This is a genomic window from Clostridium sp. CX1 (assembly GCF_025398335.1).
Classification (GTDB): domain Bacteria; phylum Bacillota; class Clostridia; order Clostridiales; family Clostridiaceae; genus Clostridium_AM; species Clostridium_AM tanneri.
Genome location: NZ_JAODOO010000001.1, coordinates 173,015 through 230,685, shown reverse-complemented (window position 1 = coordinate 230,685; position 57,671 = coordinate 173,015). Strand labels below are relative to the sequence as shown.

The following is a 57,671-nucleotide window of genomic DNA, read 5'->3' as shown; positions in this document are numbered from 1 at the left end:
CTTCTTTTGCTGCATCTATAAGCAATTGTAGGCTCTCAAGTACCTGTTCTCTTTTTTCTTCTGGTATTGATGAAAAAATACTTTTGTAATACTGCTCCATACTACTCTCAATGCTTTTAAACACCTTTAGGCCTTCTTCCGTTAACTTAATTGTTACATACCTTCTATCTTCAGGATGAAGCTCTCTAACCACTAAATCTGATTGCACTAGGTTATTTATAGTTCTGCTCATAGTGCTCTTATCCAGAGAAAGTAATTCCGCAAGCTCATTTAACGATATTTCAGCTGCCCTGCCTATCTCTACAATGGCATGACACTGGGCTACTGTTGTTCCACAGCATGTGGCCTCACTTTTTTCCAGTATTCCAAGATTTCTAACAAGAATTCTAATAAGTTCTCTTAAATAATGACTTTCCTTAGTATTCACTTTATCACCTCATATTAATTGTAATACAAAACAGTTGTATGTTGCAACAGTTTTTGTGTAAATATTTCCACATATCCTTATGTTATTCATCAAATATAGACTAAAATTAAATACCACCGACACAGCAGTGAGGAAAAATATATTTTCCTCCTGCCACATCAGTGGTACTTAAATTACTTAACTAGATCATAAACCTCTAGTTCTTCATAGCTTATTCCCTTAACTTTAACTTCAACCATAGCCTTGAAAGTGTCCAGTGCCGTTATAACACCTATATTTCTCTCAATAGCTGCTCTTCTTATACAAAATCCATCTCTCTTTGAATCATTACCCTTAGTTGGAGTATTCACCACCAAATCTACTTCCTTATTCTTGATGACGTCAATTATATTGGGATGATCCTCCTTAAGCTTTCTAACTTCCTTTACCTCTATACCTTCAGCTCTTAAAAGTGCTGCTGTATTTTTAGTAGCCACAAACTTAAAGCCTAATTTATTAAGCTCCTTTGCCATAGGTAAAAACTCTTTTTTATCATGGTCATTTATAGTAGCTAATATATTGCCTATCTTCTTATCAGTAAACATACCTGCTCCTACAAATCCTTTATAAAGAGCTTCCTCCAAGGTCTTTCCAACTCCAAGTACCTCTCCAGTGGACTTCATCTCTGGCCCTAGAGAAACTTCTACCTTTGGAAGCTTTTGTGTTGAGAATACAGGAACCTTTACAGATATTAGTTCTGGTTCCTTATAAATATTTATGCCATAACCTAAGTCCTTTAACTTTTCTCCTAGCATAACTCTTGTAGCAATTTCCACTATAGGTACTTTACTTACCTTGCTTATATAAGGCACGGTTCTTGAAGCCCTAGGATTTACTTCTATAACATAAAGCTGTCCCTTATATTCTATAAACTGAATGTTAATCATTCCCTTTATTCCTATTCCCAGTGCAAGTCTTTTAGTGTACTCTAATATTTTTTCTTTTATTTCCTTGCTTACATTTTGAGTTGGATACATGGTTATGCTGTCTCCTGAGTGTACTCCTGCTCTCTCTAAATGTTCCATAATACCAGGAATTAAAACATCTTCTCCGTCAGATATGGCATCCACTTCTATCTCTCTTCCCATCAAATATTTATCTATCAGTATAGGATTTTTCCTATCCTTTGCAAAGGCATTGGACAGGTAGTAGCTTAACTCCTTTTCATCATAGGTTATTTCCATACCCTGTCCCCCTAATACATAGGAAGGTCGTACAAGCACTGGAAAATCTAATCTTCTCGCTTCTTCCAATCCTTCTTCTATAGTCCAGATAGCCTTACCCTTAGGTCTTGCTATATCTAAAGTTTCTAAAAGAGCATCAAATTTTTCTCTATCCTCAGCCATGTCAATTTGGTCTGCTGTTGTTCCCAAGGTTTTTATATTCTTCTCCTTTAAAAAATTAGCCAGCTTTATAGCGGTTTGTCCTCCAAACTGAAGAATTACACCATAAGGATTTTCCTTTTCTATTATGTTTAATACATCTTCCTCTGTAAGAGGTTCAAAGTATAGCTTATCTGATATATTAAAATCTGTACTTACCGTTTCAGGATTGTTATTTATTATTATTGTCTCTATGCCTGATTTTCTTAGGGCCTTTACACAATGCACTGAAGCATAGTCAAATTCTATACCCTGTCCTATTCTTATTGGCCCAGAACCTATAACTATCACTTTCTTATTTTTAGAAACCTCTACTTCATCATAGCTTTCATAAGTAGAATAATAGTATGGTGAAAGTGCTTCAAATTCTCCTCCACAGGTATCTACCATTTTATACACTGGCTTTATGCCTAATATAGTTCTAAGTCTATAAACATCCTCTGGGCTTACCTTCAGCATATCTGCAATCCCCTTATCAGAAAAGCCCTTTCTTTTTAATTTATAGAACCATTCTTTATCTAAATCCTCTATCTTGCTTAGCTTAAGCCTCTGTTCCTCCTGTACTATCCATTTAAACTTTTCTATAAAGAATTTATCCATTCCTGTTATTTCTGCAATTTTATCCACTCTATAATCTCTTCTCAGCATTTCTGCAAGGGCAAAGATTCTTTCATCATCTGGAGTGATAACTTTTTCTTTTAATTTTCTTATACTTAGTTCTCTAAACTTTTTATGCTCTAAGGAGTATTTTCCTATTTCTAAAGAACGTATTCCCTTTAAGAAGGCTGCTTCAAAATTGCTTCCTATAGCCATTATCTCTCCTGTTGCCATCATCTTTGTGCCTAAAGCCCTGTCTGCTCCTTGGAACTTATCAAAAGGCCATTTAGGAATTTTCACCACTACATAATCTAAGGATGGTTCGAAGCAGGCGTAAGTCTTTTCTGTAACTGCATTTTTTATCTCATCTAAACCATAACCTAAAGCTATTTTTGCTGCAACCTTTGCTATAGGATATCCTGTTGCCTTTGATGCTAGGGCAGAGGAACGGCTGACTCTAGGGTTTATCTCTATAACTGCATACTCGAAGGACTCTGGGTTAAGAGCAAACTGCACATTGCAGCCTCCTTCTATACCTACTGCATTTATTATATCTATGGATGCACTTCTAAGCATTTGGTATTCCTTGTCAGATAGAGTTTGACTAGGTGCTACTACTATACTATCTCCTGTGTGTATTCCCACTGGATCTATATTTTCCATGTTACATACAGTGATGCAGCTTCCAAAGCTGTCTCTCATAACTTCATACTCTATTTCCTTCCAACCCTTAACGCTTTTTTCAAGAAGTACCTGACCTATAGAACTTAACTGAAGTCCCATTGGCAGTATCTGCTCTAACTCTTCTTCATTATTAGCTATTCCGCCGCCAGTTCCTCCTAAGGTATAGGCTGGTCTAACTATAACTGGATAGCCTATTCTATTGGCAAAGGCTCTTCCGCCGTCCATATCTGTTACTATCTCACTTTGTATAACAGGCTGGTTTATTCTATTCATCATGTTTCTGAAGAGTTCTCTATCTTCCCCTTCTTTTATAGATTCAATAGAAGTTCCTATTACCTTTACTCCATATTTTTGTAATATCCCTTTATCATAAAGCTCTACTGCCAAGTTTAATCCAGTCTGTCCTCCCATTCCTGTAAGAAGGCTGTCCGGTCTTTCCTTTGCTATAACCTTTTCTACAAATTCTACTGTTAAAGGTTCTAGATAAACCTTATCTGCAGCCTCCTTATCCGTCATTATAGTGGCTGGGTTACTGTTTATTAAAATAACCTCTATTCCTTCTTCTTTTAAAGCCTGGCAGGCCTGTGTTCCCGAATAATCGAACTCCGCTGCTTGACCTATTATTATTGGACCAGAACCTATAACTAAAACTTTTTTTATCTCTCTATTTAATGGCATACAAACTACCTCCTGAAATGCTTAATATAATACTTCTTAATATAATACTTATCTATATTGCATATTCCATGAATCTATCAAATATATAATCACTATCCTTAGGACCTGGACAAGCTTCTGGGTGGAACTGCACAGAAAATATAGGCAAGCTTTTATGTTTCATTCCTTCCACCGTTTCATCGTTTAAGCTTCTGTGGGTAACTTCCATATCCTCAGGAACTCTGTCCACAAAATATCCGTGATTTTGAGAAGTTATATGAACTCTATTTTTTTCTAAATCCTTAACAGGATGGTTGCAGCCTCTATGACCAAATTTCAGTTTTGAAGTGCTTCCTCCAAGAGCTAAAGCTAAAAGCTGATGGCCTAGACATATCCCTACAACTGGTTTTTTCCCAATAAGTGTTTTTATGTTTTCTACCACTTCTGTTAAATCTTCTGGATCTCCAGGACCATTTGATAAAAAAATCAAATCTGGATTTATGCTTAAAATCTCCTCTGGCTTTGTATCTGCAGGAAAAACTGTGACTTTACAATTTCTCTCTAGGAAGGAGCGTATTATATTTTGTTTTATTCCAAAATCTATAATGGCAATATGCTTTCCATCTCTTTCTATTACATACTTTTCTTTAACAGTGACATTGTTTACTGCATCTTTATTTGAAAAAGTCTGTAATTTATTTTTGATATCCTCATAAGATTGATCTTCCAAGGTAATTATGCCCTTCATAGTGCCGCTGTTTCTCAAAGTTTTAGTTAAAGCTCTTGTATCAATTCCCTGTAAGCCTATGATTTTATTCTGCTTTAAGTAGTCTTTAAGTTCTAACTCCGATCTAAAATTGCTAGATGCACTACATAATTCTCTCACTATAAAACCTTTTACCTTTGGTGAGCTTGATTCCATATCCTCTAGATTTATGCCGTAGTTACCTATAAGAGGATAGGTCATCGTTACGATTTGACCATAATAAGATGGGTCCGTAAGAATTTCTTGATAACCTGTCATTCCTGTGTTAAATACCACTTCACCAACGGTATCCTTTAGATATCCGAAGGCAGTTCCTTCAAATATTGTTCCATTTTCTAGTATAAGTTTTGCTTTCATTTTCATAGACCTCCCTTAAAATTTATAGTAAAAATACACTTTATGCTTACGAAGGCCCTTTCACTGCAAGTAGGTAGTTGTATCTTCAGTTTACAATTATAAGTAACTTAATTATGTAAACTATTATTAGTAATTTTTACCTGCTCACAAAATAAAAGGGTAATAAGAAGATTACTTAATTAAAAAATAATCTCCCTATTACCCAATACATTCATGTTATTTAATTGTACTTGTATTAACCTTTTTTCTGCATAACAAAAAAACTTATTCATATCCATACCTCTTCCTGGCCTCACAGGACCAAATTAAAGTGCATTTTTCACTTAACTTTTCACATTTAATTCTAATGCTTTTTTCATAACTTGTCAACCTTCCAAAGTAACTTTATCTCAGACTGGGTACATACCCCTGTCAAAGTAAGCTAAATTAATCACCTATTAATGATAATCAAATTGGATAGTCTCGCTGAAAAAAGAAGTCACGATCCTTTATCACTATGAAAATTGTTAATACAAGCAGCAATACTGTTTGTATAATTTTACTGTCGGGATGTGTTAAGAAGATTTCGTTAAAGAACCCTGCTGTAATGTGAAATATAATTGCTACTAAGATATTTCGTCCTGTCTTGTAGTATAACCAGTTCATTAACAGAACATAGGGTATGAGACTAACCACAAAATTCAAGGAATATATCCAGCCTGATTCCGCTAAATTGCTTTGATAATAATCCTTAATAAATGAAAGTGGAAAATGCCACATACCCCAGTAGATTGCAAACATAAGAGAGGTACTTATCAAACTAAAACGTTTCCGTAAACAATCTGTACCATAAGTATGCCATGCTAACTCCTCTAATACTGGAGCTATTAGAAGCATAAACCATGCTGGGAAAACCCCTGCTGAAAATGAAAACACGCCTGATAGTTTAAATTGATCTGAACTATAACCGAAAAGTAAAGAAACCACTTGAGCAAGAAGAATACTTGCAAGCATAAGAAAGAATGTTGCAAAAATATAAATAGGCTTTATTTTTTTAAAACTAAAGAACCTCTCCAGTATATCAGCCCTTAGTTCTTTATCCGGTAGAATCATAGAAAAGGCTATTATCATTGGACTAATTAACCCAACTATTCCAAGTATGCTAGCTACCAAGATATTCAAGTTATTGCTAGGAGTAATGTGACTTATGTACCCAGCGGTAAACCAGGATATCCATGGAATTAGAGTTGCTAAGATGTAAAAAAGAATTGGATGACGATATTTTTCAATAGTCATAAATTTGCCCCCATTTTATACTTGATAAATTGTTTATATACTGGCTTCCCTCCTTCTGATTTGCATAAAAGTACAATTATATCTAAAAGTAATAGGTTGCTTTAATTAAATCTTATCATAATTGTATAATTATTACAATAAATAGTATAATACTTTTACGTTTTATATAAATTATGAGCTGAAAAACAAAAGGGTACGTCCAAGCCGTACCCTTCTAAAAATATTCATTTTTATCTTTTCATCTCAATTATATTTTAGATTCCTCTGTTACCTTCATTCAATACGTTCAGTATTTATACTCTAAATGGTAAGTTTTTATAGCTTAAACTTTTCCATAGAAGAAACTATCTTCTTTGTCATGTCTGATAGTTCCAAGGCAGCACTTGCTACTTCCTCAGAAGAGGCATTCATTTCCTCTGTACTTGCGGAAACCTCCTCTGCAGAAGCCGATACCTCCTGAGAAATAGCAGAGGCACTCTCAAGTTTTTCTATGATAGCGTTCTTTTGCTCTTTTATAGAGTTCATAGATAGATTTGCATTGTTAATTTGTGGGGTCATGTCATTAATTAATTCCTTTATGTTGTTAAAAGACACCATAGCAATCTCTGAGATTTTAAGTTGTTCAAATAACTCTTTTTTTAAATTGTCAGAAGTAGCAATCATAGTATTTGTATCTGTAGAAATCTGTTTTACTAATGAAGCAATATTCACTGAGGAAACTTTACTTTGTTCTGCAAGTTTTCCAATTTCATCAGCTACAACTGAAAAACCCCTTCCTGACACTCCTGCCCTGCTAGCCTCAATAGATGCATTTAGTGAAAGAAGGTTAGTTTGATCTGCTATTTCATTTATAAGATTCAAGATTTGATTAATTTGATTAACGTTCAAACCTAAGCTGCTTATTTTCAAAGAAAAATCATTGAATACTTCATGTACATTTTTTATAGAGACTATTAAGTCATTCATTTTAACGTTACTGTCCTCTGCCATACTTTCAATATTGCCTGTACCTGCAGATATTCCTGTAATTACATTTATAGTGTCTTCTAAAACTTTATTAAATTCATCAAGTATTACTGTTATATCTATTATTTCTTCCGATTGGGTGCTTGTACCTTGAGCAACCTCCTCAATAGCTGTAGATATATTTTGAGACACCGAAGACATTTCTTCGGAAATAGCACTGAAGCTTTCAGCCTTTCCATGTATGTCTAAAGATTGGCTCTTTATAACATTAATCATCTCTCTAATATTATCAACTGTTTTACGTAAAGACTTCTTCATAGTTGCAAACTCATTCTTTTCATCTGAATGTATAGAGGCTGTTAAGTCTCCAGATGCTACTAATTCTAAGTTATTAATAGTTTCATTAATAGAGTTTCCAATAAGCTTTATAATAGAGTATCCTATTAAAGATAAAAGCAATAAGATTACAACTCCAGTATAAAACAATTCTTTAACCTTATTAAGATATATTTTTTCACTAGCTGAATTTAGTTCTTCTGCTTGCTTTTCATTATAATCTCTTAATTCAAGTATAATATTTTCAGTCTTATTACCTAAACTTTCAAGCCGTTTACTATCTTCTCCTAAAATTTCTTCTTTATTTTCAATCTCCATCTTAATCTTTTCCCATGTATTAATATATTCATTTATACTAGTTCGAATTTCTTTTGTTTTATTAGTTTCGTACTCATCTAGCTTAGTCTCTTCAAATTGTTTTATTCTAGCTTCTAGTTTTTCATTATAAACCTTAATATTCTCCACATATACGCTGTCGTATTTAAGCATGGCCTTTTCAGCATTTAGTCTTATATTTATAAAATCGCTTCTTACAGATCCAAGTCTTGTAATACCTATTAAGTTATCCTTGTATAAATCTTCCATATTATTATTTACAGTACTTATTCCTGTTAAACCTAAAAAATCCGTAATTGCAATAGAGAGTATAGATAATACTATCATTGCAGCAACTATTGTCTTAACTTTAAATCTTTTAAAAAACTTACTCATATATTTCCCCCTAACTTTTTATTTGGTATTTTAACCTACCTATCATTTGATAGATTGTATTTTAAAAAATTAGATATCTTTGATTCCTGCATCAAGATGGAATCATAAATATCTCCTTTCAACAATCATTTAGTAAATAATTACACTTATTAAGGTCAATCTCTTGTACTTATAGCCTATCTTGAAACATTTATTAAAGCTACCGTAGTACCATATTATCATATTATTATTTAATGTTTCAACAGAGATTTTCATTGTAGTCAATTATACATTATCCAAGTTTCTAAGGCCAAAAAAACACTAAATATTATCCTTTTTACACTTAGCTTAGTAATTACTAAATACGTAAATTTTAAATAGGCAATACAGGAGAATATCTGCAAGTGTTTTGCAAAACTATATTGTTATTGGTAATATAATACTGAATCATAAATCTACTATCAGGCTCAAGTAGATGGATACTCCTATGAAAGTAACTCAAATCTAGAAATAAAACCAAAAATATAATAGAAGGAGTGGAAATAAGAATGAGTGTTGAAATAGATACGCTATCAAAAATTAAGCTTACTGCGCTAAAACTCTTTAATGAGAGAGGTTATTTTGAAACTACTACAAGAGATATTGCCAGTGAAGTCGGTATAAAGTCCTCTTCATTATACTTTTATTTTAAATCGAAAGAAGAGATATTTTCCACCTTGCACAGAGAGGCAAGAGCACTCTTTGAAAAAAAAACATATTCTTGCCTGGAAAACCCTTTAGATGATGATGTAAGTAATCAGTTGTATAATTTATTTTGTGTCTCAATGGACTTTTTTATAGAAAACAATGAGTACAGCAAGTTTTTATTTCGATACTTCATATATGAAGCACATGGTGTTCAACAAAAAGCTGGAACTAAACTTGAGGATTGGGTAGATATTTTTAGTTCTTATATAATAGGATTATTCAATAAAGGCTTGCAAAATAAACTTTTTAGAAAATTAACTCCAGACTCTTTAGTGAAAACCTTTTATAGGAATCTAAATGGATATATTTATGAACTGATAGCTTCCAACAAAATACCAAGTAAAGATGAGGTTAACGAAGCATGGGAAATATATTGGAATGGTATAAAAGCCTAATCAGATACATATGTCCATTGATCAACTAAAAATTATAATTTTAAATCAATACTAACTCTATTACTACAATATCGAACTTATAATTTTCTTATATTTTAAAATATAGCGATGATTACTGTCCTCTATTTCAAAATCGAATCTATGTTTTTACCTTTACAGTTAAGCCTCAATAAACTTATAATATAAACTAGAAATAATTGTTTAGTAATATTTGGTACATAAGGTGATGCTTTAACTGTTTCTGCTAGTACCTTTGTTTTTCTAAACTCTTAAAGAAAGGTATTTAAATATGTTAAAGAGACTAAGTATTAAAGAAAATTTACAAAATAACGCTAACCCAAGACGTAATAAATTAGGAAAGATAAAACCTTACTTTTATATAATCAATCACAATAAAGATGAAGAATCTCTCTGCCAAATGGAGATGAAATATCTTTTCAACAAAATTCCAAAGATAAAACACTTTTTTTCTTATCACTATGTAGATCCTTCTAGAAGTCCTTTTATAAAGCAGTGTATATCTATAATTTATACAGGAAACACACTGGAAGACATTCTGTCCCAGATGAAAGCTGATAACTTATCTTACGAAAGGTTCAAAGTTAGTTATATAAACTATGGCGATGAAACTCTCCACTTAGAGGAAAGACGTAAAATTGAGTTTCAAATTGGAATGAATATAGAAGGAGAAGCAGATCTCCGATCTCCAGAAATACTTCTAGCTGTGATAAAGGTTCATGGAAAATGGATTTTTGGAGAGTATAAGGCTAATGAGTTTAATTGGCAGTATCATAATAGAAAACCCTATTCATACTCTAATGGTTTAGGAGTACGTGTTTCCAGAGCTATCGTAAATATAGCTGTAGCTAATAATTTAAAATCCACAGTAGTAGACCCCTGCTGCGGCGTAGGAACAGTGGTGCTAGAAGCTCTTGATATGGGAATTAACATTAAGGGCTGGGAAATTAACCCCCTTATTGCAGAGAATGCAAAGAAAAATCTTCAGTACTTTGACTATGAAAATGTGATAACTAATGGTGATATGCATAATATTCAGGAGAAATTTGATGTATCAATTGTAGATCTTCCCTATGGGCTGTTTTCTCCAACTACCCTTAAAGAGCAGGTGGATATTATGAAAACTGCCCGTAGAATATCAGATAAGATTGTTATCCTCTCCCATGAGGACTTGGATGAATATCTTATTTCCTCTGGTTTTAAAATTATTGATAAATGTGATATATCTAAAGGGAAATTTAAAAGATACGTGAACATCTGTGTTTAATGTAAGGCACTATGATTAATTGTTATTTAATAAAAAGGAGAAAAAACATATATGAACAGTACACTAATTGTATATTATTCCCTCTTTCAAAACACAAAAAATTTAGCACTAGAAATAGCAAAACATACTGGTGGCACTATAATAGAATTAATTCCTGATAAGAATTATTCCTTTGATTATAATACCGCCGCTAAAGAAGTAAGAAACCAAATTGCTCGAGGGTTTTGCCCTAAACTAATATCTGGAAACCAATCAATAGATGATTATCAAACAATATTTATAGGCACGCCTAACTGGTTTAAAACATTAGCTCCGCCAGTTATGAGTTTTCTTAAACAACATGATTTTACAGGCAAAACAGTAATTCCCTTTTGCACTCATGGAGGCGGTGGATTTTGCCAAATTGAAGATGATATAGCTAAAGAATGCTCAAAATCTACAATTTTACCTGGTATTGCCATAAACGGCACCGCTCTACCGGAAGAGGTTATAAATTGGCTTGAAACAATTGGATATGAGTTGGAATAAAAGTATATTGAGGCACAAAAATTCGAGTACACTGAACACCGTTGAGACAGGAAAAGCCGAACACCTTAAAATAGAGAAAAGAGAAGGTTTGGCTAGGGAGTCTGCATAATTCGTTCAACTTTTGATGTCTATATATTGACATAGATCCAGCTTAACTTGGAGGTGCTTTATGGAGAATAAATTAAAGGATAGATTTAGAATTTGGTTTTCAACAATTAAACAAAAATCCAAAAAAATAAAAGAGGAGATTGGAGCGTTATATTTTGCATATAAACGACCTGATGTACCCTTTTATGCGAAATTAGTTTCAATATTAGTAGTAGGATATGCTTTAAGTCCTATTGATCTAATACCTGATTTTATACCTATCTTAGGATACCTTGATGATTTGATTTTATTGCCACTGGGTATTGCTTTTGCCATAAAACTAATTCCAAGCAATATTATGAATGAATGTAGACAACAGTTAGAAAATATTTTTAGCGAGGGTAAACCCCAAAATTGGATTGCTGGGGGTATTATAATATGTATATGGATTATAATAGTCAGTTATATTTTAGTAAAGATAATCTAAAAATTTCAGTTCGGAATATCCTTATATTACATAGCAAAAGTTTGAAACACTGAATATCAGTGTGTTTGATAGAGCTATCCTGCTTGGAAGTCCTCATTTCGAGAAGAAGGTCTAATGCTGGCTCAACTTTGAAAACAAACTCAAACTTAATGCTTTCTACGAAAGCTGATTTTCATTAACATTTTCAAAATCACCAGCATAAGACATTAAACTAATTTATTAATATTTCCTGATTGAATGTATTGAATATTAGCCTCAATTTTTTCGTATGACCAATTCCACCACTTAACTTTTAATAATTTTAAAATTATATCGTCACTAAACCTTTTCTTTATAACTTTTGCAGGTATGCCTCCAACAATAGTATAAGGTGGAACATCATTAGTAACTATTGCTCTGGTTCCAATAATTGCACCATCACCAATTTTCACACCTGACATAATTATAGCGTCATAACCTATCCACACATCATTTCCAATTACAATATCTCCCTTATTGTTCCAGGCATCTGTTATATGGCTGACGTCTAAACCCCATTCCTCATAAAATATTGGAAAGGTGTAAGTAGATAGTGATTTCATTGAGTGATTTCCACTGGTCATAAGAAACTTTGCTCTACATGCAATTGAACAAAACTTTCCAATTATTAATTTATCCTTGTTTACAGGATATTGGTATAGGACATTATTTTTTTCAAAATCTCTTGGGTCATTATAAAAATCATTATATATTGTATAATCTCCAACTTTTATATTATCTCTTGTAATTACGTTTTTAAGATATATAGTTTGGTAATCGTTGCTTCTTGGATATACTTTGTTTGAATTTGGAATAGTCATATTTAACTCTCTCCTTTATATTATACTACTTTTCTGACTATCCCATTATTACAATACATTTCCTCATAGAATCACTCCTTAAATAATCTTTATCTTTTAACTCCTTCTATATTAGTCTATTTTCAAGAACATATTTCTGCTTATCTGTTTCTTTATAACAAGTGCCCATTTATTCAATTATATATCAAGGGAATAAAAAACTACAATATTTAACATAGACTAAACATAGATCCCTTCTCCTAGACTGATGCTAGTATAATATTGTAGACAGGAAAAGCGGAGCACCTTAAAATAGAAACAAGAAAAGGTTTAGCTAGGGAAGATGGAAATATTACTATACATAGTAACTATTTCAGCAGAGTGTTTTATTGATGAATCTGATAGTTTAAATGAAATTGAGGGGGGGCTACTTTGAAAAAGTATTTTACTGTTGCAACAATAGTAGTGCTAGTCTCTGTATTGTTTTGGCCTAGACTTGCGAAAAAACATATTCCGTTGTCACCACCTGAGATTAGGGTTACATATAATCAGAGCAAAATTGAAACTATAAAAAATGAATATACTTGGTGTGATAAACCTAATGGAGGAGCTACACATATGGGTGATAATCCACTTGTTTTAACGAAAAACCTTAAAACTGTTTCTGTAAAAAAAGGTGAAGAAATAAAATTTGATTTTAATACTTCGTGGAAACAGCCAAGCAGAACTGCTGTAGACTTAGTAATAGTAGGTAAAGATGGTCCACTATATCCTAATTTAGTTAAACAAGTGGTAAATAAAAATTCTTTTAATGCCCCAGTAGAAAATGGAGAATATACCTATTCAATCTTTGGATGGTGGGAGGAAGGCCGTTCCGTTACTTATGTATTCAAAATAAATGTTATATAGATAAGTAAATTTAGAGTTTTCATATCTATCTGTGTAATAACTACTATAAGTTTAATTTTTACAGTGACTTTATATATCAAGCTTCTCATTTCAAGTTTTAGCTCTGCAAGATATTAAAAACATTCTATGAAATTAATAAAAAATAATATAAAATAATTAAATAAGCTATCGAATTTCTTAAAGTATCTCATGGAGGATTACGAATGATAAAAAGAATATCTATAATGATGACGTTCATTATGTTAACACTTTTCTTTGCTGGATGTTCAAAAAAAGATCAAGAAATTAACAGAACATCCTTAAAAATGGATACTGTTATCCAAATAAAAGCCTATGGTCCCAAAGCTAGTGAAGCTATAGACGCAGCTTTTACAAGAATGGATGAAATTGAACAAATGGCTAGTGCAAACATAGTGACTAGTGACATAAGTAAAATTAATCAGGCCGCAGGTAAGGAGTATGTAACGGTACATCCTGAAGTTATTAAAATGCTTAAAACCGCAGTGAAATATTCTAAATTAAGTAATGGAGCCTTTGACATAACTGTAGGACCGCTTATAAAACTTTGGGGAATAGGTACTGATAATGAGAGAATACCTACAGATGCAGAAATTAAGTCAAAATTACCATTGGTAGGATACAGTAATATCAGCATAATGGATGGGAATAATAGTGTTAAACTACTAAAGGAAGGTATGTCAATAGATTTAGGTGGCATAGCCAAGGGATTTGCTGCCGATGAGGTTATAAAAGTTTTTGAAAAATACAGTGTTAACAGTGCCCTCATAAGTCTTGGTGGAAGTTCTATATATACTCTTGGCAAGAAACCAGATGGTACACCTTGGACAATTGGAATTCAGCACCCAAGAAAGGATAATAAGCAAAACTACCTAGGTATAATTAATTTGTCAGAACAGGCACTCTCTACATCTGGCGATTATGAGAGATTTTTTATAAAAGATGGTAAGAGGTATCATCATATATTAAATCCAGCCACTGGCTACCCAACAGACAATGGAGTGATGAGTGATACTATAGTTATAGATAGTAATATTCCTGACGGTAATATGCTTGCAGATATTCTTACTAAAACTGTTTTTGTATCTGGCATAGACAAAGGTTTAAAAGTTATAGACAGTTTACCAGGTGTTTCATGCATGGCTGTAACTACAGACTATAAAATCTATAAATCATCAGGTTGGAAGATACAACTGGATAAGCTAAACCCTGAATTTACAATGGCAAATCGACAATAATACAGTATTTCTTCATCGCATTTTAAGTTGACGTGATTGCGATGTTGAGATTAAAATAAATCAATTTTTAAGGGAAGCCATCCGACTTCCCTTATTTTAGTTTATAAGATAAGAATAGTATAGTCTATTTATGTCTTAACCATGTTTGAGAATTTACTGCTAATTCTTGTACCTCATTAATAAATCTGCTGGTATAGTAACCATCACAAACTGCATGGTGAACCTGTATGGACATAGGAATAAATATTTTATTATTCTGTTCAAAATATTTACCAATAGTAAAAATAGGAACTAAGTATCTTCCATCATTATATATATTCAAATTAAACCCAGTAAAACTCACCCAAGGTATGCAGGATATAGGAAATGTATTAGCTGGTTCATTCAATTTCGGAGTAAACCTCATAATGTCCCCATAGTTTTTAATATCATCAAAATACTTACTGTAAAAACACGGAAAATTTTCATCGTATTCTGTCCAGATACTTGAAAATGTTTCGTTATCCTTATGAAAGATAGTATAGCTCGGACTCATACTATCCCAGTATCCTAAATTACCGTTTTCATCAAAACAAGTGCGGAATTCCTTATGATTATTAACCACAGTTGCAATGATATAAATAAGTGTTGGATACAGTTTAAGTTTTTTAAGTTTAATATCATGCAATAAATTTGTTATTTCTATATTTGCTGTCATGCTATAAGTGCACCTAACAGAATTCAAATAGTGTTCAAAATATGGTTTTCTGGTCCAATGTTCAATATCTATTAAATTAAATTTCATAGTTTTAGCCTCCTAAAAAGTTTCGTTGACTTATTTTAGAAGGCTATCTTAATTGCGGTAATCACTTTACAACCTCCAAACCTGTACTTATGGTTTGTATTATAGCATATGTGCTATAATGTATCAATAATCCGCATCTATCTAAAATATGGCCTATAAATAAGCGAGTTGTGAAACAATATCAATATCCCTATATATAGTCCTCACAGATACTTTGGTATTAGCTCTTATAATTTTAAAAAATAAGTTGAAATACATTTTAAAGCATTATATGATGAATTCAGACATCGATGTACTCTATTGAAAAGGAAGTTAAATTATGGACATTAGTATTGAAATAATACCATCATATAAAATTGCTTATATACGAAGAACAGGTTCTTACGGTTCAGAGAATGTGCAAATAATGGAACAATTAAAAAGTTGGGCTAAAGAAAAAAACTTGCTTAGCGAAAGTTCAATTATATTAGGAATAGCCCAAGATAACCCCCAATTCACAGAAGCTAAAGATTGTCGTTATGATACATGCTTAGTTGTTTCGGATGCATTTAAGGTTGATAATAAGTATATTAATTTCGGAAAAACTGTTGGTGGAAAATACTGCGTATTTAAAATAAGTCACACAGTAGATGCTATACAAAAAGCATGGATGGAGATATTTTGGGAACTATCAAAAAGAAACTATGAATTTGATGATAGAAGACCTATTATTGAACGCTATGCAGCGCAGATGATAAATAGGCATTATTGTGAAATTTGTGTACCAATATTATGATAAATTATGCTTACTATAATTATGAATTTACGCAAAACCTTTAGTAGACTACTATATGTCAAAGGAAAGCTATTAAACCCTTAATAAATCAAAATCTCATAGAGAGAAAATTTGATGTCTTTATGTATGATTTTGAATAGGTCTAATATAAGTATTAGATTACCTTCTCAGTGAAATTTTTTAGAAAACCTATTAGATTCGATAGGTTTTCTAAAAAATAAACTCTAAACTGACAAAGAAGAAGTTAGATATATAACTATTGCAAATTAATTTTTATAGCCTGATCTTTAAGCAAATCAATTTTCTGTACTCCAGTAAATGTACCAATCTTCGCTATCTTTGAAAAATCTACATTTTTATTACCAAAGGTTAGCGTCTGGGTAAATTCTCCAGTTTGTCTATCAACTGCCGTAGTGCTTCCATTAGCGCCGAGGTCAAGATCGTTTCCAGCGGCATCGTAGAATAGAAATGCGGGATCCCATAATTGAAGTCCTTCATTATGGTACTTAATTCTTATTACGTTTTTATCAAACTCTATCTTATCAACAATTCTACTGCCGGCATTATTAGTTTTAAAGGTTATAGGCAGCTTCTGAATATCAACCTTTTCAATAATTGCCTTACCTGACTCAGTAAATTTTATTGGTACTAAGCTTATGTATTTCATACCGGTACTCCCTTTAATAAATTCAAAAGAATTCGTTGCTTTACCAAAGCGGCTGCCCTGTATATCAGTATTTAATACATCTAAATTATTCCCCTTATCATCAAAGATAGCAAATATATCAAAGAGCCTGTCATTCAAGGTTTTTTCACTTATAACTATTTGGTCTCCAAAGGGAGAAATAGATACCTTATCTATTATAATACTATGTTTATAGTCTCCTAAATCAATAGTTTTCTTTATATTAGGCTTTACTGTTTTTGTTTCAACAGCAACATCAGATTTGTCTACACTAGCTGTAATTACCCATTTTCCTTTTGTTTTGAAGATTTCATCTGTAGATATTTCAACATCAAACTTCTCAGGTAAGTTAATTTGAGATACATTAAATCTTCTCATTACCTTTAAGACCTTATCACTCTGAAAGTAAGCATCTATATCATTGTGGTTGGATTCCTTTGCCTCTTTTCCGTTGATTTTAAGTTTTAGAAAAGGTGTAGATAAAAAGGCCTCAAAAATCTTAGCATCATCGTCATTAGGGAACATATTTATTGAGTTTTGACTCTCTATAGTATAAAAGATATTCATAAAGTTATCATCTGTCGCTATATTTTCTACTTTAAATTTTATGCCTTTGTCCTGAACAGAAACCCCTATTGACTTATTAAATTTATCAAAGCTGGTTTTATCAGTAATATATCGTGTATCTTTTGTATTATCAAAGTGTGATATAATTCCGCTTAATGTATTTTTAATTGTTGAAGTGGTACTTGCCAGAACAGTAGTACAGGATATGGCAGCTACCAATGCGGCAACTAAGGCTATCTTTTTTATAGACCTCTTATGTTTTTTATTATTAGGTAAGTTAGCAAGCGTGTTATTAATACTCCTATTTAAATTCTCTGGTATATAACAGACTTCTTCTCGAGCCTTTTTTTTGAGCAGCTTATCAAAATTATCTAATTTATTCAAAACTATCACCTCCTGAGTTTTCCTCCATCATTACCTTAAGCTTTACTTTGGCTCTGCTTAGTCTGGACTTTACCGTACCTTCAGAGAGGTTTAAAATCTTACTAATATTCTTTATACTTATATCATCATAGTAAAACAAAATGATCACACTCTTAAACTCATCCTTTAATTGGTTAACATAAAACATAAGGTTATCGTCAGTTTTATCTTCGTAGCTTCCTTCATAGGCTGTAAAATCATCTGTAAGCTCTATTTTCTTGTGTTTTTTTATTATGCTGTAACATTCATTGACAAGTATTTTCATAATCCAAGGTTTAAAGCTATTCATTGCTTTTAGTTTATGTATATTCGTATAGGCTTTAATAATAGTTTCACTTATAGCGTCTTGAACATCAGCTTCGGTTTTTAAAATACTTTTTGAGAGCCTATAGAGAGAAACCTTATTCTCCAGAATAAGTTCCGCAAAAGAATCCTTACTTAGAGTTTTAAAGTTAACAACTTCTATTTTGGAATTTACTGTAGTACTATTTTCTAATTCCAATCTACCACCTCCATACATATGATAGATGATCTATAACTCCAAAAGGTTCCCGAATATTGGGAGAATAAATAAATTATACAATAAAAATGGTTTGGTAATTCTAGAAATGCTTGGAATGAAATGAGTTTATGCAAAGTTAATTCGCCATCTTCTTGAAATATTGAGTATTCTAGGTTGACAACCCCACCTAGAATTTTTTTAGGCTATGTTTTAACATCATATTAAAACATAGCCTAAAATATTTAATGCTCAACGTATAACATCATCTTATACACAGGCTGCCAAGTCTAATTACTAGGCTACCTTTGAGTCCCATAATAATGCTAAGATAAATTAGCTCACCTTATTTATTAAATATGTCAGGATTTGCATAAACATTATCTGGATCTTTTCCAAATCTTAGACCTTGATCTAATTGTTGAATTTTATCCATATCCTCTTCACTTAGTTCAAAATCAAATATATCTGTATTTTCTTTTATTCTTGCAGGAGTTGTTGACTTAGGAATTGTAACAATCCCCTTTTGCAAATCCCACCTTAATACAATTTGAGATACTGTTTTTCCATATTTCTTTGCAAGCTCTTGTAATAAATCAACTTTAAGGATATTACCTCTCATCAATGGTGACCATGCTTCTAACTGTATGTTATTATCTTTGCAGAAGTCTAGTAAGTCATTTTGAATAAGGTAAGGATGGAACTCCACTTGATTTACCATTGGTGGAATTTCAGCATCTTCCATTAAATCTCTTAAGTGACTTTCTTTGAAATTACATACTCCAATAGCCCTTACCCTTCCTTCCTTATAAAGCTTTTCTAAGGCTCTCCAGGTTTCTTTATTCAAAAGCTGAGGCCAGTGAATTAAATATAAATCAAGATAGTCTGTTTGAAGCTTTTTAAGGGAAGTTTCAAAAGCATTTAAAGTTTTTTCATAGCCTTGGTCTGAGTTCCAAACCTTACTTACTAAAAATATCTCTTTTCTTTCTATTCCTCTTTCCTTTAATGCAGTTCCAATTCCCTCTTCATTATTATAAAGAGAAGCTGTATCAATATGTCTATAGCCTATCCTAAGAGCTTCCTTTACTGATTCAGTAACTGTACTCCCATCTTCTATCTTATAAGTACCAAAACCAAGCCATGGCATCTTCACTCCATTATTTAATGTGGTGCAGCTATTTATGTTTTCCATTATAATCGTCCTTTCTTTATAAAATATATTTGTAAAAATCCTTAAAAACATAAATTACTTATTTCCATAGCAATTTATGTTTTTTACTATCATTTCCTATAATTATACTGAAAGGATTTATTAAAATCAAAAGTTTTTATTATGATGTTAACAATACTGTGCTGCAAAAATTTTCAGTACAAAGTTAGCTTACTTAAACAAACACTATAAACTTTCTATTTCCATCCACTTTTCAAGAGTTGAATCTAATTCTGCTTGAACTCCTACTCTTTCTTTTTCTAGCTCCAACAATTTGTCATAGTTACTTCCGCTATCAACCATTTCATTATTTATAGCTTTTAACTTTTCTTCGAGTTCTGCTACTGTCTTTTCCAACATTTCAGCTTCCTTTATCTTGTTATTAGACAGCTGTTTTTTAGTATTTGCTTTGTCCTTTAATTTTTTCTCTTTTTCTTTATTAAGAGGTTCTATTTTATTTTTACTGGACTCATCCTTCTTCTCTCTATAATATTCATAATTTCCATAGTAATCTACGACTCTTCTATTTTCTATTTCACATATTCTATCTGCAAGTTTATTTATAAAGAATCTATCATGGGATACAAATAAAATAGTTCCACTAAACTCCATTAAAGCATCTTCAAGATTTTCCCTAGAATCTATATCCAAGTGATTAGTTGGTTCATCAAGTATTAATAAATTTATATTATTTTGAATCAACTTACAAAGCTTAAGCCTGCTTTTTTCTCCTCCAGAGAGATTCTTAACCCTTTTAAAAACACTTTCTCCATAGAATAAAAATTTGGCTAGTATTCCCCTTGCTAAACCTTCTAAAATATTCATATCCTCTCTAAAAGCTTCAAGGACCGTTAATTCTTCATTGCTAAAGGTTATATTTTGAGGAAGGTATCCTATTTTAGTGTTGGCTCCAAGCTTTGCTTCCCCAAAATCAGCCTCAACTTCGCCTAAAAGTATTTTTATAATAGTTGATTTACCGCTTCCATTATCACCTACTAAAGCTGTACGCTCTCCATATCTAACATATAAATTTAAATTCTCTAACAGCTTTTTCTGCTCAAAGCTTTTACATAGGTCTTTAATAATTACTACTTCTTTACCAGACCTGTCTGCATCAGCAAAATCTAATTGAATTTTAGGTTGCTCTATTAGAGGTTTATCAATTTTTTGTATTTTATCTAACCTCTTTTGCATACTTTCTGCTCTTTTAAAAAACTTTTCATTATCTCCCTGGGCAGCCCATTGCCTTAATTGTTTTATTGCTTTTTCCATAGCCTTTATTTTTTTCTGTTGATCCTTATAAGCTTCAAACTGCTCAAAAACTCTTCTTTGCTTTTCCTTAATATAATAGGAGTAATTACCATTGTATAAAGAACTTTCTCCATCTTCAATTTCAAGTATCTTTGTCACTACTCTATCTAAGAAATATCTATCATGAGAAATAACCAGCACTGTTCCTTTATATCCTTTAAGATATCCTTCAAGCCATTCTATTGATGCCATATCTAAATGATTTGAAGGCTCATCAAGAAGAAGTATATCTGGATTCTGCAATAGAATTTTCCCTAATACTACGATGGTCTTTTCACCACCACTTAAACTTATGAACTCTCTATTTAGAAATTCATCATTGAATTTTAACCCAGTACAAACCTTGCTCATATTTTCTTCTATTTCATAACCACCTTTTGCTTCATAAAGTTCATTAAGCTCACCATATTTTCTTATTGCATATTCCAATTTACTACCTTCTAAAGTAGCCATCTCTAATTCTAATGTCTTTAATTCTTTACCTATTTCATATTGGATTTCAAAAGCAGTTTTTAAAACATCTAATACTTTAAATTCTTCAGAATAGCTAGGTATTTGATCTAGGTACCCTATAGTAGCATTTTTTCTTATAAAAATATCACCCTTATCCTGTTTTTCAATACCAGCAATAATTTTAAATATTGTAGTTTTACCTGCACCATTTCTTCCTATTAATCCAACTCTTTCTCCACTTTCAACTTCAAAATTAATGTTCCTAAAGATTCTATTGCCACCAAAATATTTTTCTATTTCTTTTAATGCTAACTGTATCACTGTTAACTCCTCCCTATGTTTATGTTTTTTTGCAAAATAATAAAACCTAAGCAAGTAATACTCACCTAGGCTTTTATATTTTGAAACAAAATTGTGGAAAGAAATTAATGGCTAGAAATAACCTAAATACTGGCGGCACAAATCAATACCATCTCTAGATATAGAACTAGCTTTATCCGATGACTACCCGCTCTAATACTCCCTCTTCCCTAAGAGGGAGTATTAGAGCGGCTGCGTCCTGGATTCGTTCAACTAAGAATCAGATGGAGTTGAAACTCCATCTGATTCAAGTTTCCACTTCATAATATAAAAATTAAAACCTAGGTAAGCTACTCCTTACCTAGGTTACAAATAACAAAATTATAATGTATTTAAGGTAAAGATAACTCACTTCTTTTTAGTATACTATTTAATTTTGGACAGACTTCTCCCGTAAAATCACAAACTACATGTGTGATTCCAGATAATGACATTGGTAGTCTATCTAAAATTGTATTTACTAAAAAGACCTTAGCCATCTTTTTCACCTCCATAACTTTTTTATATAACATATTAAAATTACCATATATTCTACTAATTATCAATATTTATTTTTAGATATTCTTTTAAGTCATTATACCCTATAGCTTAACTACTTAATTATTCAAGTGAAAAAGTATACTTAGTTCTTGAAATAAAAATCTCCTCTGGCCTTAAAATGCAATCAGGGAAACTCTCATGATGAATTGCATCTGGTGGTATCTGAGTTTCTAAACAAAGCCCTAAGTAGTTCCTAGAACTTACTCCATAAAGGTCCATTCCTTCTTCTAATTGATTACTGGTATAAAGTACAACTGCTGGTGCATCTGTATTCATTACTAATTTACGACCGCTTTCCTCATCCCACAGCAGTATTTCAGAGTTATTACTGTTTAATATAAAGGTATGATCATAGCCCTGTCCAACTATTTTGTTTTGAATATAATTAGAACTAACGCCCTCTTTTATTTTTCTTCCCTTTCTAAAATCAAAAACTGTATCACTTACCTCTAAAACCTTTCCAGTAGGCAGTAATTCTTCATCTATTTCTAAGAACTTACTACTATCTACTTTCAAACTGTGTTCTAACACATCTCTCTTTAAATTACCGCTCAAATTAAAATAACTATGGTTTGTTGGATTAAATAAGGTTGTCTTATCTGTTTCTGCCTTATATTGAATTATAAATTCATTATTATTGTTAAGGATATATTCTACTTTCACATCAAGGTTTCCTGGATAGCCTTCTTCTCCATCTAAACTGGTATAGGAAAATTCTATCTTAATTTCATCTTCCCCTTCTGTAATTTCTGCCTCCCATATTACATCATTAAAACCTTTTACCCCTCCATGTAGATGGTTCTTTCCATCGTTATTTGCTAATGTATAAGTTCTTCCTTCTAGTTCAAATTCTCCTCCTTTTATCCTCCCTGCTACCCTTCCTACAACGGCTCCAAAATAAGGAGACTTTTCCCTATAGCTTTCTATATCCTCAAAGCCCAACACAATATTTTCATACTTTCCATGCCTGTCTGGAGTTACTATCTTTGTAATTACACAACCATAATCTAAGCAACTAATTTCTATCCCCTTATCATTTTTTAATGTGTATTCGTATACATTTTCCCAATTTATTTCTCCAAAAAGCTTTTTAGTTACCTTCATACCTCTCATCCCCCTTTTTCATATACATTAACCCCAAGTCCAATGTGGAAAAACATACCTAAAACCTTAATTCAACCTTAAACCTTACTGCAGCAACTGTCAATATATGAATAGAACCATTTTTTACCCTAAAAAACAAAGTGCCTGTGTGAAAACAAGCACTTTATCATTTTAAACCTTAAACTTTGTAATTAAATCCTCTAGTTCTATAGCAATGTTATATAACTTTTCTGCAAAGTTTGATATTTGCTCTATGCTGGCAGATTGCTGCTGAGTAGATGCGGAAATTTCCTCTGTTGTAGAAGCAGCCTCTTCTACCACTGCAGATATATCTTCTATGGCCTTAACAACCTCTTTTTTATCCTTGCTCATTTGTCCAATATCCTTAATTAAAGAATCAATTTTTTCAATGATATTTGTAACTGACTTATCTATACTAACAAAGGCCTCCTCTGTTACCTTGCTCATTTCACTTGTGTTTTCTATAGTTTCTCCTGCAACAATCATTTCTCCTTTCGTACTCTCAATTATTCCTTTAAATTCCTCTATAATATTTTCAATCTCTACAGTAGATTCTGCTGTATCAGAAGCAAGCTTTTTAATCTCATTTGAAACTACTGCAAAGCCTTTTCCTGCCTCTCCAGCCCTTGCTGACTCTATGGCAGCGTTAAGTGAAAGTAAATTGATTTGAGAGGTTATATTTTTTATTGTCTCAGTAATTACGCTGATTTTTCTTGATTTTTCATCAAGAATAACTACTTTTTCCCCAACTCTGCTTGCAACGGCTTTATTTTTCTCTACTACACTTTGAAGTTTAGCAGCAACCTCTATTCCGTTGTCCTTAGCCTTTTTACTTTCGTCTATAAGCTCCCTTATTTGTGAAGAGGTATTATTGGCGTCTTCAATTTCCTTAGAAAGCATTTCTAGTTTAACTGCACTTATTTGTGTGTTTTTAGCCAATTCAGTAGATCCTTGTGCCATATCATCAATTGCCTTTGCTATACTTTCAATTGACCCTGTTGTTTCTCCCAAGGTAGAGGATAGCTCTTTAATGTTTTTTTCTATAACAAGATACGTCTGCTGTATCTTCTCTATTATTTCTCTCATGGTCTTCCTTGTGTTTTCCAGGGCCTTAGCCATAACTCCTGTTTCATCTTTTTTCTTATAAATCTTTTCAATATCATCATCCTTAACTAAATCCAGCTGTTCTGTTTTAACTAAAAGCTCTGTTACTTTCTCTATTGGTTTTACAAAGGAAGTACCAATAACTATGCTTAGCAAAATAACGGTAATGACAGTTATAGCTACTAAAGAGACAACTACCTTAGTATTTTTATTTAACCCCTCTAATACTTCTGATGTCTTTCCTGTCACAACTAACTGCCAATTTGCCGCATCTATTGCATGATAGTAACCTAATCTCTCTGTCTTATCAAAGGCTATATACTCCAAGTTACCGCTATGATTTTTAAATACAGTTTCCTGAAAGACTTTAGCATTATCAGGATTTACCTCGGCGTACTTTTTCCCTATATTCTCCTTTGTTGGATGAAATAAAAATACAGTAGTATTCTTATTTATTAAATATCCATAACCTGTTTCTCCTATTTTTATGTCCTGCACAGTTTTAATCATTCTTTCTGCATCAACTGTCAGCATAAATAAACCTTTAAATTCTCCTCCATCCTTTATTATAGGCTTTATAAATACTATTACATTCTTTCCAGTACTTTTGCTTGTGACTATATCACTGAGTATAATGGAGTCCCCCTTTTGAGCCCTTAAGAAATACTCTCTATCAATAACACTGCTCTTTTTCCCTTTGTCATCTACTGCATTACCTTTGCCATCGGAAAAAACCACACTATCAATACCAGCATACTGTCCTTTAATACTTTCTAACATTGGTACAATACTGTTTTCATCAGTTGTTTGTATTTCAGGGTGACTTTTGTATACTGCATCTAACAAATCTATCTTTTCTTCCATCCACAGGTTTATTCCATCTGCTTTACTCTCTGCAAGATCCTGCAGGTGGGCGGTTATTTCTTTGTTTTGATTACTGCTGTAACTTAAAAGCTGATAAGAATTAGTAATTAAAAGCGGAATTAAGGATAATACTAGCGTGAAAATCAGTAGTTTTATTTTAATACTTTTTACCACTTAACTTCTCCCCCTCGTAAAAATATGTGAATATGGTTTTTATCTAGTACATAATATGTACTATTTTTAAACTTGTCCTTAACTTAAAATAAATAAAGAGATAGAATATAAATCTTATTTACACTCTATCTCTCTACTTATTTCTAAACTAATTAATTCAAGCTTTCTATAAATCTCTTAAAGGCCTTTCTTCCTCTTTCATCTCTCTTAAATACTGCTGCATCTTCTAATACTCTCTTAAATTTAGCTGCAGTCTCTTTTCTTATTATTTCCTCTAAGTTATCACTATTTAATTTTTCTCTATATCTTTCTTTTAACTCTTCTGCCCAATTTTTATGGTATTCTGCTATATTGTCTTTATGCCCTAACAAATACTCCCCTACATCTTTTAACTCGGTTTTAAGTCTTGCTGGAAGGACTGCTAGTCCCATAACTTCAATTAGTCCTATATTTTCCTTTTTGATATGATGAACATCTTCCCTAGGATGAAAAATACCTAGAGGATGGTCTTTACTGGTGCGGTTATTTCTAAGTACAAGATCTAGTTCAAAGAAGTTGTTCTTTTTTCTCGCTATAGGGGTAATGGTATTATGTGGAACCTCCTTTGTATAGGCATATATATCTACTGAATCATCACTATATCTTCTCCAGGAGTTTAAAATATGTTCTGCTGTATCTACTAGTGATGCTATATTTGCGCTTTTTAAGCGAATTACAGACATTGGCCATTTAATTACAGCACATTGAACCTCTGGAAACCTATCTATTTTAAATTTGTATTCTTCTTCTGCCTTTGCCATAACAAATTCATATCTACCACCTTGATAATGATCATGGGATAGTATGGAGCCTCCTACAATCGGAAGGTCCGCATTGGAGCCAAGAAAATAGTGTGGAAATAATTCTACAAAAGCCAGCAGACGAGAAAAGCTTTGGCGATCTATTTTCATATCTCTATGCTCTTTGGAAAGTACTATACAGTGTTCATTATAATAGGAATAAGGAGAGTATTGTAAATACCACTGCTCCTTTAATAAATCTATTCTAATCATACGATGATTAGAGCGGGCAGGGTGTCCTATTCTTCCTGCATATCCTTCATTTTCAATACACAGCAGACACTTAGGATAGTTTGTGCTTTTTAACTTTCCTTCTTTTATGATATCCTTTGGATTTTTTTCTGGTTTAGATAGATTTATAGTAATATCAAGTTCTCCATATTCTGTACTTGCCTTGTAATTAATGTTTTTTCCAATCCTCTTACTTTGAATATAATTGCTGCTTTTACTTAAACCATAAAAGTATTCCGTTGCCCTTTCTGGATTTTCTTTATATCTTTCATAAAAATGCTTATTAATTACAGAAGGCCTATCTATAAAGCAATCCATTATGCTGCTAGACAGTATTTCCCTTTCATCAAAAATATCTTCAATTACTCCCTTTTCACAGCCGTACTCCACTATTTTTTCTAATAACTCTGGTATATCTTCATTATTTACTTCTCCAGCAGTCTCTGCAGCTTTCATCTCCTCTATACCTAAAAGAGCAATAATTCTGTTTGATACATAAACTTCATCTTCTTTTTCAATAAGCCTTGCATCTACTGCTTTATTAATTAACTTTCTAATAACTTCATATATATTTATAGTTATCCTTATTTCTTTTGCTCCGTCACCAATATCTGCAGTGTAGAAGGAAGCCTCATATCCTATAATTTCTTTGTATCTCTTTCCTACCTCCTTAATAAACTTTTCTGTATATTCCTTTTCAACAATAGCAATAGCACAGCCTCCAAAGCCTGCCCCAATCATACGGGAACCTAAGACTCCTTTTTGCTGCCAAGCTGACTCCACTAAGGTATCTAATTCTTTTCCTGTAACTTCATAATCATAACGAAGGGAATTGTGAGAATCATTAACTAGCTTCCCAAACTCTATTAATTTTCCCTTTTTCAATTCTTCCAGTGCCTTTATGGTACGACGATTTTCATAAACTGCATGTTTTGCCCGTCTTATTAATATTTCATCGCCAATGACCTTTTTATGACTTTCAAAGCTTTCTTCATCTAGCTCACCAAGGGATTTTACCTTTATCACTGTCTGAAGTCTTCTTAAGGCCTCTTCACATTCTGCCCTTCTTTCATTGTACTTGGAGTCTGTTAGTGAACGACGTTTATTTGTGTTCATAATAATGATATTGTGATTATCTAAGGTTATTGGTGCATAGGAATAGTTTAAGGTTTCACAGTCAAGTAAAACTCCATAGCCTTCTTTTCCCATCCTAATGGCAAACTGGTCCATTATACCACTGTTTACCCCTATAAATTCATTTTCCACCCTTTTTCCTATCTTCACCATCTCAATAGGATCTATATCTAAATTAAATAACCCTTCTAATAGTACTGCTGTCACTAACTCAATAGATGCAGAGGAAGATAGTCCTGCACCATTTGGTATTTCTCCATAAAATAAAATATCCATTCCTGAATTAATATCAAAGCCTGCTTCGATAAAATAACGGATTATTCCCTTTGGGTAGTTACTCCAAGCATCCTCTCCTTTATAGTCTAAAGCCTTCAAGGAAAATTCTATTATTCCCTTTTCTTCAAAATTCATAGAATACATACGAACTACATTTTTATTATTTTTTTCAGCAAAAGCATATGTGCCAAGAGTGATTGCACAAGGAAAAACATGTCCACCATTATAATCTGTGTGTTCTCCAATTAAATTAATTCTTCCTGGAGCAAAGAATAGTCTATAATTTTCCTGCCCAAATTTATCTTTAAAAATATCCCCACAGCCATTAAGCATTTGAATACCCCCTTGTGTTCTGTGCTTTTAAAACAAAGTAAATTTTACTAAAATTTTACTCCTTTTTCACTAGGAACTCAATAAAAAACTGGCACATGCTTTTAAACATATGCCAGTTTTTTATTCATTATACAGCCATACCTCTTTCAAGAGCAGCTATATTTAAGTCAACAAATTTTTCCTTTACATTTTCACGAACTGCTTTAACCCAGTCTACTTCTGGAAGGTTTAGAGCCTTTACAAGGCCTCCAAGCATAACTACGTTCTGTGCCTTAATGTTTCCAAGTTCTAACGCTTCTCCTGATGCATTTATAATAGTTAGATTTTTGAAAGCTCCCTTTAATCTGTCTACTACATCCTCTGGATATTGTTCCTTTCCTGAAAGCACAGTAGCAGAAGGTATAGCATAATCATTTACTACTATTTTTCCATCTGGCTTTAAATACTCTATCCATCTTAAAGCTTCTATTCTTTCAAAGGCAACAATTACATCTGCCTGGCCTTTTCCTATGATAGGTGAATATACCTTTTTACCATATCTAACCTGTGTTGTAACGCTTCCTCCTCTTTGAGCCATTCCATGAACCTCTGACATCTTTACGTCATAACCTGCATCTATTAATCCAGCACAAAGTATTTTAGAAGCTAGTATTGTACCCTGTCCTCCAACACCAACTAAAAGAATATTTTTTACGTCACTCATTACTATTCACCTACCCTTTCTATTGCTTCAAATGGACAAACTTGTGCACATAATGAACAGCCTACACACATAGTCTTATCTATGCTTGAATATTCCTTCATTGATATAGCTGGACATCCTGTCTTAGTACACATCTTACACTTCTTACATTTATCTTCATTTACTTCATAGCTCTTAACGCTGCAATCAAACTGCTGCTTATCTTCTACACTTAACTTTTTAAGAACGCATGGCCATTTTGTAATGATAACAGAAGGTTCGTCAGCTTTTAATGCTTCATTTACTGCTTCATCTGTTTCCTTTAGGTTTAATGGGTTTACAACCTTTACATTCTTAACTCCTACAGCTCTACAAAGCTTTTCTATATCTATAGCTTCAGTCTTTTCTCCCATTAAAGTATAGCCTGTACCTGGGTTTTCCTGATGTCCTGTCATTCCAGTTATTCTGTTATCTAGAACTATAGTAACAGAATTTCCTTTGTTATAAACTACATCTATTAAGCTTGATAGTCCTGTATGGAAGAAAGTTGAATCTCCTAGCACAGCTACTACCTTTTTGTTTTCCCCTCTCATGTTGAAAACCTTTTGTGCTCCGTGACCAGCACTTACAGAAGCTCCCATGCAGATACAAGTATCCATTGCATTTAAAGGCTCTGCAGAACCTAGAGTATAACAGCCTATATCTCCAGTAATCATAATGTTCTTTTTCTTTGATAAGCTGTAGAATAGACCTCTGTGTGGACATCCTGCACATAAAGTAGGTGGTCTTGAAATAACTCCCTGTTGTAGTGCTTCAAGGCTGCTTGCTACTTCTTCTTTAGCTTCCTCTGCTACAAGAGCACTAGCAACTACATCTGGATTTAACTCTCCCATGTTTGTAATTTTATCTTTGCCTATACAAGCTATTCCTCTAGCCTTTATCTGCTCTTCTATATAAGGCTCAAGTTCTTCTATTACATATAAAGTTTCTACTTCTTTAGCAAAAGCTTCTATTTTTGCAAAAGGAAGTGGATGAGTAAATCCTAATTTTAAATAGGAAGCCTTATCTCCGAATACTTCTTTAGCATATTGATAAGATATACCGGAAGTTATTATACCTATTTTCTTATCTGCCCACTCAATTGTGTTTAGAGGAGTATTATTACTAAATTCCTCTAATTTTTTTAGTCTATCTTCAACAACTACGTGAAGTTTCTTAGCATGAGCTGGTGTAATAATGAACTTATCTGGTGTTTTTACATAAGGCTTCATTTCCACCTCTTGTCTTTCTCCTAGTTCAACTAAAGACTTTGAGTGACATATTCTTGTGGAAACTCTAAAAAGTACTGGAGTATCGAAGTTCTCTGATATTTCTAAAGCATCTTTTACAAAATCCTTTGCTTCCTGACTGTCACTTGGCTCTACCATAGCTATTTTAGCAAACTTTGCATAATATCTATTATCCTGTTCATTTTGTGATGAATGCATTCCTGGATCATCTGCAGAAACTAGTATAAAGCCTCCATTTACTCCCTCATAAGCATAAGTCATGAAAGGATCTGCAGCTACATTCACTCCTACGTGCTTCATAGCTGATAGAGATCTTGCTCCTGCTATAGAAGCACCTATTGCAACTTCTACTGCAACCTTTTCATTTGGAGCCCACTCTGAGTAAATTTCCTTATACTCTGAAATATTCTCAAGTATTTCTGTAGATGGTGTTCCTGGGTAAGCTGCTGCTACATTTCCCCCTGCTTCATAAAATCCTCTGGCAATTGCTTCATTACCTGTCATAAGCTTTTTCATTTATGTTCCCCCTTCTTTTTTAACCCTATTATGCTAAACTTAATTCATTTTTACAAAGTTCATTTAACACTTCATCTAATTTATCTACAAACTTTTGTGTTTGCTCAATTGTGCCTGTGCTTATTCGGAGCCAGCTATCCCAACCCCATAGATATCCTGGTCTTATTATTATTCCCTTTTTCAATAATTCATTGAAGACCACTCTTGAGTCTTCTCCTATATTAACAAATATAAAGTTTGCATTAGACTTTATATATTCAAAACTTCTTTTATTAAAATATTCTTCCATTAATCCTAGTGACTTGTAGTTTAATTCTACAGTTTTTTGTATATGCTCTGTATCCTCAAGTGCTCCTAATGCTGCTGCCTGTGCTAATCTATTTACGCTAAAAACTAGTCTTATCTTATTCATAGCATCAGCAATTTCCTTAGAAGTCAAAAGGTATCCTATTCTAACAGCAGCTATTCCAGCAACCTTAGAAAAAGTTCTCAGAATAATAGTATTTGGTCTCTTCTTTAATATTTCTAAGCTGTCTGGATACTCTGGATTCATAACAGCATAGTCATAATAAGCTTCATCTAAAACTATTACTACATCCTCAGGTACATTTTTCACAAAGCTATCTAACTCATCTTTAGTAGCTATATTTCCTGTAGGATTATTTGGATTACATATGAATATTAGTTTTGTATTATCATTTATAGTGCCTATAAAACCTTCAAAATCATGTTTATAATTCTTTAAAGGAAGCTTTACCGCTGTTCCTCCCATAAAGGATACTTCTGATGCATACTTATCAAAGGTAGTATCAGCCATTATTGCTTCATCGCCAGAATTTATAAAGGTTTCTGCTATTAATTTTAGAAGTTCTTCTCCCCCATTACCTGTAACGATGTTATCAACAGATAAATTATATTTTTCTGCTAGCTTTTCTTTTACCTTTGTAGCATTAGATTCTGGATATATATTAATGTACTCCGCTTCTTTTCTTATAGCCTCTATTGCTTTAGGTGATGGTCCTAATGGATTTTCGTTAGACGCAAGCTTTTCAATATCTTCTAAGCCTAATTCTCTCTTTAATTCCTCTACAGGCTTACCTGGAACATAAGGCCTTACTGAATTTACTTCATTTCTAAATAAACACTTTCCCATGATTTTCCCCCTATTAATATTAATTTAAATCATATTCCTGTGCCTTCCCCTTAAAAGTTATAAATCCATTTCCTTTATTAATCTAAGTCATACTCATGTGCCTTTTCTTCACCTTTTAATACTCTAAGAGTTCCAAAAGCTAGAGCCTCTAGTTCGTTTTCTCCTGGTACGATTTCCACATTGGCAATAAACTTTACTCTCTTTTGTATCCACTCTGTTATCATTTTTGAGTAGGCTATGCCTCCTGTTATTACTATTGCATCTACTTCCCCATCTACTACTGTAGCTAGCTCTCCTATTCCCTTTGCTATCTGATATGCCATAGCTTCATAAACTAGCTTAGCTTCTTCATCCCCGCTTAATATTTTCTTTTCTACTTCAAGGGCACTATTAGTTCCTAAGTAGGAAATAAGTCCACCCTCTCCTCTTAGCTTCTTTTTCATAACGTTTTTATCGTTTTTATAGCACATCTCTATTAATCGTTTACAAGGCACTCTTCCAGCCCTTTCCGGTGAGAATGGTCCTTCATCATCGGATACAATGTCAATCATTTTGCCCTTATTGTGAACACTTATGGATATACCTCCACCTAGGTGAGCCACAATAAAGTTAACCTCTTCATAAGGTTTTTGTATCTTTTCTGCTACTTTCATAGCCACTGCCCTCATGTTTAGCGCATGAACAAAGCTTTCTCTTTTTATATCTGCCATTCCAGATATTCTTGCAATATCCTGAAGCTCATCTACCGCTACGGAGTCATATATAAATGCTGGTATATGTAAAGGCTTTGATATTTCATTAGCAATTATAGCTCCTAAATTTGATGCATGTTCAACTAAAGGTCTTTTAGCTAATCTTTCCACCATAGCCTCATTTACTCTATAAGCTCCAGACTTAACTGGTGGCAGTAATCCCCCTCTTCCAACTACAGCAGAGAGCTCTTTAACATCAAAATTCATTTCTTCTAAAAGGTCCATTATGGCCTTATATCTCATTTCATACTGGTCTGTAATATTTTTATATTTTGCTATTTCTTCATTAGAGTGCTCTATATTTTTCTTAAATAATTCATTAGTATCTTCGTAAAGAGCTATCTTTGTAGAAGTAGAACCTGGATTAATAGCTAATATTTTATACATATATTCCCTCCAATTTGTTAGAATTTTTTAAAAACTATATTCAACCTTTTATATAGCAAATATTATGCCAATAATGTCCATCTTTTAATCTATTTATTTTACTAAGCTCCTGCAATTCATAATGAAATTAATGGGTTAATCGGTATGTTTTTTCAACACCAATCAACCCATTAAATTTTTTATCTAGGTTATTTTTGCTCTTGCATAGATAAATTAAATGTGTTATTATAATTTCAGCGAAGGACAGTAACATTGTTTACTCAGTATCTAAGCTAGTTTACAGGTACCTAGTGGTACCCCATAACGCTAATATAGATTGTGATTTCTGAAATATTCGTTAAGCTCCTTTTTTGAACCTACATTAAAGCTTCGGGAGATCAATATCTAGATGTGGATATGTACTTTCTTGTGAGTCCTTTTATGGCATTGAAGGCGATAGAGCCATCTGTGAGATTACCCACCTATCGAGAGATAGGTGTCAAAATAGGAGTACCGGTATTTTGGATGTAATTATAAAAATGTAATTATAGTCAGTGCTTAAGTCATTAAGTACTGGCTTTAACTTTTTTACTAAGAATTATTTGAATGATTTTAGTATTTTTTTATATTATTCAGTGATATACTAAGTAATATTATTATTAATTTTCGAGGATAATTATATGAGTTACATAGTATTTGATCTAGAATTTAACCAGAGCTATAACTCTCATAAAGAAGGCAGCAATGTAAACCCCCTATGCCCCTTTGAAATAATCCAGCTTGGTGCTATAAAGCTAGACAAAAACCTTAAAATAACCTCAGTTTTAGATAGACTGGTAAAGCCTGAAGTATATAGTGAGCTTAATCCCTTCATAAAAGATCTCACTAATATAAATCCAGAAGAATTATATAATGCAAATCCTTTTAAGGATGTTTTTGAAGAATTCATAAATTTTATTGAGGACTCTAAGAATATTTTATGTGTCTGGGGAATGACAGATATAAAAGAGCTGCTTAGAAATGTGCATTATCATAAACTAGACCTCTCTGTGATACCTAGGGATTATATAGATATCCAAAGGTATGCTTCGAGATATCTAAACTGTCCCAAAGGAACTAACATCGGTCTTCATAAAGCAGTGGAGTCCTATGGAATACTTACTAATTATGAATTTCATAATGCAATTAATGATGCCTATTATACTGCAGAGGTTTTTAACAGAATCTTTAATAAGAAGATTAAACCTAAAAAATATAATATAGAAGATTATATAGCTCCAAAGAGACAAAATAACTCTAAGCCAAAGATTGATAACGATAAACTTATCAGTCAGTTTGAAAAGATGTTTAATAGGGAAATGACGGAGGAAGAAAAATCAATAATTAAACTTGCTTATATGATGGGTAGAACAAATCAGTTTCAGGTGGATACCTCTGATAGCGAGAAAAATCAGGATAATGCTCGGGAGCAATCTTTAGAGCACTGAATACTGGTATATTTTATTAAGGTATAGCACTAGAGAGTCCTTCTAAAGCTTTCTACTGACTATACCTCTATTTGAAATACCGGTTAAACTTTTCTGAGGTATTTGTCTATAAACTTAAAGAGTGTTAATATTTTTGTTTCAGCTCCTTAATTACCTTTCTTCCCAAATCTGTTATTACAGTGCCGCTTCTTCCAGTATAAATCTTCACCATTAGAAGCTTTTCAAGATTGATTAAGATCGTTCTAATCTCCTGCTCACTTAAAAAAAAGCCCTTTTCTAGAGCTATTAAATATAGAGTTCTTCTCCCTAGTCTCCTTTTGTCAGTATAACTTTTTTCCAATTCTTCTAATACAAACAAATATCTCTGAATTTTATCTTCACCAATTTCCAAAAGTTTCTTCACTAGGCTTTCTTCTTCTGAATTTAAAGTGTCCTCGTAGAATTCTTCCTCCTCATCAAAGGGCAAGTCCTCTACGTCTACTTCTCTAAGGCCTAGATTAGCAAAATACTCTACATAATTTTTAAGTTCTCTTATATTCCCCTTCCAGCTGTGGGCAAGCAGTGCCTCCTTTGCAGCCTTTGTTAAATCAAAATTAGTGTTAAAGGTTTTTTCCATTTCATTAATTAAAGGTAATATATCTTCTTTTCTTGTCCTTAAAGAAGGTAATTTCAAAGGCAGTACCTTCAATCTGTAATATAAATCCTCTCTAAACTCACCCTTTTTAACCATGGTTTTCAGATCCCTATTAGTTGCAACAATTATTCTAATATTTACTTTAATTAGCCTATCCCCGCCAATTCTCATTACTTCTCTTTCCTGAAGAACTCTTAAAAGTCTCATCTGAAGATTTAGCGGCATTTCTCCAATTTCATCTAGAAACAAAGTTCCATTGTGGGCTAATTCAAAAAGCCCTGGCTTTCCACCTTTTCTAGCTCCTGTAAAAGCACCTTCCTCATATCCAAACAATTCACTTTCCAAAAGACTTTCTGGCAGGGCACCACAGTTTACTGCTACAAATTGATAATTTTTTCTTTTAGAGCCATTGTGTATAGCTTGGGCAAAGAGTTCCTTTCCTGTTCCACTTTCCCCTGTAAGCAGTATGGAGGAGTCTGATTTTGCCATTCTTTTCGCAATATCAATACATTTTTTTATTTCTTCGCTTTCCCCGGATATATCCTCAAAGCTGTATTTTGCTCTATGTCCCTTACCTATAAGCTGTTCTCTAAGCTTATGCTGTTTCTTCTCTATATCACTAAACTTTCTTACAATAGCAACTGCTCCATATAGTCTATTTGAATGAATTATGGGGTGAGTAGATACCACCACATCATAACCATTAATATTAATAAGCTTTTCCTTTATTGGCTCACGATTTTTAAGCACATATTCAAAAGGAAGATGTGGCAAGATATAAGCTGCTTGTCCTCCTACAATCTTAGTTCTTTTATAACCTATAATATTTTCTGCACCTTCATTAAAAATAGATATTATCCCCTTAGAATTAACTCCTATAATACCATCATCTAAAACTTGAAGGAGAATATCCAGCTCACTTTCAAAGCGATTTGTTTGCCTGATAATATTAGATAATCCAGAGTTTCTAGTTACACTTTCCTTATAGCTTTTTCTGATATCCTGTCTTTGGAGAACATGAATTAAATTAAGCTTAGCGCCTATATCCACTATAGTGTCCAAATCCAAAAGAGCATTACCAAGGTTTATTATATCAGTACCTGGTGCCAGGGTAGATGTCAACTCCCCTAATGAAATTACAGTTTTTTCTTTAGTATTTTCATGATTTTCAACAGAAGCAGGCGTAAGCTCTATATGTCTGCCTCCTAATCCATATATTATAGAAACCATTTGAACAGCTAATTCTAAGCTCTCATCTAATAGTATGCCTTCTGTTCCCTCCGGTATATTCATAATTGTATCTAAAGCCTCTTGAGATATGGTTCTGTTAATGACAATAACCTCGCTGCTTTTGTTTATATAGGGTTTAATATCTAAAAATATACTATAAGAAGGAAGTAGCACTAAGTCTGCCTCTATGCCTTTTCTAATTTCCTCACTTCCTATAAAATACTTGTCTACTAAAACTTTATCTGAAAATAAACTTACAATTTGCTTTTGGTAGGTGTCCATAACTGATGGACTGTAACTTATAATAGCTAGTTTTTTCTCCATTTATTCCACTCTTTTCTACAACTATATACTTATAGAAAAATTATAGCATAAATTATGATCATTTCTATAACTTGAAGCATATTATGAAATGAAACTATTTTTTAGTTTAAAGGTAAATCCCACAGTCCATAGCAATTTTAGGAAGGGAGCTAAATTGAATAAAAGTATATATGAAAGGTATATTAAGAATTTTGATGTTAATCTTTTAGATTGTAAACTTCTAGGCAGAGGTAATAATGGCATAGTCTATTTACTTCCTGATGAAAAGGTAATTAAAATTTGTTTTACCGTTGAGAGCTGCCAAAAAGAGTACTATATCCTAAACAGAGTAAATAATAATAGATACTTTCCTCGAGTTTACGGCATGTCAGGAAACTATATGATAAGAGACTATGTTGATGGTATAATACTAAAAGATTATATAAAAAAACATGGCCTAGATAAGAAACTTGCAGTAAAGATTATCAAGCTGTTAGAAGAGTTTAAAAAATTAGGATTCCTAAAGCAAGACATAAGGTGTAAGGACATTATAATTCAGCCAAATGGCTCTTTAATGGTAATTGATCCGAAAAAGTTTTACTCAAAAGAAAGAGATTTTCCTAGACATCTATCAAAGGGTCTTTATAAATTAGGGGTGCTTCCATTCTTTATGTCTGTAGTCAGAGAGGAAAACTCTCAATTTTATAAACAATGGAATAGAAAAGTAGATAAATATTTAGATGAATTGGGATATGAACATAGTTAAAACTAGACTTTACAGTGACAAATTTAATATAATATTGATATTATGACAAAGCTACAAAGGAGACTAAATTACCTATGAAGAAAATTTTTTTAGATACAGAGACCACTGGCATAGAGCCAGGGCAAATAATACAACTTACCTATTGTGTATGCGATACAAATGCTGGAGGAGTAGAAAAGGTAGCCTTTGCAAAGAATTTCTTTTTTACCGTAGATTATATTGAACCCTCAGCTCAAGCAGTCCATGGCTTTGATGTTAGGACTCTAAAGATTCTATCTGATGGAAAATCTTTTGAAGATGTGGCTAAGGAAGTTGCTAATGATTTAAAAGGTGGTATCTTTATAGCTCACAATGCTAACTTCGATAAAAAATTTATCCATACAGAATTTAATAGATTAGAGGCCATGGACTGGACTCCTTCAGAATTCTTTTGCACTATGGAATATTTTAAAGCTATAGTACAAGCAAAAACAAAAACAGGAAGGCTGAAGAATCCTAGGTTAGAGGAGACAATGGATTTTCTTGAAGTGGACAAGAACATAGTACTTAAAGGAGCAAAACGTCTTTTTGGCTGTGCTGACGTAAACTTTCACGATGCCAGATATGATGTAGCTGCTCTTGTATCCTGTTACTATAAGGCCAAGAAGCTTGGATATAGTCTATAAACAGAGCTTAATTTTTCAGCCAATATTAGAAAGTTTTTAGGCTGTCTTCATAAATTTTAGTTATACTAGCTAACCCTTGCTAATATTATATACATATAGTCAACATTTGGAGGTTCGCTTAAAGTGTGTTTTTTATTTTTAGTTTTGTGCCTTTACTCTGCAGTCTTTATTCATGAGTTAGGACACCTTTTGATAGGAGGACTATGTGAAATCACTGTTACAGAGCTGGCTATTGGAGTAGGTCCTTCTATATTATCCGTAAAAGGAAAGAATATGAATTTTATCTTAGGCTTACTGCCTCTTGGTGGACATACTTTTTTTAAGCCGAAACAACTTAGCTTTTTAAAGAAGTTTCTTCTTAATTTAAGTGGTGTTACTTTTAATTTTATAGCCTTTATCTTTTTATTCTATATATATGTAGATGGAAATTTAACAGAAGGATTAATTGCTTTACTTAGCTCTATCCAAAATGGAACTATGCTAAGTTATTTACAACAACTCTTTATAGGAAAGGATAACTTTAATTTAAAAGACTTTTCTATAATGCTTATAGCTTCAAACTTCATGTTTTTCATCAGCAACTTAATGCCGGTACCTCCTCTAGATGGCGGTGAAGTTGTTAAAGATATACTTGAAATTATATAAAAATGAGATGGGATTTAACCCCATCTCATTTTTATATAAAGCTGTCAGTGAACATATTCATTACTTCAATAGATAATTTTACTCCTTTAAACTATCCTTTGCAGCAGAGCCTGCATAAGCTACAACACCGATTATTCCAATAAGCCAGTGAAGTCCAAAAATTCCACCCCAAAGACCGTATAACTTTAACCTGTCAAAATACTTTTTAGCAAAGGAATTGAACAAGTCCTCTATTTCTCTAGGTTCCATATTGTTTATCTGTCTTTCTGCTATGCTTCTAAAATGAACATTATTTAAAATATCTGCTAAGTTATATTTTAAGGAATCTAAGGCAGAGTTCATTAATATATCAACAACAGCTTCTTTTGTGTCTATATCTATAATTTCTAAATTATTTGCTGTTATATCACTAACTATACTAATTAATATTTCTCTTACCTCTTTATTTAACTGTTCATCTTCCATAAGCCTAACCAAAGAAGTTTCTATTGAGTTATTAAATTCAACTAAATCCAATAACTGTCCAAGATTTTTCTTTCTTAACTTTTCCTCTGTAAAGCTATCTATGAAGCCTCCAAGATTTTTCTTAAGTCCATCACTATTATAAAGTAAACTGCCTATTCTCTTAGCTGTATCTTCAGCATAACTATCATCTATTCCTTTAGTAAACAGGTTAACCTTCTTAGATAGAATTAAATCTTCAAAAATTTTATAAAGGCAAGAACTGTACTCTTCGGCTAAAGCTGCTTTATTCCTATTAACACTATCTTTTAGTTCCTTTTGTATAAAGTTTCCTTCCTCTTTAAATACATAGGCCAAGTCTTCAATATTGCTAATGGATAGGGCCTTAAGACACTGCTGTACTTTAACCTTTGTTATCCAGTTAAATATACTATCTGCAACCATTATTAAGCTGCTGCTCAGCCCTAGAATCTTATCTTTATCATTGATAAATCTATCAATTACCGCTGTAAGTTCACTGTGCTGAAGACTTATTCCTAACTGGTCTACAGAGCTGTTGAAGATTTTATTATCTATAAATTCTACTAGTACCCTACCTAATTCACCTTTTTTAGCTTCAATATAAGCTGGCAGCTTATCATTCACCAAGTTATCTACTACATTAGAAATTATCTCGTCTCCTCCAAGCATATTGTATCCCATTATCTCAAAGAAATTTAAGTTTTCCTTTGTAGTACTTATAGCCACCTCTGCTATAACCTGCTGATTATTAGCTATCCCTTTTATTAAAGACCTTACTGTCTTATCTACTATATAGCTAAAGTTATCTTCTAGCAGTTTCACAACAAAACCATTAAGTACTTGCCCTATCTTTTTATCAGAAGCAAATTCCCTTGAAACAAGGCTTTCCAGCCACTTTACTGCCTTTTCTCTGCTATCCTCTGAAGTCATTTTATTTATTATAAAACGGTTTAAGGCCACTCTTAAATTAGTAAGCTCCTTTTCACTAAGAAGATTTCTTAAAGACTTATCTCCTATTTCTTCATACCTCTCTGAAAGAGAATTTATAAGCTGAGCTTTTTTATCTTCATCATCAATATAGGTGGATAACAGATTAATTATGTCCTCTGTTTTACCTTTTAACCCGCTCTCAATTATCTTCATTAACTCCTTTGGAATAACTTTTACTATTTTATCCTCTGACTTAAGTATTTCATTTAATTTAAATGCTATTGTTTCGTCAAAAGCCTTAATTCTTTCAAAGCTTTCCTTTTCCGCTGCAGCTTTTATCTTAGAAAAATCCACTTTTTCAAAGGTAAACTCTCCTACCGCACAGCTTAAGGAACTTGAAATCTTGCTCCTATTTTTGTTTATAAGCTTCTTACCATATTGATAGCCTTTGTCACCTATAAGCTGATGGTGATTATAAAGAAAATCTCCTATTATCTTATAATCATCCTTTGAAATTCCGTCTGCAAAAGCTGTTTTTATACCGGCTCTATTCTTATCAAATAACTCTTCAATGCTTTTCTTATTTAAAAGTTCCTCTTCTATAAAGTTACCCATAGACTTAGCAAACCTTGGCTTTCTGCTTACAATTACCCCTGGTGTAAAAGGTATTTTAATTCCTAAAAATCTCTTTTCATTATAAGGTTTAAAAAGCATTGCCAGTGCCTGCACATTAGTGAGCCATCCAACTATAGCATAAACTATTACACTTATAGTAACTGCAGTAATTTGATTGTATTGTAAAATAGCTCCATTAAAGAAATAAGTTCCAATACCGGCAATTGCCCCTAGCACTGCCCCTATTACTGTAATTGGCTTCATTTCTTTTCCCATGAATTCCTCTACCATCACCTGAAGCTCTTCATCCTTTAGGTTAGATAGATTTATAGCTACTGTCTTTTTTATATTTCCTTGAAGAATATTTTCTAGGTTATCCTTTAGTGAGGAATGAATAAAGGCTGACAGATTGCCATTTATATCCTTTATGCTATTTACACTTTCAGTAATCTCTCTAAATTTTAAGCCTTTGCTTTCCTCAAGAAGCTTATCTGTGCTTACCTCTATTCTTTTTGCAGCCTCCTCTAACAAAGAACTTTTCAGCTTTTCATCTAATCCACTGTGTAAGCTGTGAGAGCCAATGGCTTTGTTTAATTCCTTGTAGATTCCCTCTACTGTATTATCTTTATTACTATTTAATCCCTCTATCAACAGGGTTTTAATTTTTTCACTGCCTAAAGCCACTGTCTCTGTTGTTAGTAACTGCTGGAAAGTTGAAGTAGTTACCTTTTCTAGACTTCTAATTCCTTCTTCTGCTACCAACTTAGTAATATTTTCTGTATATATGTACTTATCCTTTATTGCAGAAACTAAAGGAGCCTTAACCTGTCTTTCAAAGATTCCTATTAAATCTATACTAAATATATCCTTTAGCTTTTTATTTAAAAGCTTAGAAAAATAATCTTCCGGTATATAATCTATATAATTAGTTAAATTATAAGTTATAAAGTTACTTAGTCCTTCCTCTGTAAGTACATTTTTCTTTTCTAAGTCTTCAATAATGGCAGATATATTCTCTTCTTTAATATATTTAGTAATTTTAACTGTTAAATCTCTAGCTATCCAGTCTTTATCTGTATTTTCCTCTAGATATTCCGTTAATTTAGCTACTATATCAAACTTTTCTCCAATATTATTTAAGAACTTTTCCTTAACTAAACCCATAACGTTCTTTTTTAAGCTGCCGTCCATAGAATCTATAGTATCATCTATAGCCGCCTCAATTAATCCCTCTATGTCCTTTTTGTTATCTTCTATCCATAATATTATTTCTTTTATTACATACTGAAGCTTGTCATTAAAAAAGCTTTCAATATTTTCTGCTAGACTGCCAGAAAACATTTGGAAAACTGGCTTATCTATGGACCTTAAAAGGTTTAATAATTCTTTGCTTATAGTGTTTGATAATGTCTTACCTTCCTGTGATAATAAAAAGTCCTTAATTCCCTCTCTTAATTTTATTCCTAATTGACTGCTATCTTTATCATTTGCAAAGTCTACTATTCTTTTTTCTAATATTTTTTCTTCCAATGCTTTTAATATTTTATCTATCTCTAGAGTATCTATAGTATTTTCTAAAAGCTTATGAATGTCATTGTCAAATTTATCTTTTAGTTCTAAATGTAATCCTTTAGTATTTTCTTTAAAATTCTCACCTATAGCATCAGTAAGCTTACTTTCAAAAATTTCGCCAAAGCTTAAAGATTTATTTTCCTCATAAAAATCCTCTATAGCTTCTTCTATAAACTCACTATTATTTAACTTATCTAAAAGTAAATTAAACAATTCTCCGCTTATGTGCTGAAGCTGTTTTTCACCAAATAAGTCTTTTAAATTAAGCTTTTGTGAAATAGTATTGAAAACCTCTGGAAGATGTTCAGTAACAGAAGCTTTTATGTACTCTCCTGTTTTATTTACTGTTGAAGAGAAGCCTTCAAGTTCTCCTAAGGATAGGTTATCTGTGTTGTTATAAATATGAATATTTAACAAGTCTTCAACTAATTTTTCTAAGCTAGTTTTAAAAGCTTCTTCCTCAAGTACACCGTTTAAAGTGTCGTAGTTAATAATTTCTCTTTCCACCAATGAACTTACATTTTCAATAAATTCATCTCTTGTCTTTACTACTACACCACCTACTTTAAGCTTTCCTATACCATATTCTCTAAAAATCATTTTTATTGCCAAAGCATTAGTTATATATCCTGTTATTGCCCCAGTTAAAATTTCTTTTATTAAATTAAACTGCATTAATTTTCCCTCCTGATGAAAGTATAAGCAAATGCTTATATCAAAGTCATTGTAGACAAAAAGCATATAACAGCCCTAAGTCTGGAATGTAATTCTAAACCTAGGGCCTATATCTTAATATACCATTTTATAGTTTTTTATACAACACACGATTTTTATCGTTATCTTTTACTACTTCTACGCCTTCATAAACACCATTTTCAACCTCTGCCTTAAACCTTTTACCATCACTAGTATGCTCCTCATCTGGAAAAGCTTCATCTACTATATCTTTATACACAAAGGGCTGTCCTACTGGAACTTTATCTAACTTATCTTTATCTACATGGCTTTTTAACAACATAATGGAAGTCCTCCTTCATAAATAATTTAGACTACATTTCTATTATGTCTAATCTAAAGATTATTATTTATAAAGCTATTCATTACCATTCATAACATCTTTTTTAAAATTGTGTTTAATAAGCAAAAATTGTTCAAGATCATTTAAAAATTGAAAAAGCATTGCCCTGTTTTCAAACTCTTCTCTTGTAGACGGAAGAGCCATTTTTCTAAACTCATCTCTTAAAAAATTTAATTGATTTAAAAGGCCCTCTGCAGTGTTTTCTTCATATATGGAATTCGCAACATTTTCTGTAAAATCAGCTATCATTATAGTTTGTTCATAGGTCATAAAGAATCTTTGAAAATGTTCTCTCATTCTTTTAATTGTTTCAAATTGCTGAATTCTCATTTCCATATACTGCACATAATAGCTTGTATCTAAAAGAAAAAAATTATTAAAATTATTATAGGCTCTGTTTCTTCCTTTATGCAGTCTTTTTTCAAGACTAGTAACCAGCTCATCTTCTTTTATAGAAAAATCATTATTTTTTAGAGTATCAGCCATGTGGATGAGAATTTCCTTCATCTTTTCCTCTATGTAATTTTGATCCTCTTTGATTTTTCCTTCTATACTAGGCATATAGAGATTAAGCAGTAATGCCACCCCAACTCCAATTAGCATTAAACTTAACTCGTTCCATATCCAAAATAGTTCAGTGGATTTTTGAACTAATAAATGAGTTATAAGCACGGAGCTTACAACAATTCCCTGATCTAAGTTAAACCTTACCGTTAAAGGAATAAAAATTAATAAAAAAACACCGAAAGCCAAGGGGTTATACCCCAGCAGCTTAAAAATAATTATTGAAAGGAAAAGTGCTAAGATAAAGGCTCCTATTCTCTGAACAGCAATTATAACTGATTGCTTCTTTGTACTTTGAATACTTAAAATAGTGATTATACCTGCTGATACGGAATATTCTAATCCCAGTTCTTTAGCTATAATCATTGCAACTGCTGCACCAATTCCTGTTTTTAATGTTCTATAGCCAATAAATTTCATAGAGATCCCCTTCTAGATTTCATTTTACTCAAGCTCAATTCCTTCGCCTCTGAGCCAGTCAATTACATATTCTTTAGCCTTTTGATCTTCATAAGCATACCATTTATCTAATTCCTCTGGATACTGACATATTACATTTTTAAAGTTTCTCATAGGGTTTCTTCCATTTAAAGCATCTAAGAGCTTCTCACCTAAGATTTCCGATTCCACTTCATACTCTGAGAACTGAACCATTGCATCGTAAAAAAAGGAATCATCAATATTAGGTATCATTATATAACGGTCTTCAGAATCTTCTTCAATAGCATAGGCATCCTTTAATAGTTCCTTTTGCCAGTCTGCTAAAGCTTCTTCATCAAGTTCTCCCTTAACTACCTTAGTCACTTCATAGGGAATGTTCATTATGTCTCCTGTTTCAGTGTCTAAATACTCAGAACCTAGGGTATCATCATCAAAGGAAAGGGACTGAAAAAGTAATTCTAAATCAATGTTTAATTTTTTCATATTCATTTGCTCCTTCATATATCTCCTGAATGTTGCAAGAGACTTTATATAGACATTACGTCTAAATTTTTAGCTTATAATAGCCCTAAGTCTAGGAATATATTCTAAACTTAGGGCTTATATATCATAATATACCACTTTATAGTTTTTTATACAATATAGGCAGTAACACTTATATGTTATCTTTCTGAAACTCTTTTTGAAGATATGAACAAATTTCATTTAAGGCCTTATCCCCTGCTGTTGAAATCTTATCCATTGCAATAAAGCCATGTACAGAGCCTTTATATTTACTAATAACAACCTCATTACCAGCTTCCTTTAATTTTTTACCATAGGCTTCTCCCTCATCTCGTAAAGGATCAATTTCAGCTATTATCATAAGGGTTTTAGGTAATCCCTTAAGATCTTTAGCTAATAAAGGAGATGCATAGGGATTTTTCCTATCTTCTTTCTTAGGTATATACAGTGATATATATTTCTCCATATCTTCCTTAGAAATATTAAATTTACTGGATAATTGAGACCAAGAGTTACTGTTTAATTGAGACAGGTTTGTAGATGGGTATATCAATACCTGACAAGTTATCTGAGGTCCATTTTTATCCCGTATCATTTGAGAAACTGCAGCTGTAATATTTCCACCGGAACTATCTCCTGCAATGGCTATATGCTTTGAATCTCCATTAATACTTTCAGCGTTTTTATGAGCCCACTGAACTACATTGTACACATCATCAACTCCAGCAGGAAAAGGGTTTTCCGGTGCAAGACGATAGCCTACTGATATTACTATTGCCTTTGTATTTTTTGAAAGCTTCCTGCAAATATTGTCACTGGTATCTGGATTTCCTGCAATCCAAAAGCCACCATGGGAATAAATAACTATAGGAAGCTTGCTGCCACCTTCAGGCCTATATATTCGTACAGGTATCTTTAAGGAAGATATCTCTATATTGGTATCTTTTATATTGGAAAAAGGTATAGGTTTTGCACTCCATAAAATAGAATCCTTATTTAAAATTTCTCGTATTTGATTCATTGGTTTTCCCTTAATTGAGTTAGGGTTGAAATATTTATTAGCCTTTAATACTGTTGCAACCTTGGTGTTAACCTTACCATAACTTGTTGCTGCTAGGTTTTTAATAAGTAGAAATCCTCCCATAATAAAAACCAGAACGATAACTGTAAATATCCAAATGCCTTTCTTGTTTTTCATTTAGGTAACCTCCAATATATTCTGAATGTAACTATCACAAATATAAATCTTATTATGTATTTTATACCAAGACCGCTTTACTATACTTAAATCTGCCTAATGACGATTTCTAAGTGTGACAAACATCTTAATAATTCACAAGTAAACCTGATGTTGACATCAAAAAATCACCATAGAAAGGTATTTTCTATGGTGATTTTTGTTTAATAACACTATATTATATAAATAATAAGAAGTTGCAGCAGTGCTATTTTTACAGCTCTTTTTTACATTTTATAATTGTAAATTTCAATGGAGGTTTATTTTCCTTATTCTTAGCTGGCTCATCAATTTCTTCAAATTCTATTAGTCCATAATTCCCAAATTCCTGTTTTACTGAATCAGAATCGTAAAAAAACATTTTTACGCCTTCCATTATCTCAAATCGGTCCTTACTCAGTTGTTTTCCCTTTCCATACATCGGCGCTTTTTTTGAAATAGCTGTAAAAATCATATGTCCATTAGGTTTTAGCTGATTATAACAATCCTTAATTAATTTTTCCCTTTCATCACTATTCAATAAATGGATGAGTGCAAAGCAAAATATTCCATCATAAAGCTTGTTATCAAAGGGCATATCAGTTACTGAACCATGATAGATTTTAGTATCAAGTCCCATTTGCTTTGCCAAATCAATGGCTGTTTTTGATATCTCAATACCTGTTACATTAATTCCGTTGTCTAAAAAAATCTTTGCATTTCTGCCGTAGCCAATACCTGGAATTAATATGTCCTTAGCCTTTTTCTCAAGGAAAAAGTCCTTTGCTAGGATTGCGGAGTCTGCAGGCTCAAGTCCCCACATCATTTGCTTTTCTATAAAACTTGATTCCCAGAATTCTGTCATATATATCTCTCCTTTATGTTTTATTTTAATAGTATCTCAGTAAGCATAATTATTAATTTATAACAAATCAAAACCCTATCCCTTTGCCAGAGAAAGTTACTAGTTACTTCCTATAGTCCTATAATTGATCATATATTACAGATTATAATATATACATTAAAGATATATAATATCCATAATTAAAATATAAAAAGCTGTATAATAGACTATATAGGTAAAAAATTATTCTTTACCTATTTCATCCGTTGTTGTCTTTTGAACTACTTCATAAATCTTCTTGTTTTGAAGATATGTCTCCATAACATTTTCTGCTTCTGCCATTACTTTGAGAATGCGGCAATTACCATCTTCCTCATGGAGTTCACAATTAAATAATGCTCCAGTCCCCTCAATTGCTTTGATTACATCCATAAATGAAATGTCCTCTTTCTTTTTACGCAAAACATAACCGCCATTTACACCTGGAGTTGATTGAACCAAGCCGGCCTTTACTAACTGCGTTAAAATCTTTGAAAGATAGGTAGCTGATATATTGAAGTGGCTTGCTAGCATTTGTAAACCTAAATTATCAGTCTTATCATGTGCAGTCATATATGCAACGGTATGTAGTGCATAGTTTGTAGCTTTCGAATATTTCAAAGTAACCCTCCTTTAAAAGATATTACAGACTCATTTTATCTATAATTATATAGATGTTAATTACTTTTGTCAATTCTTTAAAAAGAAAGATATAATTTCTTTAGCCTTAGTATACTATTCAAGTAAAAATTATTTCCTGCTAACAATTTTAATTAATATGTAAAATAGTTCTTGTTTACAGCTATACTTAAAGGCTATAGAATTAATTATAGATTGATTCTATTCTAAATTGGGGGTAAATCTTAATGTTTAATAAAAATGCAATGGTCAAGTATGTTATTGGTTTTGCAGTAGGTATTTCTTTCATTAAGGCACCTGTTGTTCATGCTCAAGGAAACCTGGACAGGTTATATGGTCAGGATAGATACGGAACCTCAGTCAGTATAGCAAACTACTATTCAAGCGGACAGTTGGACAATGTGGTTATAGCTAGTGGTAACGGTTTCGCTGATGCACTTGCAGGTAGTGGACTCTCTAAATCACTAAATGCACCTATGCTTTTAGTTGATAAATCTATAAATTCAAGTCTAGCGCCTCTAGATTATATAAAAAACCATTTAAAAAAGGATGGAAATATATATATATTAGGAGGAACTTCATCTGTTAGTGATGAGTTTATAGAGTACCTAAAAAAACAAGGATTTACTAATATTTTTAGAATGGGCGGCCAAGATAGATACGATACAAATAAGATTATAATTAATAGTATGAATATCTCAAAGGGAACCCCTATGGTTGTTGTAAATGGAGAAAACTTTGCTGATGCATTGAGTATATCTAGTATTGCTGCTAATAAAGGTTACCCTATTTTACTTACTGAGTCTAAAAAACTGCCTAAGTCAGCTGAAGATAAGATCTCTGAACTTAAACCTTCAAAAGTATATGTTATTGGTGGAAAGGGAGTAGTAAGTGATGAGGTAATGTCTAGAATAAAAACCGCAGCTAGCTTAGATGACACAAACCTTATTAGGATTTATGGTGATGATAGGTATAAAACTTCTATGAGCATATGTAAATACTTCGATGAAGACCCTAGCAATGTGGTCTTCGCAAACGGAGAATTATTTCCAGATGCTTTATCAGGAAGTGCACTAGCTGCTAAATTAAATGCTCCTATAATACTGACAAATGGGACAAATATTGAAGAAGGAAAAAAATACCTTAACAGTAATAAGATAAAAAAAGGAATAATTTTAGGAGGAGTAGGTGTTGTATCTAAGGATGTAGAAGAAGACTTAGATTACAACTTAGATGTAAATAACTCTAATTTAAGTTATTCTAATAGTGATAGTGAATTTGTAAGTAGTGAATATGGAACTTCCAGTGGAGACTGGCTTTATGTTGGACAGTATGATCTTCCAATGGAGACAGGCTTAAGAGGAATCTATAAAATTAAAAAGGATGGATCAGAAAAAATAAAACTCTGCGATGATACTACTTCAAGCCTCAATATAGTAGGTGATTGGATATACTATATTAAAAAAGCTGATTCACCATCTGCCGACAATACAGATTTAGGACTATATAAGATAAAAACAGACGGTACTAATAGAACAAAATTAAAAGAAAATGTCTCTGGAGATATACGTGTTGCTCAGGATTATATATACTTTTCAGATGTAGACTCGGAAGCTAAATTGCCATCTATTACTGGCATCTATAGAATAAAGACAGATGGAACAGAGTTAACGAAATTAATAAGTGGTAGTGCCTTCGATTTTACCATTGATGGAAACTATATATATTATAGTATTCCAGGAAAAACCTGGAGTTTAAACAGGTCAAATTTAGATGGTAGTAATGTATTAACTTTATCCAAGTTTTTATTACCGAAAGAAAAGGAAAGCAATAGCTATGATTGTGCTATTGATCTGAGTGTAACGGACGGATGGGTTTACTATAAAGTTTTATTTGATAGTAACCTGTATAGAATAAGATTTAATGGAAAAGATAAGGAAAAAGTAGGAGTTGCTGAACATTACTTTATAAAAGATGGATATATATATTTTACAAAAAATATTAGTGGGCTTTTTAGAATGGATACTGATGGCTCTAATGAAATAAAAATAGATAATTCTATAGATATATATAAGTTAAGAATCCACAATAATCAATATTATATAGGAGACAGCAATATTCCTGTAGGAAACCAAGAATAACAGAAAATGCTCTTTACTTTGATAACATAATTGTCAAAGTAAAGAGCATTCTTATACTTCCAGTGCTTTTTTAGCCATCTGAATATATTCCTCAATACCAGATACCATTGCAAACTCAGCAATTGAAACCGGATATGCAGCTACCAGTTCAATAATATGCTCTTCCATCTTAGGCCAGTAATATCCACCAGCTTCTTTATAAGCAAGAATCAAAGCTTTTAGTCCTTCTTCTCCAAAGGCCTTATAGTTGAAAATAAAATCATTTGAAATATCTGCAACCTTAGCTTCAGTCCAGTCGATTAATCCAGTCACATTACCCCCTTTATCAATCATAGTATGTCCGGCATGTACATCTCCATGAATTAGTCCAGTTTTCTTAGGCCACATTTCTTCATCATTAATCCATGCCTGCCATCTGTTCCATAGCTTGTCACCTACACCAAACTTTGCTTTTACGTTATCCATACGCTGCTTCATTAAAATTCTTGCTTCTTCTGGTGTTTGCACTACTAGGCCAAGTTCCGCAGCTTTATCACTAGGTATGCTATGAATCTCTGCTAACACTCTGCCAAGAGACTTGTGAAATGATTCTGGAACATTGTTAATATCTATCTCCCAAACATAGTTACCTATATTATGATCTATAGTTCCTGCTGGCACACCATCCAACTTCTTATATGCTATTAGCTCATCTGTGTAAACGATCCAGTTTGGTGCCTGAAAAGATTTCCCATACTGATTAATCAAATCTAATGCTTGTTTTTCTACCTTTGTTCTGGGCATAACATCTTGCCGCCTAGGTAATCTAAGAACCCAATCAGTTCCACTTTCATCTTGTGCAAATACAACTTGAAAATCAAGTCCAGATTCATTAGACTGCATTGTTTCTTCCTTTAAAATAAGACTATGTTTTTTAGCTGTTTCCATAACTTGTTTCATATCTTTACTCATTCAAATCACTCCTACCTAAAACTTTCAAACTTTAGTTATAAATTTGCTATATGCTTTGATATAGCATTAATAATTTCGTCCCAATCATTATGGTGAAGCTCATGCCCAGCACCATCTAAGGTAACCAATACAGAATTTGGTATAATTTCAGAAAGATGAACTCCATGCTCGTAGGGAATAATAGGGTCTTCTGTTCCGTGAATTACCAGTGTAGGAGCATTTATTTCATCAGTTCTTGACAAATACGAACCCCATCCCCTTATAAATCCGTGATTCTCCCTACTCTGCAAATTGCTAGCTCTATCAAACTCTTCTTCATTCAGTCTTCTTATTCTCTTTTCATCAAATATATGTTTAGATCCTATAAGAACTTTGCTTTTTTTCATAAAGTACTCTATCACTTCATCTTTATTTTGCCAATTTTTGATTTTAAGTTCACCTAAAGCTTCTGTTACTTTACTATCCTTTCTAGGTAGACTAGAATCGAAATTTGATGTCATAATTAATGAAATAGTAAGAACCCTGCTTGGGTGTTTAAGAGCTATTATCTGCGTAATGATTCCACCCATAGACATACCAACTATGTGAGCCTTATCAACCTTATACGCATCTAGTACCTGAATTGCATCATCAGCCAAATCCTCAAAGGTATACTCTGGATGACCATACTCATAGGTAATTGATTTACCTACATCTCTGTTATCATATCGTATAATGTGAAGCCCCTGATTGCTTAGCCTCTTACAAAAGTCTTCTTCCCACCAGATCATTGATGCAGTAGCTCCCATAATTAACAAAATAGTTGGATTATTAATATTCCCAAAACTCTCAGTACAGATATGAACATCCTTAAAGCGAATTATTTTTTCTGCCATAACTTATCACCACTTTTCTACTTTCATTTGATAATATCATTACTTAGACTCAATTAAGGCCGAGCAATTTGATTAGCAACAGCTTCGAATAATAACTCTCTAACTCTCTCATAATTATATTGCTGTAAATCTCCCTTTTGAGAACCTATTAATAAAGCTGATCTTAAAACTCCAGCTATAACGCCTGGGTCTTCATCGATAATCTCCTTAGATTCTTGACGTGACTTTATAAACTCCATAAGAGGGACAATGCTTCTTAGATTCTCTGAACCAACATACTCTGGATTTAGCTTTCTAGATACAAGTTTGTACTCCTCAAGGTCATAAACCAGCCTTTGGGTTAAAATCTTAGATTCTAGTTCCAAAGTCATCGTATTTAAGTACGCCTTTATAGCTGAACGTATATCCTCAGCAGCCATAACCTTTGGCCAAATCTCCTTTTCAATTTGCTCTCCCTCATGTGCTAACAATTCCATATATAACATTTCTTTTGACTGGAAAAATAGATAAAAAGAACTCTTTGCAATGCCAACTGAGGAAGTAATATCCTCAAAAGAGGTACTCTTAAAACCTTTATCTATAAAGAAACGATAGGCAACTTCAAGCAATTCTTCTCGAATTTTTTCTTTTTCTAACTCTGTAAATTTAGCCATAGCATAAAGTACCTCCATATATCATAAATACAAAAACAAATTGTTTATTTGTTTTCATGATATCATAGAGGTAAATAAAAATCAAGTAGATGAGGTTTGAGATAGCATCCGCTGTTTTCCTTTATTTATCAATTGAAGGTTTGTTTCATGGTCGAACAGGTATCTTTTTATTAAATATCTCATCTAGCAACATTAATTCTTCTTTTGCGCTTACAGCATGGTTTCCCAGCAAAACATCAATGGTAAAATCATTGCTCAGCATATTCCGGTACATAGCAATAATATCCTTTTCTGGCATTTCTCCTATTGACTTGGTTTCTGGCGGGATTACCGGAATTCCTGCTTGCTCTACTTGGTGTATATTTTCTTTCAATTCTTTGGCAATCTTAGTTAAAGTGCTTTCACTTTTTGCGGTCTCTATATCCATCATGCCAGTATTGGTATAAAAATGTTTTATAACTATAGCGGTTGCGGTATGGGAAATATGGAATGCTTTAATATTTTCTTGTATTTCATAATGCAAATTTGATGCTCTAAATATTTGAGCAAGCTCTTTCACTCTTTCGGTAATCTGTCCATTTATCTCGCCAAAAATTGTTCCTTGATGCTTTTCGGAACCGAATTGGGCGTATAGAATACCATCTTTCATGTCTCCACCTGCGCCTGGAAATCCAGGAAGCAACCTATCTCCTACGATTTCAAGCCAACTATCATATCCCATGGTGTTGGTTAAGGTGATGATAGTTTTACTGTTATTACTCTTAATTGCAGTCAGCGCTGATTCCGCTTGGTCATAGCGCACTGGAACAAAGATAAAATCATAAATATCGTTGTCTTCCAATTTTTCTATTGTCTTGATAGATATGTGCTTTATGGTTCCGTTATCATTATATCGTAGTCTATTCTTTTTAAGTTCTTCCAATCTCTTTCCTCGAGCCAATAATGTTACATCCAGTCCAGACTGTGCAAATCTGAGTGCATATATACTACCAACTACACCGGCACCAAATATTAAAATTCTTTTTTGTTTTATGTTCACTACTATCCTTCCCTTCATAAAATTAGTTACATGTTGTTTAAGCAACATCTGTATGATAGTATAATAGTACGATATCCTTATGAATACAACCAGCAGATAAAATGAAAAGTTGCTTAAACAACAGATTTTGATATTTGATGTTTTGGAAAGGAAGATATGTATGGTAAATCAAGAAGACCCAAGAGTCTTACGCACACGACAATTAATAAGGGAAGCCTTTAGCATTTTATTACAGAAAAAAGAATTTGATGCAATTACCATAAAAGATATTGCGCAGAGAGCTTCCATTAACCGTGCTACCTTTTATGCACACTATGAAGATAAATATGCTTTGTTAGAAGAAATTACAAAACAGGCTTTTTATAAAATGATTCCTGAAGAACTTATGTATTCTCAGGAATTTACGGATGAAATATGTAACAAGTTAATCTTATTGACACACAATTACATAGTAACTTTTTATAAGATATGTAGATGGAATTCCAAATCTATTGCTACGCTTGTTGACGAAAAGATAAAAAGGATGCTACAACAAATGATAGAAGGCATATTTTTGAAAGGGAATACTTTCTGTATAAAAGACAACCTAAATATAAAAATCATTTCAGCCATGACATGCTCAGCCATCTACAGTGCTACTTATTCTTGGTTTATGTCTGGTGAAAATGATCGAATGGATTTACTTGTAGATATTGTCCGCCCCTATGTAATGAAGGGTCTAGATTTATACCGCAATTGTGATGTATAACTACCTTATTTCCTTATCAATTTGGATTTATGCCAATATATTAGGCATAAATCTACCCATAGTATCTTAAAGTGGTTTTACATAAATATTTTTAGACAATTGCCTAAGCTTATCTAGGTCTAATATGTGTATTTTTTTATCATCACATTTTATAATTGATTCTGCTTCCATTTCTTTAAGTGTTCTGTTTAAATGTCTATATGTTGTACCTAAGAATTGTGCAATATCTAGATATGATGAATTTAAAATCATGTAGTTCTCATCCGTTAAATGTTCAACTAAATAACTAGATAATCTATTAATAAGCGGGTATACAAAATTATATGAGCTATTATTAATAGTTCCATAAAGCTTTTCACTCAAAGAATCCACCAAGTGATGCAAAAACTTTATATTATTAAAATATTTTTCTCTGAGTATTGCAGAAGGGATTGCTAGTAAATAACTATCTTCTACTGCATCAACATTGCAAAGTACAGGAATGCCTTTAAAAAGTTCTATATCCCCTACAGTATTAAAATCTTTATAAAATTTTAAAAGCATCGATTTCCCATTTTCAAAAGGATAATAAATCTTGATTTTACCCTCCACAAGTAAATAATAATACTCAAGAGTTTCTCCTGATTCTAATATATACTCTTCTTTTTCATAGAAATGAAGTTGTGCATATTTTAATACTTCATCATCAAATATCTTTTCTATATTGTGTTTTTTAATATACTTATTTAAAAGCTTGTTATCCGAGATTTTTCTCATAAATCCTCCTAACCTGACCAATGTCATGTCCTAATGGTTATAAATATATTATTTTATTTATAACGACTTGTAAAGAGGTGAATCAATTTGAATAAATACGGAACCTTAGCTGTTTTAAAAGGATGTGAATGTAATGTATATATTTTTTTCATTTTTTACAGGAATATTAATTGTTGTAAGCATGATGTTAAATGGAGAATTATCTAAACGCATAGAAATGATAAATAGTATCTTTATAAATTATTTAACAGCTGCAATCTCTTCTCTTCTTTTATGCTTTTTTATGGTAGATTCTATACCTAGCTATTCTTCCATATCAAATATTCCCTTAATTTATTTTTTGGGAGGAGCTCTAGGCGTTTTAACAACTTATTTATTTAATGTTATAGTTCATAAAGTATCAACAGTATATACCGTTATACTTCGTTTTATAGGTCAAATGCTTACAAGTGCAATTATACACTATTGGTATTTAAATATTTTTTCTATGGGGAAGGTAATAGGATGTATTCTATTCTTGGTAGGTATTATACTTAATGCAAAATCTAATGAAAACTATAAACAAAATCAACTCAATTTGCCTAATAAAAGAGAGAGTGTAATTACTTAAAATTAGACTCTCTTATCTAGTTCTTAACTGGAATAACTCTTGCAAATTTCTACTCAACCTCCTTTATGATGGTAACTTCTATAATTGCAAATATGTTGCATGCCATAATATAATAACTGAACATTATTAGCCTTATGAGAATGACAACAGCACTTCCAATTATATGGATAATAGGAAGTGCAACTTACTGTAATGTGCTTGCTTATGATATGGTTCACCGTAACAGGTATAACGTAGACTTCTTATTGTTATAAGATTTAGCAGGGAATACTGCCTCTTATCTATTTTTATTAAATACAGAATTGCTCTAATAATTTATTAGTTTCCTCTGATATTTTCATGTTAATCGCAACTTCCTTTCCTGCCTCTTCTAAATTATGCATATACTGAGTAATAATTGGTTGTAATTCTTCTGTTTCACTACTCAAAAGCTTTCCTTGTGTCGCATAAATCTCTCCAACTAGCTCTGTACGCATCTTAGATACAACCCTGTTAATCCAAAGTGATACTACTTGGAATTCAGACCTATCTGAAAATCCACAGCTGGATATCATAACTATCTTAGGGGATTGCGGCTCTATTGGCTTTATATGTCCACTTTCCTCTTTTACATCTTTTCTTGAATGAGGATTACCTGTCATTGTCATTCTATCCATGAATACCTTCAGCATACCTGAAATGTTTTCAAAATATACTGGTGTAGCTAATACAATAATATTTGCTCCACCAACAGCACTCAAAACCTCCATCATGTCATCTTTAATTACACATTGTCCTGGACTTTTGAACCAGCATGAATGACAACCTCTGCAGTGTTTGATATCTTTTTCTGCTAAAAATATATTTACAGTTTCTGCCCCTGCTTCTTCTACCCCCTTGAGAAATGCACTAACCATTATATTTGTATTACCTGACTTGCCTTTTGAACTACCATTAATTACAGCAATTTTCATTATTCTATTTCCTCACCTTCATTTTTTATGCTTTTTCTATATTTATTTATATAACTTTAGGTTCTCTCCTTGACTTTCAATCCACATATTTAAAAGTTCCTTTAAATCATCAACCTTTTCCTTATCTGTAGAGCCTTCATTAGGTTTAAGTTTTTCTACAACTTTGAATTCAAAGGCATTTTCTCCGTAAGCAGCCCAATCCTCTTGTAATTTTTTAATTTTAGTCCTACCCAAATTTAATTGAAACTTAATTGATTCAAAAGGCTTATATAAATTTGTACATATATCTACATAAGAATATCCGTTACCCGCATTATATATTTGAATTATACCCATCTCTATTTCCTGCTGCTTATAGTTTTTTATAATTTCCCTTTTATTCACATTCATCACAACACTTTCCTCGCAATTCTTATAATATTTGCTTCCATCATTGGTTCTGCTCAAGTATCCATAGTCTACCAGATACCGTCGTATTATTGCATCGTCTTCATAAATAGTTTTAATGATTTTCTTTACTTCAGCTTCCGTATATTCTCTATCAGACTCAAACAAATCAGCAAACCTTGGTAATAACGCTTTTCTCTTCTCTTCTTTAACAGGGAAAGCACGTAGCTTAGGATTTGTTATTTTAGGCATCTTTTCCTCAGCTAATTCCATAACCGCCAAAAATGCCCGTGCTTGTCTTGCCCCTTCTCGCAATGCAAATTCCATATTTCTTACTGTGGATTCTGCACATGCAAGCTTCATCGCTATTTCTTTATCACTATATTTATTAGATACCCTATCTAAAAACTCTTTTTGAATTTCAGTCAACTCTGTGTATTTCTTGTCCAGCATCAGCAGCCTCTCAATAGGATTTTCATGGTTTGTAGTGTGAATATTTACACTATCTTCATTTTCACCAATATATTCTCCACATACCAAACAAATAAATTCTGCTTTTTTACCATCCCTTACATAACCTCTTTTAAAATCTTCTATAGTTGTATTACGAATAAACTCATCCATACCTTTCTATTGTCTATTAATTTCATAGACATGATAACATTCTTTCTTTATCTTTGTCAACTACACCTTTATAGTAAATAAAATAAAAGAAGAACCCCCATCATCTGAGGATTCTCCTTCTTTATTATTTATGAAATATTTCTGTG

Annotated in this window: 49 protein-coding genes, 1 other RNA gene and 1 pseudogene (2 of these 51 running past the window's edge); 15 read left to right on the top strand and 36 right to left on the bottom strand. The window is 32.4% G+C overall.

What is annotated here, in order from left to right:
- The 5 genes from N4T77_RS01025 to N4T77_RS01005 all read right to left on the bottom strand — a co-directional run.
- Positions 1 to 427: the 5' portion of a MarR family winged helix-turn-helix transcriptional regulator gene (locus N4T77_RS01025; RefSeq protein WP_261669850.1), read on the bottom strand. 14 nt of this gene lie to the left of the window's left edge; 427 of the gene's 441 nt are visible here — the first part of the coding sequence; the start codon lies at positions 425 to 427; its stop codon lies off the left edge, out of view.
- A gap of 173 nt (positions 428 to 600) precedes the next feature.
- The gene (gene carB, locus N4T77_RS01020; RefSeq protein WP_261669849.1) at positions 601 to 3,807 is read right to left on the bottom strand and encodes a carbamoyl-phosphate synthase large subunit; all 3,207 of its coding nucleotides are present in this window, start codon (positions 3,805 to 3,807) and stop codon (positions 601 to 603) included.
- Positions 3,808 to 3,859: 52 nt separating this feature from the next.
- Positions 3,860 to 4,909 carry a carbamoyl phosphate synthase small subunit gene (locus N4T77_RS01015; RefSeq protein ID WP_261669848.1) on the bottom strand — a complete coding sequence of 350 codons (1,050 nt, stop codon included), beginning with the start codon at positions 4,907 to 4,909 and terminating at the stop codon, positions 3,860 to 3,862.
- Between the two features lie 447 nt (positions 4,910 to 5,356).
- Positions 5,357 to 6,184, bottom strand: coding sequence for a CPBP family intramembrane glutamic endopeptidase (locus tag N4T77_RS01010; protein WP_261669847.1), 828 nt, complete (start codon positions 6,182 to 6,184; stop codon positions 5,357 to 5,359).
- A 315-nt stretch (positions 6,185 to 6,499) separates the two neighbouring features.
- Positions 6,500 to 8,197: a methyl-accepting chemotaxis protein gene (locus N4T77_RS01005; RefSeq protein ID WP_261669846.1), complete on the bottom strand. Its 1,698-nt coding sequence runs from the start codon at positions 8,195 to 8,197 to the stop codon at positions 6,500 to 6,502.
- A gap of 527 nt (positions 8,198 to 8,724) precedes the next feature.
- Between N4T77_RS01005 and N4T77_RS01000 the strand changes: the two genes are divergently transcribed.
- The 4 genes from N4T77_RS01000 (at position 8,725) to N4T77_RS00985 (ending at position 11,705) form a co-directional block, all read left to right on the top strand.
- On the top strand, positions 8,725 to 9,318 hold the full coding sequence (locus N4T77_RS01000; RefSeq protein ID WP_261669845.1) for a TetR/AcrR family transcriptional regulator: 594 nt from the start codon (positions 8,725 to 8,727) through the stop codon (positions 9,316 to 9,318).
- 289 nt (positions 9,319 to 9,607) lie between these two features.
- On the top strand, positions 9,608 to 10,603 hold the full coding sequence (locus N4T77_RS00995) for a TRM11 family methyltransferase (protein WP_261669844.1): 996 nt from the start codon (positions 9,608 to 9,610) through the stop codon (positions 10,601 to 10,603).
- A 51-nt stretch (positions 10,604 to 10,654) separates the two neighbouring features.
- Positions 10,655 to 11,131 (top strand): flavodoxin, encoded by a 477-nt coding sequence (locus N4T77_RS00990; RefSeq protein ID WP_261669843.1) that lies wholly within the window; start codon positions 10,655 to 10,657, stop codon positions 11,129 to 11,131.
- 169 nt (positions 11,132 to 11,300) lie between these two features.
- On the top strand, positions 11,301 to 11,705 hold the full coding sequence (locus tag N4T77_RS00985; protein ID WP_261669842.1) for a YkvA family protein: 405 nt from the start codon (positions 11,301 to 11,303) through the stop codon (positions 11,703 to 11,705).
- A 206-nt stretch (positions 11,706 to 11,911) separates the two neighbouring features.
- On the opposite strand, the gene N4T77_RS00980 is transcribed toward N4T77_RS00985, so the two are convergent.
- Positions 11,912 to 12,544, bottom strand: a complete 633-nt coding sequence (locus N4T77_RS00980) for a CatB-related O-acetyltransferase (RefSeq protein ID WP_261669841.1) — start codon at positions 12,542 to 12,544, stop codon at positions 11,912 to 11,914.
- A gap of 411 nt (positions 12,545 to 12,955) precedes the next feature.
- Between N4T77_RS00980 and N4T77_RS00975 the strand changes: the two genes are divergently transcribed.
- Together N4T77_RS00975 and N4T77_RS00970 are read left to right on the top strand one after the other, a co-directional pair.
- Positions 12,956 to 13,432, top strand: a complete 477-nt coding sequence (locus tag N4T77_RS00975; RefSeq protein ID WP_261669840.1) for a hypothetical protein — start codon at positions 12,956 to 12,958, stop codon at positions 13,430 to 13,432.
- Positions 13,433 to 13,635: 203 nt separating this feature from the next.
- Positions 13,636 to 14,688, top strand: a complete 1,053-nt coding sequence (locus N4T77_RS00970) for an FAD:protein FMN transferase (RefSeq protein ID WP_261669839.1) — start codon at positions 13,636 to 13,638, stop codon at positions 14,686 to 14,688.
- Between the two features lie 124 nt (positions 14,689 to 14,812).
- Here the strand turns inward: N4T77_RS00970 and catA are convergent, their stop codons facing one another.
- Positions 14,813 to 15,472, bottom strand: coding sequence for a type A chloramphenicol O-acetyltransferase (gene catA / locus N4T77_RS00965; protein WP_261669838.1), 660 nt, complete (start codon positions 15,470 to 15,472; stop codon positions 14,813 to 14,815).
- A gap of 319 nt (positions 15,473 to 15,791) precedes the next feature.
- Here catA and N4T77_RS00960 point away from each other — a divergent pair, with 319 nt between their 5' ends.
- Positions 15,792 to 16,247: a GyrI-like domain-containing protein gene (locus N4T77_RS00960; protein WP_261669837.1), complete on the top strand. Its 456-nt coding sequence runs from the start codon at positions 15,792 to 15,794 to the stop codon at positions 16,245 to 16,247.
- Between the two features lie 256 nt (positions 16,248 to 16,503).
- On the opposite strand, the gene N4T77_RS00955 is transcribed toward N4T77_RS00960, so the two are convergent.
- The 13 genes and pseudogenes from N4T77_RS00955 to buk all read right to left on the bottom strand — a co-directional run bounded on the left by N4T77_RS00955 (position 16,504) and on the right by buk (position 33,154).
- A complete protein-coding gene (locus N4T77_RS00955) occupies positions 16,504 to 17,883 on the bottom strand; it encodes a DUF4179 domain-containing protein (protein WP_261669836.1) in 1,380 nt (459 codons plus the stop codon).
- The gene (locus N4T77_RS00950) at positions 17,876 to 18,424 is read right to left on the bottom strand and encodes a sigma-70 family RNA polymerase sigma factor (protein ID WP_261669835.1); all 549 of its coding nucleotides are present in this window, start codon (positions 18,422 to 18,424) and stop codon (positions 17,876 to 17,878) included. The genes N4T77_RS00955 and N4T77_RS00950 overlap by 8 nt, the downstream gene beginning before the upstream one ends.
- 343 nt (positions 18,425 to 18,767) lie before the next feature.
- Entirely contained in the window at positions 18,768 to 19,613 is an 846-nt protein-coding gene (locus N4T77_RS00945) for an aldo/keto reductase (RefSeq protein WP_261669834.1), read from the bottom strand.
- Between the two features lie 204 nt (positions 19,614 to 19,817).
- Positions 19,818 to 21,716 (bottom strand): ribosomal protection-like ABC-F family protein, encoded by a 1,899-nt coding sequence (abc-f, locus tag N4T77_RS00940; RefSeq protein ID WP_261669833.1) that lies wholly within the window; start codon positions 21,714 to 21,716, stop codon positions 19,818 to 19,820.
- Between the two features lie 371 nt (positions 21,717 to 22,087).
- On the bottom strand, positions 22,088 to 22,234 hold the full coding sequence (locus N4T77_RS00935) for a hypothetical protein (protein WP_261669832.1): 147 nt from the start codon (positions 22,232 to 22,234) through the stop codon (positions 22,088 to 22,090).
- A 121-nt stretch (positions 22,235 to 22,355) separates the two neighbouring features.
- The gene (locus tag N4T77_RS00930; protein WP_261669831.1) at positions 22,356 to 23,399 is read right to left on the bottom strand and encodes an aldose epimerase family protein; all 1,044 of its coding nucleotides are present in this window, start codon (positions 23,397 to 23,399) and stop codon (positions 22,356 to 22,358) included.
- 171 nt (positions 23,400 to 23,570) lie between these two features.
- A complete protein-coding gene (locus tag N4T77_RS00925; RefSeq protein ID WP_261669830.1) occupies positions 23,571 to 25,562 on the bottom strand; it encodes a methyl-accepting chemotaxis protein in 1,992 nt (663 codons plus the stop codon).
- 152 nt (positions 25,563 to 25,714) lie between these two features.
- Positions 25,715 to 27,208: a UDP-glucose--hexose-1-phosphate uridylyltransferase gene (gene galT, locus N4T77_RS00920; protein WP_261670009.1), complete on the bottom strand. Its 1,494-nt coding sequence runs from the start codon at positions 27,206 to 27,208 to the stop codon at positions 25,715 to 25,717.
- Positions 27,209 to 27,229: 21 nt separating this feature from the next.
- Positions 27,230 to 28,375 (bottom strand): annotated as a pseudogene (locus N4T77_RS00915) (galactokinase); the annotation flags it as partial.
- Positions 28,376 to 28,502: 127 nt separating this feature from the next.
- Positions 28,503 to 29,078 (bottom strand): indolepyruvate oxidoreductase subunit beta, encoded by a 576-nt coding sequence (locus tag N4T77_RS00910; protein ID WP_261669829.1) that lies wholly within the window; start codon positions 29,076 to 29,078, stop codon positions 28,503 to 28,505.
- A 2-nt stretch (positions 29,079 to 29,080) separates the two neighbouring features.
- On the bottom strand, positions 29,081 to 30,862 hold the full coding sequence (gene iorA, locus N4T77_RS00905; protein ID WP_261669828.1) for an indolepyruvate ferredoxin oxidoreductase subunit alpha: 1,782 nt from the start codon (positions 30,860 to 30,862) through the stop codon (positions 29,081 to 29,083).
- A gap of 28 nt (positions 30,863 to 30,890) precedes the next feature.
- Positions 30,891 to 32,015, bottom strand: coding sequence for a histidinol-phosphate transaminase (gene hisC, locus N4T77_RS00900; RefSeq protein WP_261669827.1), 1,125 nt, complete (start codon positions 32,013 to 32,015; stop codon positions 30,891 to 30,893).
- A 77-nt stretch (positions 32,016 to 32,092) separates the two neighbouring features.
- Positions 32,093 to 33,154: a butyrate kinase gene (buk, locus tag N4T77_RS00895; protein WP_261669826.1), complete on the bottom strand. Its 1,062-nt coding sequence runs from the start codon at positions 33,152 to 33,154 to the stop codon at positions 32,093 to 32,095.
- Positions 33,155 to 33,473: 319 nt separating this feature from the next.
- Between buk and ssrS the strand changes: the two genes are divergently transcribed.
- Both ssrS and N4T77_RS00885 read left to right on the top strand, forming a co-directional pair.
- Positions 33,474 to 33,665: non-coding RNA, 6S RNA (gene ssrS, locus N4T77_RS00890), on the top strand.
- A 148-nt stretch (positions 33,666 to 33,813) separates the two neighbouring features.
- Positions 33,814 to 34,620 carry a 3'-5' exonuclease gene (locus N4T77_RS00885; protein WP_261669825.1) on the top strand — a complete coding sequence of 269 codons (807 nt, stop codon included), beginning with the start codon at positions 33,814 to 33,816 and terminating at the stop codon, positions 34,618 to 34,620.
- A gap of 124 nt (positions 34,621 to 34,744) precedes the next feature.
- Here the strand turns inward: N4T77_RS00885 and N4T77_RS00880 are convergent, their stop codons facing one another.
- Positions 34,745 to 36,808, bottom strand: a complete 2,064-nt coding sequence (locus N4T77_RS00880) for a sigma-54-dependent Fis family transcriptional regulator (protein WP_261669824.1) — start codon at positions 36,806 to 36,808, stop codon at positions 34,745 to 34,747.
- Positions 36,809 to 36,962: 154 nt separating this feature from the next.
- Here N4T77_RS00880 and N4T77_RS00875 point away from each other — a divergent pair, with 154 nt between their 5' ends.
- The 3 genes from N4T77_RS00875 to N4T77_RS00865 all read left to right on the top strand — a co-directional run bounded on the left by N4T77_RS00875 (position 36,963) and on the right by N4T77_RS00865 (position 38,863).
- Positions 36,963 to 37,553: a protein kinase gene (locus tag N4T77_RS00875; RefSeq protein ID WP_261669823.1), complete on the top strand. Its 591-nt coding sequence runs from the start codon at positions 36,963 to 36,965 to the stop codon at positions 37,551 to 37,553.
- A gap of 74 nt (positions 37,554 to 37,627) precedes the next feature.
- Complete coding sequence (locus N4T77_RS00870; RefSeq protein WP_261669822.1) at positions 37,628 to 38,218, top strand: 3'-5' exonuclease; 591 nt, start codon at positions 37,628 to 37,630, stop codon at positions 38,216 to 38,218.
- 123 nt (positions 38,219 to 38,341) lie between these two features.
- Positions 38,342 to 38,863, top strand: a complete 522-nt coding sequence (locus N4T77_RS00865) for a site-2 protease family protein (protein ID WP_261669821.1) — start codon at positions 38,342 to 38,344, stop codon at positions 38,861 to 38,863.
- Between the two features lie 78 nt (positions 38,864 to 38,941).
- Here the strand turns inward: N4T77_RS00865 and N4T77_RS00860 are convergent, their stop codons facing one another.
- From N4T77_RS00860 to N4T77_RS00830, 7 genes are all read right to left on the bottom strand, one after another.
- The gene (locus N4T77_RS00860) at positions 38,942 to 43,138 is read right to left on the bottom strand and encodes a DUF445 family protein (protein WP_261669820.1); all 4,197 of its coding nucleotides are present in this window, start codon (positions 43,136 to 43,138) and stop codon (positions 38,942 to 38,944) included.
- A gap of 127 nt (positions 43,139 to 43,265) precedes the next feature.
- Positions 43,266 to 43,481, bottom strand: coding sequence for a hypothetical protein (locus tag N4T77_RS00855; protein WP_261669819.1), 216 nt, complete (start codon positions 43,479 to 43,481; stop codon positions 43,266 to 43,268).
- Between the two features lie 75 nt (positions 43,482 to 43,556).
- Positions 43,557 to 44,525: an aromatic acid exporter family protein gene (locus tag N4T77_RS00850; RefSeq protein WP_261669818.1), complete on the bottom strand. Its 969-nt coding sequence runs from the start codon at positions 44,523 to 44,525 to the stop codon at positions 43,557 to 43,559.
- A gap of 24 nt (positions 44,526 to 44,549) precedes the next feature.
- Positions 44,550 to 45,029: a UPF0158 family protein gene (locus tag N4T77_RS00845; RefSeq protein ID WP_261669817.1), complete on the bottom strand. Its 480-nt coding sequence runs from the start codon at positions 45,027 to 45,029 to the stop codon at positions 44,550 to 44,552.
- A gap of 172 nt (positions 45,030 to 45,201) precedes the next feature.
- Positions 45,202 to 46,248: an alpha/beta hydrolase gene (locus N4T77_RS00840; protein WP_261669816.1), complete on the bottom strand. Its 1,047-nt coding sequence runs from the start codon at positions 46,246 to 46,248 to the stop codon at positions 45,202 to 45,204.
- Positions 46,249 to 46,501: 253 nt separating this feature from the next.
- A complete protein-coding gene (locus tag N4T77_RS00835; protein ID WP_261669815.1) occupies positions 46,502 to 47,131 on the bottom strand; it encodes a bifunctional 2-polyprenyl-6-hydroxyphenol methylase/3-demethylubiquinol 3-O-methyltransferase UbiG in 630 nt (209 codons plus the stop codon).
- 222 nt (positions 47,132 to 47,353) lie between these two features.
- Entirely contained in the window at positions 47,354 to 47,770 is a 417-nt protein-coding gene (locus N4T77_RS00830; protein ID WP_261669814.1) for an Rrf2 family transcriptional regulator, read from the bottom strand.
- Between the two features lie 245 nt (positions 47,771 to 48,015).
- Between N4T77_RS00830 and N4T77_RS00825 the strand changes: the two genes are divergently transcribed.
- Positions 48,016 to 49,929, top strand: coding sequence for a cell wall-binding repeat-containing protein (locus tag N4T77_RS00825; protein WP_261669813.1), 1,914 nt, complete (start codon positions 48,016 to 48,018; stop codon positions 49,927 to 49,929).
- A gap of 51 nt (positions 49,930 to 49,980) precedes the next feature.
- Here N4T77_RS00825 and N4T77_RS00820 read toward each other — a convergent pair whose 3' ends face one another.
- From N4T77_RS00820 to N4T77_RS00805, 4 genes are all read right to left on the bottom strand, one after another.
- Positions 49,981 to 50,880 (bottom strand): Mph(B) family macrolide 2'-phosphotransferase, encoded by a 900-nt coding sequence (locus N4T77_RS00820; RefSeq protein WP_261669812.1) that lies wholly within the window; start codon positions 50,878 to 50,880, stop codon positions 49,981 to 49,983.
- 35 nt (positions 50,881 to 50,915) lie between these two features.
- Positions 50,916 to 51,755, bottom strand: a complete 840-nt coding sequence (locus N4T77_RS00815; RefSeq protein ID WP_261669811.1) for an alpha/beta fold hydrolase — start codon at positions 51,753 to 51,755, stop codon at positions 50,916 to 50,918.
- Between the two features lie 53 nt (positions 51,756 to 51,808).
- Positions 51,809 to 52,408 carry a TetR/AcrR family transcriptional regulator gene (locus tag N4T77_RS00810; protein WP_261669810.1) on the bottom strand — a complete coding sequence of 200 codons (600 nt, stop codon included), beginning with the start codon at positions 52,406 to 52,408 and terminating at the stop codon, positions 51,809 to 51,811.
- A gap of 145 nt (positions 52,409 to 52,553) precedes the next feature.
- On the bottom strand, positions 52,554 to 53,447 hold the full coding sequence (locus N4T77_RS00805) for a ketopantoate reductase family protein (RefSeq protein ID WP_261669809.1): 894 nt from the start codon (positions 53,445 to 53,447) through the stop codon (positions 52,554 to 52,556).
- Between the two features lie 160 nt (positions 53,448 to 53,607).
- On the opposite strand from N4T77_RS00805, the gene N4T77_RS00800 reads away from it, so the two are divergent.
- Positions 53,608 to 54,195, top strand: a complete 588-nt coding sequence (locus tag N4T77_RS00800) for a TetR/AcrR family transcriptional regulator (protein ID WP_261669808.1) — start codon at positions 53,608 to 53,610, stop codon at positions 54,193 to 54,195.
- A 66-nt stretch (positions 54,196 to 54,261) separates the two neighbouring features.
- Here N4T77_RS00800 and N4T77_RS00795 read toward each other — a convergent pair whose 3' ends face one another.
- Positions 54,262 to 54,951, bottom strand: a complete 690-nt coding sequence (locus tag N4T77_RS00795; protein ID WP_261669807.1) for a Crp/Fnr family transcriptional regulator — start codon at positions 54,949 to 54,951, stop codon at positions 54,262 to 54,264.
- A gap of 133 nt (positions 54,952 to 55,084) precedes the next feature.
- On the opposite strand from N4T77_RS00795, the gene N4T77_RS00790 reads away from it, so the two are divergent.
- Positions 55,085 to 55,561 (top strand): DMT family transporter, encoded by a 477-nt coding sequence (locus N4T77_RS00790; RefSeq protein ID WP_261669806.1) that lies wholly within the window; start codon positions 55,085 to 55,087, stop codon positions 55,559 to 55,561.
- Between the two features lie 290 nt (positions 55,562 to 55,851).
- Here the strand turns inward: N4T77_RS00790 and N4T77_RS00785 are convergent, their stop codons facing one another.
- The 3 genes in view from N4T77_RS00785 to N4T77_RS00775 are tightly spaced (at most 60 nt apart) and all read right to left on the bottom strand, a layout consistent with a single transcriptional unit that may run on beyond the window.
- The gene (locus tag N4T77_RS00785) at positions 55,852 to 56,514 is read right to left on the bottom strand and encodes a flavodoxin family protein (RefSeq protein WP_261669805.1); all 663 of its coding nucleotides are present in this window, start codon (positions 56,512 to 56,514) and stop codon (positions 55,852 to 55,854) included.
- Positions 56,515 to 56,556: 42 nt separating this feature from the next.
- The gene (locus tag N4T77_RS00780) at positions 56,557 to 57,525 is read right to left on the bottom strand and encodes a DUF2087 domain-containing protein (RefSeq protein ID WP_261669803.1); all 969 of its coding nucleotides are present in this window, start codon (positions 57,523 to 57,525) and stop codon (positions 56,557 to 56,559) included.
- 60 nt (positions 57,526 to 57,585) lie between these two features.
- On the bottom strand, positions 57,586 to 57,671 hold the 3' end of the coding sequence (locus tag N4T77_RS00775) for a hypothetical protein (protein ID WP_261669802.1). Its footprint extends 289 nt past the window's final position; only the last 86 of its 375 coding nucleotides appear in the window; the start codon falls outside the window, past its right edge; the stop codon is at positions 57,586 to 57,588.

Bases quoted from the DNA above. Each gene is read 5' to 3' on its own strand.
- carB (WP_261669849.1), bottom strand. From the start codon at position 3,807: ATGCCATTAAATAGAGAGATAAAAAAAGTTTTAGTTATAGGTTCTGGT.
- N4T77_RS01015 (WP_261669848.1), bottom strand. From the start codon at position 4,909: ATGAAAGCAAAACTTATACTAGAAAATGGAACAATATTTGAAGGAACT.
- N4T77_RS01010 (WP_261669847.1), bottom strand. From the start codon at position 6,184: ATGACTATTGAAAAATATCGTCATCCAATTCTTTTTTACATCTTAGCA.
- N4T77_RS01005 (WP_261669846.1), bottom strand. From the start codon at position 8,197: ATGAGTAAGTTTTTTAAAAGATTTAAAGTTAAGACAATAGTTGCTGCA.
- N4T77_RS01000 (WP_261669845.1), top strand. From the start codon at position 8,725: ATGAGTGTTGAAATAGATACGCTATCAAAAATTAAGCTTACTGCGCTA.
- N4T77_RS00995 (WP_261669844.1), top strand. From the start codon at position 9,608: ATGTTAAAGAGACTAAGTATTAAAGAAAATTTACAAAATAACGCTAAC.
- N4T77_RS00990 (WP_261669843.1), top strand. From the start codon at position 10,655: ATGAACAGTACACTAATTGTATATTATTCCCTCTTTCAAAACACAAAA.
- N4T77_RS00985 (WP_261669842.1), top strand. From the start codon at position 11,301: ATGGAGAATAAATTAAAGGATAGATTTAGAATTTGGTTTTCAACAATT.
- N4T77_RS00980 (WP_261669841.1), bottom strand. From the start codon at position 12,544: ATGACTATTCCAAATTCAAACAAAGTATATCCAAGAAGCAACGATTAC.
- N4T77_RS00970 (WP_261669839.1), top strand. From the start codon at position 13,636: ATGATAAAAAGAATATCTATAATGATGACGTTCATTATGTTAACACTT.
- catA (WP_261669838.1), bottom strand. From the start codon at position 15,472: ATGAAATTTAATTTAATAGATATTGAACATTGGACCAGAAAACCATAT.
- N4T77_RS00960 (WP_261669837.1), top strand. From the start codon at position 15,792: ATGGACATTAGTATTGAAATAATACCATCATATAAAATTGCTTATATA.
- N4T77_RS00945 (WP_261669834.1), bottom strand. From the start codon at position 19,613: ATGGAAAACATAAATAGCTGCACCACATTAAATAATGGAGTGAAGATG.
- N4T77_RS00935 (WP_261669832.1), bottom strand. From the start codon at position 22,234: ATGGCTAAGGTCTTTTTAGTAAATACAATTTTAGATAGACTACCAATG.
- N4T77_RS00930 (WP_261669831.1), bottom strand. From the start codon at position 23,399: ATGAAGGTAACTAAAAAGCTTTTTGGAGAAATAAATTGGGAAAATGTA.
- N4T77_RS00910 (WP_261669829.1), bottom strand. From the start codon at position 29,078: ATGAGTGACGTAAAAAATATTCTTTTAGTTGGTGTTGGAGGACAGGGT.
- iorA (WP_261669828.1), bottom strand. From the start codon at position 30,862: ATGAAAAAGCTTATGACAGGTAATGAAGCAATTGCCAGAGGATTTTAT.
- hisC (WP_261669827.1), bottom strand. From the start codon at position 32,015: ATGGGAAAGTGTTTATTTAGAAATGAAGTAAATTCAGTAAGGCCTTAT.
- buk (WP_261669826.1), bottom strand. From the start codon at position 33,154: ATGTATAAAATATTAGCTATTAATCCAGGTTCTACTTCTACAAAGATA.
- N4T77_RS00885 (WP_261669825.1), top strand. From the start codon at position 33,814: ATGAGTTACATAGTATTTGATCTAGAATTTAACCAGAGCTATAACTCT.
- N4T77_RS00880 (WP_261669824.1), bottom strand. From the start codon at position 36,808: ATGGAGAAAAAACTAGCTATTATAAGTTACAGTCCATCAGTTATGGAC.
- N4T77_RS00870 (WP_261669822.1), top strand. From the start codon at position 37,628: ATGAAGAAAATTTTTTTAGATACAGAGACCACTGGCATAGAGCCAGGG.
- N4T77_RS00860 (WP_261669820.1), bottom strand. From the start codon at position 43,138: ATGCAGTTTAATTTAATAAAAGAAATTTTAACTGGGGCAATAACAGGA.
- N4T77_RS00855 (WP_261669819.1), bottom strand. From the start codon at position 43,481: ATGTTGTTAAAAAGCCATGTAGATAAAGATAAGTTAGATAAAGTTCCA.
- N4T77_RS00850 (WP_261669818.1), bottom strand. From the start codon at position 44,525: ATGAAATTTATTGGCTATAGAACATTAAAAACAGGAATTGGTGCAGCA.
- N4T77_RS00845 (WP_261669817.1), bottom strand. From the start codon at position 45,029: ATGAAAAAATTAAACATTGATTTAGAATTACTTTTTCAGTCCCTTTCC.
- N4T77_RS00840 (WP_261669816.1), bottom strand. From the start codon at position 46,248: ATGAAAAACAAGAAAGGCATTTGGATATTTACAGTTATCGTTCTGGTT.
- N4T77_RS00835 (WP_261669815.1), bottom strand. From the start codon at position 47,131: ATGACAGAATTCTGGGAATCAAGTTTTATAGAAAAGCAAATGATGTGG.
- N4T77_RS00825 (WP_261669813.1), top strand. From the start codon at position 48,016: ATGTTTAATAAAAATGCAATGGTCAAGTATGTTATTGGTTTTGCAGTA.
- N4T77_RS00820 (WP_261669812.1), bottom strand. From the start codon at position 50,880: ATGAGTAAAGATATGAAACAAGTTATGGAAACAGCTAAAAAACATAGT.
- N4T77_RS00815 (WP_261669811.1), bottom strand. From the start codon at position 51,755: ATGGCAGAAAAAATAATTCGCTTTAAGGATGTTCATATCTGTACTGAG.
- N4T77_RS00810 (WP_261669810.1), bottom strand. From the start codon at position 52,408: ATGGCTAAATTTACAGAGTTAGAAAAAGAAAAAATTCGAGAAGAATTG.
- N4T77_RS00800 (WP_261669808.1), top strand. From the start codon at position 53,608: ATGGTAAATCAAGAAGACCCAAGAGTCTTACGCACACGACAATTAATA.
- N4T77_RS00795 (WP_261669807.1), bottom strand. From the start codon at position 54,951: ATGAGAAAAATCTCGGATAACAAGCTTTTAAATAAGTATATTAAAAAA.
- N4T77_RS00790 (WP_261669806.1), top strand. From the start codon at position 55,085: ATGTATATATTTTTTTCATTTTTTACAGGAATATTAATTGTTGTAAGC.
- N4T77_RS00785 (WP_261669805.1), bottom strand. From the start codon at position 56,514: ATGAAAATTGCTGTAATTAATGGTAGTTCAAAAGGCAAGTCAGGTAAT.
- N4T77_RS00780 (WP_261669803.1), bottom strand. From the start codon at position 57,525: ATGGATGAGTTTATTCGTAATACAACTATAGAAGATTTTAAAAGAGGT.